We start from the raw sequence: 57,161 nt of genomic DNA, 5'->3' as shown, positions 1-57,161 counted from the left end.
AACTTGCCGCCGGTCACGGTCGCGATGAAGGTCACCGACTTGCCGTTCACGTCGGTCACGGTCAGGGTGACTTTCTGACCATCTTCCACGTTGCTGGTCGTGCCCTTGAGCTCAACCGCCTTGGCTTCCGCCACCGACAGGTTGCCATCGCCAATTGCCGACAAATCAATGCTCGGCAGGTCAGTATCCACCTGATAGCCTTCCTTGTCGGTCGCAGTGGCGCTGTTGCCCGCCACGTCGGTGCTGGTCACGCTGGCATCGATGGTGCGGTCGCCATCGGTCGCCAGGTCGCTGCCCGCCACCAGGATGGTGAAGCGGCCATCGGCATCCACAGGACCGGTGAACGATTTACCGTTGACGGTCAGGGTGACGATGTCCCCTGCCTTGAACTCGCCCGTCACGGTGCCGCTGACCGGGATCTGCTGACCCGCTTCGGCGGCGTTGATGACGTCGTCGGCGGTGATGTCGGCATCCAGGGTGATGGCCAGGTCAGGGGCCTTGCTATCAACACTACCATCGTCGGTAGAGGTACCTGTGTTGCCGGCCGGATCGGTGATGCTGGCCGTCACCTTATAGCTGCCTTCGGCCAGCGGAGTAGTGACATCTACGCTGTAGCTGCCACCAGGTTGTACCGTGGCGGTCAAATTTTGCTGGTTACCATTGGCATCGGTCACGACCAGAGTGACCGTGCTGCCAGCAGGTGCATCCGTAGTACCCGTGATGGTCGGGGTGGTGTCATTGGTATTGTCAGGTGCATCAACAGTAATCACTGGAGCGGTTGCATCCACACTGCCATCATCAGTTGCACTGCCGGCATTCCCCGCAGGATCGGTCACTGTGGCGGTGACGGTATAAGAACCCTCGGCCAATGGGGTGACCACATCCACGGTGAAGGTACCGCTGGGGGTGACAATAGCGGTCAGGGTCTGCTGATTGCCGTTGACATCGGTCACCACCAGGGTCACCGTGCTGCCAGCAGGTGCATCCGTGGTTCCGGTCAGGGTCGGTGTGGTGTCATTAGTGTTATCTGGCGCAACAACGGAAATGGTGGGTGGAGTCAGGTCAAATACTTCATCCTCGCCAGCAGCACCAAGCGGTGGCTCGCCATTGGTGTTGTAGGTGGTATCGAAGGTCGCTTCGGCAATGGTTGCGGAGCCGGTACGGTCGATGGTGACAAAACCGCCGTTGCCACTGGCTCCGGCGACACCACCAACCCCGCCACCACCGGCAGCAGGTGCACCGCCTGCGGCGGAGGCTTCAAAGGCCCGAGTCGGGTCAGCGCCACCCAAAATGGCTTCTTGCAGGGCACTGATATCATCGGGTGTGCCTGCGGCACTGTTTTGCGCCAGCTGAGGAGCATCTTCCTCTTCGGCAGGCTCACTCTGTTCGCTGGCCGGTTGCACATTGAAAGCGTGTCCGCCGCCCATGAAACTGGCGCCATCCGGCGACATGATCACCGCCCCTTTCGGCAGCACATCCCCTTCCACCAGCAACTTGCGGCTACCATCTGCAGCCACCTGATAAACTTGACCTTTGAGCTGGGTGACGGTTACGCCCTGTTCCAGAGTAACGGAATTGGTAATCATGTTCTCTCCTGAATCCTGATTTGCATGCAAAAAGCCACAGCCTACTCTGCACAGAGAGAGAGCAAATAACCAGTTCGAAAATTCGAAAGAATAGACTGATTTGAGGCTGGACCGTTCAGCCAGGCTGAAGGGTGGCGAGGGGATTACCGAAAAATAAAAACTAAAATTATCAATACATTATCATGACAGGAGCATGACAAGGCATACTCCTGTCCGGTTTAACCCTATGCACCGGCCCAGAGGATGATGGCCAGCAGTTGCGGCGAGATGATCCGCAAGAACATCACCAGCGGGTAGACAGTGGCATAGGAGAGCGCACTGGCACCACTGGTCGGGTGCATGGCGTTGGCAAAGGCCAGCGCGGGAGGATCTGTCATGGAGCCGGCCAGCAAGCCGCACAGGGTCAGATAGTTCATCTTGCCATAGAGACGTGCCAGCACCCCGACCACCAGCAAGGGGATCAGGGTAATGGCTGCCCCATAGAGCATCCAGGAGGGGCCATCACCGTTGATCAGGGTATCAACGAAACCCGCCCCCGACTTGAAGCCGACCACCGCCAGAAACAGCACGATGCCGATCTCCCGCAGCGCCAGGTTGGCACTGGGGGGCATGAACCAGTAGAGCTTGCCGATGCTGCCGATCCGCGACAGGATCAGCGCCACCACCAGCGGCCCACCCGCCAAGCCGAGCTTGAGCGCGGCCGGGAAGCCCGGCAGATAGAAGGGGATGGAGCCAAGCAGCACGCCAAGACCGATCCCGATAAATACCGGCAACATCTGCACCTGTTGCAGTTTTTGCTGCACGTTGCCGACCACATTGGTCACCGCTTCGATGGCATCGAGGCGCCCCACCAGGTTGAGGATGTCACCAAACTGCAGGCTGGTCTGGCTGGTCGGCACCAGTTCGATACCGGCCCGGTTTAGGCGCGAGATCACCACGTCATAACGCTGTTTGATGTCAAGATCGCGGATCTTCTTGCCCAGCACTTGCTCGTTGGTCACCACTACCCGCTCCACCCTCAGGTCGGTACCGCGAGTCGATAGGGAGGTGTCGACCTCTTCTCCCAGCACCAGCAACACCTTGTGCAAGGCATGGCGCTCACCAACCAGGTGGAGCAGGTCACCCAGCTCGATACGTGAATCAGGGCGCGGCACCATCAGCTCGTCGCCACGCTTGAGGCGCGAGCAGATGACATCAGACTCGTCGAGGCTCGGGATCTCGCTCAGCATCAGGCCATGCATGTTTGGGTTGCGTACCGCGATATTGATGGTCTGCAGGCTCTCTTTGGTTTTACCGGTCTGTTGCTCGAATTGGGCAGCTTCATCGTCAATCTTGATGCGAAAGAAGACCCTGACCAGCCACATAGTGAGCAAAATGCCGCAGATGCCGAACGGATAGGCCACTGCGTACCCCATCCCCATCAGCCCGGTTGACCCATGAGGAGCTCCCAGCTCCGCCAGGATCTGCTGACCCGCACCGAGGGATGGCGTATTGGTCACGGCACCGGAGAAGACCCCGAGGATCACCGGTAGCGGCACATCAAACAGTTGATGAAGTGCCGCCGCAACGATGCACCCCAGGATAACCAGCAAAGCAGCAAAAGCATTGAGCTTGAGTCCGGAGCTGCGCAATGACGAGAAAAAACCGGGGCCGACCTGAATGCCGATGGTATAGACAAACAGGATCAGGCCAAACTCTTGAATAAAATGAAGTGTTTGCTCATCGAGCGCCAGCTCTGACACACCGGCAAAGTGACCCACTATGATGCCGCCGAACAGCACCCCCCCTATCCCCAAGCCAACGCCATAGACTCGCCAGTTTCCCAGCCAGAGTCCCAGCACTGCCACCAGCGACAACATGCTGATGGAAAGCGCGATTTCACTCATTTCGTGCATCCTTTGCGAATTGAACTGGCCCTAGCTTGTCAGCAAACTCAGTCGCCAACTGTGTGATACCGCACGAATTTATCCTTTTACGCGCTAAAAATACCAATTAAGGGCTAGTTGCAAGACGTTAGGCGACGTAGCCGTAAATGGCCATAAAGTGACAAACGCTGCCACCCAGCACAAAGAGATGCCAGATAGCGTGGTTGTAGGGGATCTGCTTGGCCACATAGAAGATAACCCCGAGACTGTAGATAAGGCCGCCAAGCCCGAGCAGCAACAGCCCCTCACCGGCCAGATGGATGTAGAGCTGGTAGATGACCACCAGCGACAGCCAACCCAGCATCAGGTAGGTAAAGAGCGACAACTTCTTGAAGCGGTTGATAAATACCAGCTTGAACACCACGCCAGCCAGCGCCAGGGCCCAGATCACCACCATCAATCCCTTCGCCAGCGGCGTGTCGAGTGCAACCAGCAGGAAGGGGGTATAGGTGCCGGCAATCAGCAGATAGATGGCGCAGTGATCAAACACCTTGCACCAGCGTCTGGCCCGCCCTTCCGCCATGCTGTGATAGAGGGTCGAGGCGAGATAGAGCAATACCAAACTGCCGCCATAGAGGCTGTAGCTCACCAGCGCCTGCGTACCCTGTCCCCATCCCTTGATGAGCAACAGCACCAGCCCGACAATCCCCAGCAACAATCCCGCACCGTGGCTCAGTCGGTTGGCCAGCTCTTCCCGGGGGGAGTAATCCATCACACCACTCATAACTTTCACTCCGTCATCATTGGCGACACTCTACCCAGCGCCATTTCAGAGTACAAGTGTTCGCTTAAAAAATGGGGTGGCTGTCACCCGCCCCCCTTTGGTGTATGCTCTGCCGCCGATGCCCGACAGAAGCGGCATAGACACCAACACCGGTGACCTGGTCTGGAGAACCTGATGACGTTGACTGAGCTGTTTACACAAGCGGATCCCGCCTTTGGCGAGGCGATGAACACCTTGCTGGAGAGCTTCCACCACTCCGACGACAGTCAGGCCCCCTATCAGCGCGACCAGTTCACCCACCAGCTCGCTCAATCCCGAATGCCTGCGGTCGGTCTCTCCATCGATGAGTATCTGGCGCGGCTGGCTACTCTGGTGCCCGGCGCATCCCATCTCACCTCGCCACGCTACATGGGTCATATGACGGCACCATTGCCGGCCTTCACTGCCGAGCTGTCGCGCCTGCTGGTGATGCTCAACCAGAATCCGATGAAGATGGAGTCCTCCCGCCTGCTCAGCTTTCTGGAGCGGGAGGTGCTGGCCAAGCTGCACCGCCTCATCTATGGCGGGGACGATGCCTTCTACGGCGAGCAGATGCATGCCAAGGATGCCGCCCTCGGCGTCATGACCAGCGGCGGCACCATCGCCAACGTCACGGCACTGTGGCTGGCCCGCAACCGCGCCTGTGGCGACAACCTATTCGCCCTCTATGAGCAGGGCTATCGGGGCGCCGTCATTCTGGGCTCCCGGCTGATGCACTACTCCTTCGACAAGGGGATGGATCTGCTCGGCCTGGGCGCCCGCAGCGTCTGGCGCCTTGAGACCGACGAGCAGAACCGGCTCAGTCTGGCTGCGCTGGAGCAGGCGCTGATCCAGTGCAAAGAGCAGAAATTGAAAGTACTGGCATTGGTCGGCGTGGCGGGCAGTACCGACTTTGGCTCCATCGACCCCCTGCCTGAGCTGGCCGCCATCGCCGAGCGCGAGCAGATCCACTTCCACGTGGATGCCGCCTGGGGCGGCCCGACCCTCTTCTCTCCCCGCTATCAAGGCCTGCTGACCGGCATTGAGCAGGCCGACACCGTCACACTGGATGGTCACAAACAGCTGCTGGTGCCACTCGGTACCGGCATGCTGCTCTGCCGCCAGCCCGACCTGATGATGGCGGTCAAGCGAGAGGCGCCCTACGCCATTCGTGCCACCTCGTTCGATCAGGGCCGCTTTACGCTGGAGGGCACCCGCCCGGCCAATGCCCTCTATCTGGATGCCGCTTTCCAACTCTTCGGCCAGCAAGGCTACGCCGAGCTTATCGAAGCCAACTACGACCGCGCCCGGCTGATGGCAGATCTCATCGAAAGTGACTCCGCCTTCGAGCTGATGTCGGCACCGGTGATGAACCTGCTCTCCTACCGCTGCATTCCACCCCACCTGCAGGGCAAGGTGCTGGATGAAGCGGCCAATGCACAGATCAACGACTTCAACGTGGCACTGCAAAAAGCCCAGCGGGCCGAGGGGCACAGCTTTGTCTCCCGCACCCAGCGGGCGGTGGTACGCTACGGCGCCCAACCGCTCACCCTGCTGCGCGCCGTGCTGCTCAACCCTCTGATTGAAGAGCGCCATATCCGCGACCTGCTGGCCGATCAGCAGCGACTGGGGATCTCGATTGCACGTCAACTGTTTGGCGACAGCGCGGAACCGGCGTAAAAATGAGCGGTCTTATTCATTTGCCGTTGTCCGCCATGCAGGTAGACTGGACGAAATTTGCAGGCCATCTTTGAGGACTAGGCGCCAGACATGAAGCAATTTATTGAATTTATTCCACTTATCGTTTTCTTCGCGGTCTACAAGTTCTACGACATCTACATGGCTACCGGCGCACTGGTGGTGGTCACCGGTCTGCAGCTCGCCTATAGCTGGATCCGCTATCGCAAAGTCGAGAAGATGCAGCTCTTTACCTTCCTGCTGGTCGGCTTCTTCGGCGGCCTCACAGTTTTCTTCCACGATGACACCTTCATCAAGTGGAAAGTGACTGTCATCAACGTGCTGTTCGCACTGGGTCTGCTCATCAGTCGCTACGGCTTTGGCAAGAACCTGATCAAACAGATGCTGGCCAAGGAGCTGCAAGCACCCGATAAGGTCTGGGACACAGTCAATCTCGGCTGGGTCGGCTTCTTTACTGTTTGTGGCCTGCTCAACCTCTACGTGGCGTTCAACATGCCGCAAGAGATGTGGGTCAACTTCAAGGTATTCGGCCTGCTGGGGATGACGCTGGTCTTTACCCTGCTGAGCGGCGTCTATCTCTATCGCCATATCCCTGCCGAGCAGTTGTCCCAGCAAAAAGACGAACCCAAAAAATAACCCTCATCAGAAAAGGATTGTCTCATGTGGTATCTCATCTACTCCGAAGATGTCCCCGATAGCCTGCCACTGCGCAAGCAAGTTCGCCCTGCCCATCTGGCTCGCCTGCAAGCCCTGCAGGATGAGGGTCGGCTGCTGACCGCCGGCCCCAACCCGGCTATCGATGCAGAGGATCCGGCCGATGCAGGCTTTACCGGCAGCACCGTCATCGCCGAGTTTGCCTCGCAGGCGGACGCCCAGGCCTGGGCCGATGCCGATCCCTATGTGGCAGCTGGCGTCTATGCCAAAGTGACCATCAAGCCGTTCAAGAAGGTCTTCTGACCCGAAGCGCATAGCGAAATAAAAAAGGCCGGACTGGAAGTTCACTCCAGTCCGGCCTTTTTGCATCCCGATATCTCGTTTATGCCCTGGCGACAAACCAGGGGTTGAGAATATCCGGCTTGTTATAGCGCAGCGGTGAACCATCGAGTTGGGTGACGCTGCCCCCCGCCCCCTCCAGCACCGCCTGCGCAGCGCCGGTATCCCACTCGCAGGTGGGGGCGAGGCGCGGATAGAGCTCGGCCCCCCCCTCGGCCATGATGCAGAACTTGAGCGAACTGCCCATGGAGACCAGTTCGATCTCACCAAAGGGAGCCAAGAAATCGAGGGTCTCCTGCGACAGGTGGTTGCGACTGCCCACCACTCGCCACGCCTCTCCTTCACGATGAGCCCGGGTCTGGATGGACTCGCGCTTGCCATCGGCGATGCGCCAGGCGCCAACTCCTTTGCCGCCATACCAGAGCTTGTCCAGCACCGGCGCATAAACCAGCCCCCAGCGCGGCGCCCCCTCTTCAATCAGCGCGATATTGACGGTGAACTCGCCGTTGCGGGAGACAAACTCCTTGGTGCCATCGAGGGGATCCACCAGCCAGTAGCGTGACCAGCCGTGGCGCGCCGCCATCACCTCGGGCCCCGACTCCTCGGACAATACAGGGATGTCGGGTGTCAGCCGTGCCAACCCCTGAACGATCACCTCATGAGCCCCCTTGTCAGCCGCGGTCAGCGGGCTCTCGTCGCTCTTGTACTCCACCGCGAAGGGCTGGCTGTAGATGGCCATGATGGCCGCTCCCGCCGCGCGGGCGACAGGTTCAAGTTCGGTGATATCGGGGTGGTACATAACAGGCTCGTCCAGTGAGTGAGAAACCCAGTCTATCGCGTTTGTCATCAACCGCTTATAGCTGATTGCACTGGATTATATTGCCGCTGCTTCTCCTGCCCCTTGCTGCCATCGGCTGGTACCAACAGCACTTCGATACCGGCATTGCGCAGGCCGGAAAGGATATCGGCAGGCACGGCATCGTCGGTGATCAGGGTGTGAATACGCAAGGTATCGATGATCTTGTGCAGACTGCGCCGGCCAAACTTGGTGGAGTCGGTGACCACCACAATCCGCTCGGCCACCTGACACATGCAGCGGTTAAGGCGCGCCTCGTCCTCATGATGGGTGCTGACGCCGCGCTCCAGATCGATGCCATCCACCCCGAGAAACAGCATGTCAAAGTGGTAGTTTTGCAGGGACTGCTCCGCTTGCGCACCGTAGAAGGAGAGCGACTTGCGGCGCAGATGTCCGCCCGTCATCAGCAGCTCCACCCCCTCTGCTTCGAGCAGTTCATTCGCCACATTCATACCGTTGGTCATCACCAGGATCTCCTGATGTCCCTTCAGATGACGCGCCACCTCCAGTGTTGTCGTCCCCGAATCGAGGATAAGGCGACAACCGGAGGGCACCAGGGTCGCCGCCAGCGCACCTATCCGCTGTTTCACCGGGGTATTGAGCACACTCTTGTCGGCAATAGTGCGCTCCGGCACCGTCTGGCCAGGCTCGCACAGCAGGGCGCCGCCATAAGCGCGCACGGCCACCCCCTGCTTCTCCAGAAAGGCCAGATCGTTGCGGATGGTCACGGTAGAGACCTGATAGTGACTCGCCAGCTCGTTGACCTGAACGCTGCCATTGCTGCGCAGCTGCTGAATAATCCGCTCCCGCCGCTCGCTTGTTCCGAGCGCACCTTTTTCGCTTGTTTGCATAGTTCTTCTGCCGGAATGCTGTAGTGAAAGATCGCTTTCACTTCGTTACGTTTGCATATTAACGCTCAGCAAAGGTGCCAAATCAAGCCTTCATTACGCTTTATCACCACGCTCTCCATCTTTACCCATCATCTAGAGCCTTTCGATATCTTTCTTTTTGTGATCCCTTTCAAGATCTGACGACTCTTTTGTTTCGTTTTCTTTTGCTCACCACTACCGTAAAGAAAAGAAATCGAAAGAACCTTTCCATACGCAGCAACCAAGGGACATCAAAATGAAATCCATGCTGGCACTAGTCGAAAGACACAAACAGGGAGAACAGACCGGGATCTACGCCGTCTGCTCCGCTCACCCGCTGGTGCTGGAGGCCGCGCTGCGGCTGGCCGCCGAAGGGGATGAGCTGCTGCTGGTCGAGGCCACATCCAATCAGGTGGATCAGTTTGGCGGCTATACCGGCATGACCCCCGCCGACTTTCGCGATCGCCTCTACGAGCTGGCGGCACAGTGTCACTTTCCGGCGCAGCGCCTCATTCTGGGGGGCGACCATCTGGGCCCCAACCGCTGGCAGGGGGAACCGGCCGAGCAGGCCATGGCCCATGCCAGGGATCTCATCGCCAGCTATGTCGCTGCCGGGTTCAAGAAGATCCACCTCGACTGCAGCATGTCCTGTCAGGGCGATCCCGTTCCCCTGACCGATGAGCTGGTCGCAGAGCGAGCCGCACGGCTGGCGCAGATCGCCGAGCAAACCTGTCTGGCCACTTTTGGCGAGAGCGATCTGGTCTATGTGATTGGCACCGAGGTGCCGGTGCCGGGCGGTGCCCATGAAGATCTTGCCGAGTTGGCGGTCACCACGCCGGAGGCGGCACGCCACACCCTCGAGGCCCATCAACAGGCCTTCAACAAGGCGGGGCTGGCCCATATCTGGCCGAGGGTGATCGGTCTGGTGGTGCAACCCGGCGTCGAGTTTGACCATACCCGCGTCATCGATTACCGGCCCGAAAAAGCGGCCCCTCTTAGCCGGATGATCGAAGCCTATCCCCACATGGTGTTCGAGGCCCACTCCACCGATTACCAGACTCCCGAGGCCTACCGCCAGCTGATACGCGACCACTTTGCCATTCTCAAGGTCGGCCCTGCCCTCACCTTCGCCCTGCGCGAAGCGCTGTTTGCCCTTGCCGCCATCGAGGAGGAGCTGGTGGTGGCCAAGGCCTGTTCAGGTCTGCGCAAGGTGATGGAAGAGACCATGCTGGAGCGCCCCGACTTCTGGCGCAGCCACTATCAGGGCAGTGCCAACGAGTGCCGGCTGGCCCGTGGCTACAGCTATTCGGATCGCATTCGCTACTACTGGCCCGATAGCCGGGTCGATGAGTGCTACGCCAGATTGCTGGCCAATCTGGCGGCGGAGCCCATCCCGCTCCCCCTGCTGAGCCAGCATCTGCCCCTGCAGTATCGCAAGGTGCGTCAGGGCGCGCTCTCGGCCAATCCCCATGACCTCATTCTCGATCAGGTGCAGGAGGTGCTGCGGCACTACGCCAGCGCCTGCACTGCGGCCTCTCGCCGCCATTCCCAGCTCGACCCTGTTGTATAAGGAGTTGCAGACATGATCCTTGGTTATCCAGAAGAGATGTTGCGCAGTGCCAATGGCCTGGCGACTGCCCGTGAAATTCGCCAGCAACCTGCCACCTGGCGCGAGACCCTCGCCATGGTCGAGGAGTGCCGTCCTGCACTGACCCGTTTTCTGACCCCCCTGCTCGCCCGGCAAGCGCTGCGCATCATCCTGACCGGGGCTGGCACCTCCGCCTTTGCCGGTCGGGCGCTCGCCCCCTATCTCTCGGCCCACCTGCATGCCCGGGTCGAGGCGATCGCCACCACGGATATCGTCACCGATCCGGCCGAGTATCTGGCCGAAGATTGCCCGACCCTGCTTATCTCCTTTGCCCGCTCCGGCAATAGCCCCGAGAGCGTGGCGGCGGTCGAACTGGCCAGCCAGCTGCTCAGCCACTGCCACCATCTGGTGCTGACCTGCAACGGTGAAGGGGCGCTCTATCGCCGCTGTCAGCAAGATGCCCACTCTCTGGCCCTGCTGATGCCGCCCCAGACCAATGATCGCAGCTTCGCCATGACCAGCAGCCTCACCAGCATGATGCTGAGCTGTCTGGCTCTCTTTCTGCCAGAGCGGTTCAACCGCCAGAGCTGCGAGCTGCTGGTCACCAACAGTGACGCCATTCTGGAGCAGGTCGTGCAGCGCGTACCGGCCTGGAACGAGCCGTTGCCCGAGCGGGTCATCTATCTTGGCAGCGGCAGTCTGCAAGGGGTGGCGCAGGAGGCGGCACTCAAACTGCTGGAGCTGACCGCCGGCCGTCTGGTCGCCATGTTCGACTCCCCTACCGGTTTTCGCCACGGCCCAAAATCAGTCGTCAACGAGCAGACGCTCATCGTGTTGCTCATCTCCAACGACCCTTACACCCGGCAATACGATCTGGATCTGCTGCGCGAGCTGCGAAGCGATGGCAAGGCCGCCCGGGTGGTCGCCATCGCCGACCAGCACCATTCCGCCATCGAGGAGGGGGAGCACATCTATCTGCCCGCCACCCTGCATGGCGACGATGCCCAGCTCGCCTTCTGCTACCTGCTCTATGCCCAGTACTACGCCTTCCATACCTCGCTGGGACTGGGGATCAGCCCGGACAATCCCTGCCCCACCGGTCAGGTCAACCGGGTCGTACAGGGGGTCAATATCTACCCGTTCCACCAAGAAGGAGTGTTGTGATGCCCAATATCGTATTGAGCCGGATCGATGAGCGCCTGATCCACGGTCAGGTCGGTGTCCAGTGGGTCGGCTTTGCCGGTGCCAATCTGGTGCTGGTCGCCAACGACGAAGTGGCAGAGGACCCCATCCAGCAGAACCTGATGGAGATGGTGCTGGCCGAAGGTATTGCGGTGCGGTTCTGGCCGCTCCAGAAGGTGATCGACAACATCCACAAGGCGGCAGATCGCCAGAAGATCCTGCTGGTCTGCAAAAACCCGACCGATTTCAACACCCTGGTTCAGGGAGGTGTCCCCATCTCCCGGATCAACGTCGGCAACATGCATTACGCCGACGGCAAGCGTCAAATCCACAAGACCGTATCCGTGGACGAACAGGACATCACCGCATTTCGCGCCCTGCGGGACGCCCGTGTCGAGTGCTATGTCCAGGGCGTGCCGACAGAACCGGCACAGGACATTTTCAATTTGCTCTGATTAAGGACAATTGTGATGGAAATCAGTTTGTTACAAGGTCTGCTGCTTGGCATCCTGGCGTTTTTCGCCGGACTCGACCTGTTCAACGGTCTGACCCACTTCCACCGTCCCGTGGTACTGGGGCCGCTGGTTGGCCTCATCCTCGGCGACCTGCCCACCGGCATTCTGGTGGGCGGCACCCTGGAGCTGGTCTGGATGGGACTGGCCCCGCTGGCGGGGGCGCAACCGCCCAACGTCATTATCGGCACCATAGTCGGCGCCACCTTCGCCATCACCACCGGAGTCAAACCGGATGTGGCGGTCGGGGTTGCCGTTCCCTTCGCCGTTGCCGTGCAGATGGGGATCACTTTCCTCTTCTCGGTGATGTCGGGGGTGATGTCCCGCTGCGATCGCATGGCCGAAGCGGCTGACGTGCGCGGTATCGAGCGGGTCAACTACCTGGCGCTGCTTGCGCTGGGCACCTTCTATTTCCTCTGTGCCTTCCTGCCCACCTACTTCGGGGCCGAACATGCCAAGGCAGCCATCGACGTGCTACCTGCACGCCTCATCGACGGCCTCGGCGTTGCTGGCGGCATCATGCCCGCCATCGGTTTTGCCGTGCTGCTCAAGATCATGATGAAGAACGTCTATATCCCCTACTTCATCCTCGGTTTCGTCGCTGCCGCCTGGCTCCAGTTGCCGGTACTGGCCATCGCCGCCGCCGCGCTGGCCATGGCCCTGATCGACTTCATGCGCACCACCACCCCGCAAGCTCGTCCTGTTCAGGAGGAAACCGAAGATGGCATCTAACAACACTGCTGCGCGGATCATCTCCAGCGCCGAACCGCACAATACCCGGCCACAATCCGACGACACCTATGAAGATCAGCAGCTTGGCGCCGAGTTGACCAAGCAGGATATCAACCGCTTCGCCTGGCGCTCCCTGCTGCTGCAGGCCTCCTTCAACTACGAGCGGATGCAGGCCTCCGGCTGGCTCTATGGCCTGCTGCCGGCACTGCAGAAGATCCACACTAATCCGCGGGATCTCTCCCGGGCCATGAAAGGGCACATGGGTTTCTTCAACACCCACCCCTTCTTGGTCACCTTCGTGATGGGGATCGTGCTGGCGATGGAGCGCTCCAAACAGAACGTCAACAGCATCCAGAGCACCAAGATTGCCGTCGGTGCACCGCTTGGCGGGATTGGCGATGCCATGTTCTGGCTCACCCTGCTCCCCATCTGTGGCGGCATAGGGGCAGATCTGGCACTGCAAGGCTCCATCATGGGTGCCGTGGTCTTCTTCCTGCTGTTCAACGTGGTCCACTTCGGCCTGCGTTTTGGTCTGGCGCACTACGCCTACCGCATGGGGGTAGCGGCCATTCCGGTCATTAAGGCCAATACCCGCAAGGTGGGCCATGCCGCCTCCATCGTCGGTATGACGGTGATCGGCGCGCTGGTCGCCACCTATGTGCGCCTTGGCACCACGCTGGAAATTACTGCTGGTGATGCAGTCGTCAAACTGCAGGCTGATGTGCTCGACAAGCTGATGCCCGCCTTCCTGCCGCTGCTCTACACCCTGGCGATGTACGCCCTGATCCGCAAAGGCTGGAGCCCGCTGCGCCTCATCGTCATCACAGTGGTACTCGGTATCGTCGGCAAGTTCGCCGGTTTCCTCTAATCCGGAGCCGGCAGTAAGCCGGCCCCCTTTGCAGTAAAGGAACAGACTATGTTGGGCATCATCATTTGTGGTCATGGCGGTTTCGCCAGCGGTCTGGAGCGCGCCATGCTGCAGATCCTCGGCGAACAGGAAGCGGTTATCGCCATCGACTTTCCCGAGAGCTCCACCACCGCCCTGCTGCAGGCACAGTGCGAAGCGGCGCTGACTGAGGTCGACAAGGGGGATGGCGTGGTCTTCCTGACTGACCTGCTCGGTGGCACCCCGTTTCGGGTCGCCTCTACCCTCTCACTGCACCAGCCAGAGCGGGAGGTTATTACCGGTACCAACCTGCAACTGCTGCTGGAGATGGTGCTGGAGCGCGATGGCCTCAGCGCCCGTGAATTCCGCCGGCAGGCCCTTGATTGCGGCCACCGGGGGCTCACCTCGCTGGCAGATGAGATGGGTAAAGAACGTCAGGCAGATGCCGCTCTCGTCGAGGAGGGTATTTAAATGACCTCACGGATCCGTGCCCGTCGCCTGCTGACCGAACAGGGTTGGCTGGAACATCAGGAGCTCACCCATGAAGGCGGCATCATCACCGCCATCGCCCCCATCACGGATGGCGATCCGGCACGGGATGTCGAGCTGCTGGTGCCCGCGCTGATCGATGGTCATGTCCACGGCGGTGCCGGCGTCGATGTCATGGATAGCGATGGCAATGCCTTGGCTACCTTGTCGATGGCCAAGGCGGCAGAAGGGGTCGGCGCTTTTCTTGCCACCACGGTCACCGCCCCACTCCCCGAGATAGAGCAAGCCCTTGCCCGCATTGCCGATGGCGTTGCCCGCGGCATGCCGGGCGCCGAGCTGCTCGGCTGCTATCTGGAAGGGCCCTACTTCACGCCGGACAACAAGGGCGCCCACGATCAGGCGCTGTTTCGGGAGCTGGATATTGCCGAACTGACCCACCTGCAACAGCTCGCGCGCGGCAGCCTGAAGGTGGTCGCGCTGGCATCGGAAAAGCCCAACGCCATCGCGGCCATTCACCATCTTGCCGCAAACGGCGTGCGGGTGATGCTGGGCCACTCGGCGGCGGATCACGACACCACCATGGCGGCGCTGGCAGCGGGCGCCTCCGGGCTGGTGCACTGCTTCAACGGCATGCGCGGCCTGCACCACCGCGAACCCGGCATGGTCGGTGCGGGTCTTGTCCATCCCGCAGCCTGGCTGGAGCTGATCGCCGATGGCCATCATCTCCACCCGAGCGTGCTCAAGCTCTGTCACTGCTGCACCGGCCAGCGCCTGCTCTTGGTCACCGATGCGATGCGCGCCGCCGGTATGCCAGACGGTCACTATCTGCTTGGCAACTATCGGGTCGAGATGAAAAACGGCGTGGTACGCACCGAAACCGGCGGTCTGGCGGGCAGCACCCTCACCCTGCTTGGCGCCGTACGCAACATGGTGCAGCTGGCGGATGTGCCGCTCGATGAAGCCATCGCAATGGCCTCGCTGGCACCAGCAAAGATGCTCGGCATTGCCGATCGTCTCGGTTCACTGGCGGTTGGCAAACAGGCCAACCTGCTCGCCCTCACCGCTGAACTCAATCAACAACACATCTGGGTGGCTGGCAGGGAGATAAACCCGACCCAGCTCTCCTCCCTTTTCTCAGGATCTCGCGTCAATCAGGACGCTCAGGAGTCACTATGTATCTGATCTCTTCCCATGAAATGCTCAAAGATGCCCAGCGCCGCGGTTATGCGGTACCGGCTTTCAACATCCACAACCTGGAAACCGTGCAGGTGGTGGCTCGCACCGCCGCTCGCATGCGCTCTCCGGTGATCCTGGCTGGCACCCCGGGCACCTATCGCCATGCCGGGGTCGAGTATCTGGTCTCCATCTGTCAGGCCGCCGCCCATGAATATCGCATCCCGCTGGTGCTGCATCTGGATCACCACGAAGACGAGCAAGACATCCACTACAAGGTCGAAGCGGGTATTCGCTCCGCCATGATCGATGCCTCGCACTTTCCGTTTGAAGAGAACATCGAGAAGGTGCGCAGCGTGGTGACCTTCTGCCACCGCATGGGCGCCAGCGTCGAAGCGGAGCTGGGTCAGCTGGGCGGTCAGGAGGATGACCTCATCGTCGATGCCGCTCATGCCAAATTTACCGACCCGCTCAAGGCGGCCGAGTTTGTCCGCCGTACCGGTATCGACTCGCTGGCGGTGGCCATCGGCACCGCCCACGGCCTCTACAAGGAAGAGCCACGTCTGGACTTCGCCCGCCTCGCCGCCATTCGCGAGCAGGTGGATATTCCGCTGGTGCTGCACGGCGCCTCAGGCGTACCGGAAGCCGATGTGCGCCGCTGTATCGAGCTCGGGATCTGCAAGGTCAACGTTGCGACCGAACTGAAGATCGCCTTCGCCGATGCGATGAAAGCCTTCCTTGGCTCTCATCCGGATGCCAGCGACCCGCGCCAGTATCTGGTGCCCGCCATGGCCGCCATGGAGGAAGTCGTCGAGGCGAAAATCCGTATGTGCATGAGCAATAACAAGATTTGATAACAATAAAATTACGGTAACAGGTCTGGGAGATAATAATGATGGCTCGCGCATCCTTGCGAAATAAGGTATGGGAATTTGCCCAGAGTTTGGGGAAAACATTTATGTTTCCCGTCTCTCTGATGGCATTCATGGGATTACTGCTGGGGGTGGGATCATCCATAACCAGCCCCTCCACCATAGATAATTTTCCTTTTCTTGGTGGCGAATATACCCAGCTAGTCTTCAATCTGGTGGCAACCGTAGGCAGCTTCGGCTTTACCTATCTGCCCATCATGTTTGCCATCGGTATTCCGATGGGATTGACCGAAAAGAACAAGGGTGTTGCGGCCTATTCCGGTTTCGTCGGCTATATGGCGATGAACATCGGGATCAATTTCTATCTTGCCAGTACCAATCAACTGGCTTCGCCGGAAAATATCAAACTGGCGGGGCAAGCCATGGTGATGGGGGTTCAGACCCTCTCCATGGGGGTGCTGGGTGGCATAGTGTCGGGGATCGTGACCTACTTCATCCATCGCCGTTTCTATAACCTCAAACTGCACGACGCCTTCTCGTTCTTCAGCGGCTTGCGCTCCGTGCCCATCATCACCGTGCTGGTCATGTCGCTGATCGGTCTCGCCATGCCGCTCTTCTGGCACTATGTGGCGCTCGGTATTACTGCGGTCGGCAACATGATCATCTCTGCCGGCTCTTTTGGTGCCTTCCTCTACGGAGTGGCCATCAACCTGCTCAAACCGCTCGGTCTGCACCACATCATGCTGGCCATGGTGCGCTTTACCCCGGCAGGCGGTACCGAGCTGGTCAATGGCGAAACCATTTCCGGCGCGCTCAATATCTTCTTCGCCCAATTGAAAGCGGGTGAACCCATCAGCCCGGCAGCAACCGCCTTCCTGTCGCAAGGGTTTATGCCGACCTTTATATTCGGTCTGCCTGCTGCAGCGTTGGCCATGTATATGGCAGCCACGCCCGGCAATCGAACCAGAATCAAGAGCCTGATTATCTCCGGGGTACTGGTCTCTATCGTGACCGGTATTTCCGAGCCCATCGAATTCCTGTTCCTGTTTGTCGCGCCGGTACTCTATCTGTTCCATGTCTTTATGACCGGCGCCGCGCTCTTTGTGGTGGCCATGTGTGGCGTCACCATCGGCAATACCGATGGCAGTGCACTCGACCTGCTTATTTTCGGCATCATGCAGGGCTGGCAAACCAAGTGGTATCTAATAATTCCCATTGGCCTTATCTGGTCTGCCATCTATTTCACCGTCTTCTACTGGTACATCAAGAAATATGACATCAAGACCCCCGGCAGGGATGAGGTCGATGATATCCAGATTGCGAAACACGACCCGGCCGTGATCCTGAGTGCCCTCGGTGGCAAGGAGAATATCGTCAGCCTGGACAACTGCGTCACACGGCTGAGACTGGTGGTACACGATATGGGCAAGCTGCAGGAGAAGATCCTGAAACAGGCTGGCGCCCTCTCCGTCGTCAAGATCGACGAGCACAGCGTGCAGGTCATCATTGGCGCTCAGGTTCAAACCGTGAAGGATAATCTCGATGCTCTCCTGTAAAGATCGGGAGGCCCTGCGCCTCCCAACCCCCTCTGCCGACTTGCAACCCTCCCGTTTCGACGAGTTGGCAGATCGCATCAGCGACAAATGCCGCAAGTGGGATATGAAAGTGATCGAGAGCCGCTTTGGCCCCGTTCCCGCCGACAGCATTCCCATGTGGATTGCCGATATGGATTTCAAATCACCGCCGGCTGTGGCTCGCAAGTTCAGCGAAATCATCAGCTGGGGCACCTTCAGCTACACCCACTGCATCGATGATTTCTACGAGGCGGTCATCAACTTCCAGGCCCGCCACCACAAGGTCGCGGTGGAGCGGGAGTGGATCACCCTCTCCTATGGCACCGTCTCTACCCTGCATTACACGGTGCAGGCATTCTGCCAGCCGGGTGACAGCATCATCATGAACACCCCTGTCTATGATCCCTTTGCCAAGGCGGCCGAAAGGCAGGGGGTCAAGGTTGTAGCCAACCCGTTAGCCCTGAGCAAGGGGCGATACCGGATCGATCTGGCGAAGCTGGAGGAGCAGATCATTGGCAACAAGCCCAAAATCTATTTTCTCTGCTCGCCCCACAACCCGTCGGGCAGGATCTGGAGTCAGGCCGAACTGGAAGCCGTTGCCGACATCTGCCTGCGCCATCAGGTGTTGATGATGGTCGATGAAGTGCATGCCGAGCACATCATCCATGGCGAATTCATCTCATTTCTGGCACTGGAGGAGCGTTACCGCAACAACATGATGCTGATGAGCTCGCCCAACAAGGCATTCAATCTGGGCGGATTGAAAACCTCCTACAGCATCATTCCAAATCCGCAGATCAGAAGTCGGTTCAGAGCTCGCCTTGAGCAGAACTCCATCACCTCTCCCAACGTGTTCGGGCTTTGGGGAATTATCACCGCCTATAACGAGTGCGATGAGTGGCTGGCTGACTTGAATCTCTATCTGAGAGAGAACTACACCCTGCTGGCGCGCTACTTCAGGGAGAACCTGCCCGACTTCCAAGTCATGCCGATGGATGCCTCCTATCTGGTCTGGGTCAATACCAAAGGGAGCGGAATGAGCGCAAGCGAGGTGACCCGCAGGTGGGCAGTCGAAGCGGGGGTCATCATCGAAGATGGCTCCCACTACGTCAGCGATGGCGAAGAGTATGTGCGGATCAACATAGGCACCTCCCGCCAGCTGCTCGGTGAGGCGCTGCAGCGTCTGGGAAGATGGGCACAGCAGCAGGTCTGACGGCTGTCGATATTCCCATCGGCAGAAACAACAAAAGGGACGCCATGGCGTCCCTTTTGTTTCATATGGCCACTGTGCGTTGCCAGTGCCCGAACCATCAGATCCCCTGACGGGCTTCCTGCATCAGCAGGCGCATATCGCTGACCGCCTTGGCCAGACCATCGAAGGCGGCGCGGCCGATAATGGCGTGGCCGATGTTGAGCTCATAGAGCTCGGGGATGGCGGCGATGGCCTTGACGTTGTGGTAGTGCAGACCGTGGCCGGCATTGACCTTGAGCCCCTTGCCAGCGGCATAGGAGGCACCGGCGGCGATGCGCTTGAACTCGGCGTTGCGCTCGGCATCGGTAGTTGCATCGGCGTAACGGCCAGTGTGGATCTCGATAAAGGGAGCACCACTCTCGGCAGCCGCATCGATCTGGATGGGATCGGCGTCGATAAAGAGGGATACCTGGGCACCCACAGCAGAGAGACGGGCAACGGCATCAGTCACCTTGTCCAGCTGACCGGCCACGTCCAGACCGCCCTCGGTGGTCACTTCGGTGCGCTTCTCCGGCACCAGACAGACGAAGTGAGGCTTGATGCGGCAGGCGATGCCGATCATCTCTTCGGTCACCGCCATCTCCAGGTTCATTCTGGTCTGGATAGTCTGGCGCAGGATCTCCACATCGCGGTCGGTGATATGGCGGCGATCTTCTCGCAGATGCACGGTAATGCCATCGGCCCCGGCCTGTTCGGCCACGAAGGCGGCCTGTACCGGATCCGGATACTGGGTGCCCCGGGCGTTGCGCAGGGTGGCGATATGGTCGATGTTCACACCCAGATAGATTTCACTCATTGAGAACTCCTTGAAAGGCTTCATCTGTTGACTGCGCGGTCAGCGAATCCCCCCGCGCCAATATCCGTATGTCTGTAATCTGTGTCAGCCTTGGATGCTGGCTTTGCGTTTTAAAAACAGCTCCCGGCTCTTTAGCTGGCGCTTGCCCAGATAGGGTTGCAAGGCCAATCGGCTGAAACGTTTGGCCGCCTGCAGCAAGGGAGGGGTATCGAAACGTCCCTCGGCAAAGGCGAGCAGGTGGGCACCGAGAAACAGGGTACGGGGATCCGGCGCCCGCTCGCAAGCAACAAAGCCCAATTCACGCTCAAAGCCATAGAGCAAGGTCGGTTCGATGGGCGACTCGTCGTCCGCCGTGTATTCGAAATCGACTGCATAGCCGAGCGCCTGCAGCAGCAGAAACTCGAAGCGGCGCAGCGGCAGCTCCGGCGTCTCGCCGTCAGCCAGCGCCATGATGGCACGGGCATAGGCATCGAACACCTCGGGGAACGGGGTGTGCGCTTCCAGCAGGTAGTAGACCAGCTCGTTGAGATAGAGGCCGTAGAAGAGGCGATCACTGCCGAGACGCAGGGAGTGGTCGGGGCATTCAACCTGGGTAAGGTTCTTGAGATCCCCCTTGCCGCGCCAGGCGATGGTCAGCAGGGTAAAGGGTTGCAGCAGCCCCTTGAGAGGGGAGCGTGGCCCGCGAGAACCGCGAGCCACCAGGGTAAAGCGGCCACTATCCTGGGTGAATACCTCGACCAGCTGGCTGGTCTCACGATAGGGCCGGCTATGGATGACGAAAGCCGGGGTCAGCAATCAGTCAGCGCCACTTAATCGTCACCGTAGCCAAGACTGCGCAGGGCGCGCTCGTCATCGGCCCAGCCTGACTTGACCTTGACCCACAGCTCGAGGTGCACCTTGTTCTGGAACAGCCGTTCCATATCGAGGCGCGCTTCGGTACCGATGGTCTTGATCTTCTCACCCTTGTTGCCGATGACCATCTTCTTCTGGCCATCTCGCTCGACCAGAATGAGGCCGTGGATGTGATAGATACCGCTCTCTTCCACCTTGAAGCGCTCGATCTCCACCGTCACCGAGTAGGGCAGCTCTTCACCGGTGAAGCGCATCAGCTTCTCGCGGATGATCTCGGAGGCCATGAAACGGGAGGAGCGATCGGTCACGTAGTCTTCCGGGAAGAAGTGGACGTTTTCCGGCAGCAACGGCTTGGCCCACTCGCGGATCTTCTCCACGTTGGTTCCCTTCTGGGCACTGATGGGCAGGATATGGGCGAAGTTCATCTGCTGGCCCAGCCACTCGAGGTGGGGAAGCAGCTCCTCCTTCTCCTTGACGTTGTCGATCTTGTTGACCGCCAGCACCACGGGGCACTTGAGATTGCGCAACTTGCCCAGCACCATCTCGTCATCTTTGGTCCAGTGGGTGCCATCCACCATGAATACCACCATGGCCACGTCCCCCAGCGAACTGGTGGCGGCGCGGTTCATCAGTCGGTTGATGGCCCGTTTCTCTTCAATGTGCAGACCCGGGGTATCGACATAGATGGTCTGGTAGTTATCCTCGGTGTCGATCCCCAGGATCCGGTGACGGGTGGTCTGGGGTTTTTTCGAGGTGATGCTGACCTTCTGGCCAAGCAGCTTGTTGAGCAGGGTGGACTTGCCCACGTTGGGGCGGCCCACGATGGCGACAAAGCCGCAGTAGGTTGTATCTGTCATGACAGTTTTTCCAATGCTTGCTGCGCCGCGGCCTGTTCGGCCTTGCGGCGGCTGGTGCCGACCCCTTTGATCGGACCATCCAGACCTTCCACGTCACACTGGACGGTGAACTCCTGGTTGTGGGCTTCGCCCTTGACGTTGGTCACTGTATAGGTCGGCAGGGATTTGCGGCTTCCCTGCAGAATTTCTTGCAGACGGGTCTTGGGATCCTTCTGCTCGATGCCCGGCTTGATCTCCTCCAGACGGCTGGTGTACCAGCCCAGCAGCAGAGTGCGCACTGTCTCGAGGTCACTGTCCAGATAGACGGCGCCAATCACCGCCTCGACCGTGTCGGCCAGGATCGACTCACGGCGAAAACCACCGCTTTTCAGCTCGCCCGGCCCCAGGATCAGGTGATCCCCGAGGTCAAACTCGCGGCCCAGCTCGGCCAGGGTCTTTTCGCGCACCAGAGTGGCGCGCATCCGGCTGAGATCCCCTTCCGCCGCTTGCGGGAAGCGGTGGAAGAGATCGTCGGCGATCACCAGACTCAAAATCGAGTCACCCAAAAACTCCAGTCGCTCATTGTGACGGGAGCCGGCGCTGCGGTGAGTCAGCGCCCGGGTCAGCAGTTCCAGATCCTGAAAGACGTGTCCGAGACGGGACTGCAGTCTGTTCATCTTGATATTCATTTACTTGATTCCGCCAATGCGGTTGAAGCGCACCCCTGTCGGTACCCAGCTTGGCAGCAGGGAGCCCTCTTCGCGCTCGAATTCAAAACTTATCCAGATAGCGACCGCCTTGCCGACCAGGTTCTGCTCGGGCACAAAGCCCCAGAAACGGCTGTCGGTACTGTTGTCACGGTTGTCGCCCATCACGAAATATTGCCCTTCCGGTACTACCCACTCGTCGGGATAGGTGCCGGGTTGACGATAGTAACGGCCAACCATATCGGGCATCAGCGGGTTGCGCAGGGTCTCGTGGGAGACATCGCCCAGCTGCTCGGTATAGCGGTCAAGGGGGATCCCCATCTGGGTAAATTCGCCTCTTTGTTCAAACTTGACATCGAGCTTCTGGAAGCCCGGGCACGTTTTCCCCTCCTGCTCCTCGCACTTGGGCCGGATCATCAGCTCCTTGTTGCGATAGATGACCCGATCCCCCGGCATGCCGACCACCCGCTTGATGTAGTCAACGCGCGGTTCAAGGGGATACTTGAACACCACCACGTCGCCACGCTTGGGCTCGCCAGTCTCGAGGAACTTGGTGTTGGTCACCGGGTCCCGCAGACCATAGGCAAATTTTTCCACCAGGATGAAGTCGCCCACCAGCAGGGTGGGCATCATGGAACCTGACGGGATCTGGAACGGTTCAAAAATGAACGAACGCAGGATCAGCACAAAGGTGATGACCGGGAAGACCCCGGCGGTCTGCTCAATCCAGACCGGCACGGGGGCGACCTTGGCCAGGGTCTTCTCATCCAGGTGGGCACCGCCATGGGCACGAGCCACGGCAATCTTGGCGGCGCGCTGCTTGGACCAAATCATCTTGTCCAGACACCAGATAACACCGGTGATCGCGCAGACCACCACCAGGATCAGGGAAAACGTGCTTGCCATCTATTAATCCTTTCCGACGTGGAGAATCGCGAGGAAGGCTTCCTGCGGCACGTCGACACGGCCGAGGGACTTCATCCGCTTCTTACCTTCTTTCTGCTTGTTCAGCAGTTTCTTCTTACGACTCACATCACCACCGTAGCACTTGGCGGTTACGTCTTTACGCAGAGCCTTGACGGTGCTGCGTGCGATGATCTGGTTGCCGATGGCCGCCTGAATGGCGATATCGAACATCTGGCGCGGGATCAGCTCGCGCATCTTCTCCACCACCTGACGACCGCGATACTGGGCGTTGTCCTTGTGGGTGATGATGGCCAGGGCATCGACGCGCTCACCGTTGATCATGATGTCCAGACGGACCATGTCGGAGGTTTCGAAACGCTTGAAGCCATAGTCCAGCGAGGCGTAACCACGACTGGTGGATTTCAGACGGTCGAAGAAGTCGAGCACCACTTCCGCCATCGGGATTTCATAGGTCAGTGCCACCTGCTTGCCGTGATAGACCATGTTGGTCTGCACGCCACGCTTCTCGATACAGAGGGTGATCACGTTGCCCATGTACTCCTGCGGCAGCAGGATGTGGCACTCGGCGATCGGCTCGCGCATCTCCTTGATGCTGGTGATGGCGGGCATCTGGGCCGGGCTGTCGATGTGGATGGTGGAACCGTCGGTCAGCTCGATCTCGTACACTACGGTCGGCGCCGTGGTGATCAGATCCAGATCGTATTCACGCTCCAGACGCTCCTGAATGATCTCCATGTGCAGCATGCCGAGGAAGCCACAACGGAAGCCGAAGCCCAGCGCCGTGGAACTCTCCGGTTCGAAGAACAGGGAGGCATCGTTCAGGGAGAGCTTGTCGAGGGCGTCACGGAACGACTCGTAGTCATCGCTGGAGATGGGGAACAGACCCGCATAAACCTGCGGCTTCACCTTCTTGAAGCCAGCCAGCGCCTTGTCGGCACCGTTCTTGGCCTGAGTCAGGGTATCGCCCACCGGTGCACCGTGGATGTCCTTGATACCGCAGACAACCCAACCTACCTCGCCACATCCCAGCCCCTGGGTATCCACCTGCTTGGGCGTGAAGATACCGATACGATCGACACCCCACACCTGACCGGTGCTCATCACCTTGATCTTGTCGTTCTTCTTCAGGGAACCGTTCTTGATCCGCACCAAAGAGACAACGCCCAGATAGGAGTCGAACCAGGAGTCGATGATCAGCGCCTGCAGCGGGGCATCTGGGTCACCTTCCGGCGCAGGGATCTTGGCGACGATCTCTTCCAGCACCAGATCAACACCCAGGCCGGTCTTGGCGGAGCAGCGCACCGCATCGACCGCGTCGATACCGACGATGTCTTCGATCTCCTCGGCAACCCGCTCGGGTTCTGCAGCCGGCAGGTCAATCTTGTTCAGCACCGGCACCACTTCCAGATCCATTTCCATGGCGGTATAGCAGTTGGCCAGAGTCTGTGCCTCAACCCCCTGGCCGGCATCCACCACCAGCAGCGCCCCTTCACAGGCCGCCAAAGAGCGGGAGACCTCGTAGGAGAAATCCACGTGGCCCGGGGTGTCGATAAAGTTCAGCTGGTAGGTGTTACCGTCTTGTGCCTGGTAGTTCAGGGTCACACTCTGTGCTTTGATGGTAATGCCGCGCTCGCGCTCCAGATCCATGGAGTCAAGCACCTGAGCCTGCATCTCGCGGTCGGACAAGCCACCGCAAGTCTGGATCAGACGGTCCGACAGGGTCGATTTACCGTGGTCGATGTGCGCAATAATCGAAAAGTTACGAATGTGTTTCATCGAGCAAGAGTCACTCAAAATTAGTTAAGGTCAGTTATGGAGGCGCGATTTTACTGGATAACCCGGCTGACGGCCATTCTTTAGTCGCCAGCGCCAGTGAAATAGCGCCTGTTCAGTCAGGGGAGGATGCGGACAGGGACGACCACGCCGAGCATCTGCGGGCCGTAGCGCCCCTGATCCAGGCGGTTGGAAAAGTAACGAACCAGTAAAAAGCCCAGCACGCCCCCAAGCAGGCAGCAGAGAATGGTGATCCCCTCCCCCCCCGAGAGCAGCGGTGCCAGCCAGAGCTGCCCCAGCAAGGCGCCAGCAAGCAGGCAAAACAGCGGCAACACATAGACCAGCGCCGCCCCGCGCAGCAGACTCTCTTGCGGGATACCGAGCCTCACTTGCTGGCCAACCCGCACCTCGGCGGTGAGCCTGACCCGCAAGCGGGGAGCTTTCAGGGGAAACGCCTTGGCCACGGTGCCGGTACCGCAGTTGGACTGCTGCTGACAACCACTACAGGCGGAGCGACGCTCGCACTCCACCCAGGCATGGTCACCCTCAATGGCCACCACGGTCGCCAGCTCTTCACTCATCTCATTCACGGCAACACCTCGGGTTCACACAATCAGGGGATCTGACCACGACTCGCCACGCTCGGCAAGCGGGGAAGAACCCCGCATCCCCCGTTACTGCACCGCTTCGTTGCGGGCCAGCGGCTGGACCGACTCGGCGATGCGCTTGGCGGTCTCGGCAGGCACCTCGCCGACCACGGTGATCTCGACCCCCACCTCGTTGACATAGCTCACCAGCGAGGTCGCCCCCTGGCGGATCAGCTGCTGGCGCACCGCCTGCTTGGGATCGACCCGGGAGACATAGACCGAGAGATCCACCAGCCCGTCGGAGAGCATCATGTAATCCACCGGCATACTGGTGGTCACCAGCTGGTGCCGGTCTTGCGACAGCACCTTGAAGCCATCGGGCAACCAGGTGATCTGCCAGTTCAACTGCTGTTGCGGTGCTGGATAGGCATCCTCCAGTGCAAGCGCTGGAGGCTGCTTGCTGTTTGCCAGCCTAACCAACCAGGGGGACGGTTTCTGTTGCAATTGCAAATCAACTCCCAGCACCTGCTCCACCAAACTGCCCTCCCGCTCCACCATATCGACTCGCAGCAACAGGTGACTACGCTCGTCAATCCAGAGCACAAAACCATATTTGTCAGCTTCCTTGGGCACTAATCTGACGACTTGAGTGACCTCGCCAGCCACCCGGCTACGGCCAGCCAGCACAGGATCATAACTCCCCAGCACCTGTGCCAGCGGCATCTTTACGAGGGTCGACCAGATACCGGGGAAGCGGGCATCCTTCAGGGTGTAGGGATCGTGGCTGTTTTCAAAGAAGGTGTATTCGTTCTGGCGCTGGAGATACTCGATCGCCTTGCCGTCGAGGTAACTGAGGTGGGCCACTTCCTTGCCGTTGATCACGGCATGGCTGATCCGGATCGGCTCAAGACGCCCCTGACGGGCCTTGACCATAGACAACTCGAAATTCTGTTGCTGCACGGCACTCTGCATCTGCTGCAACAAGGCCTCGGCCGACTTGTCGTCGGCCGAGGCCTTGGCGCTGATCAGCAGGAGAGAGGCCAGCAAAATACGGCTGTACTGGCGCACGTTTATATCCCTGACAACTCGTTATTGTTGGATCTGTCTGTCTTGCAACAGGCGCTGCTGTAACTGGTGATCTCGCAGGAAGGCGTTGATACGTTCACGCTGCTCCTGCATCTGCTGTTCGGTCATTCCCTGTTGTGGCCGAACGCGGTTACCCTCTTGCGGATAGTGGACGCTCACTGGCGCAGCACTGCCACCGATAGGTATGGTATTGAGCACAGGGTTGTTCGGTACGCCGTCCTGACCCTGGTACTGTTGCACCCCGAAAATCACGGCCGCGGCCACAGAGGCTGCGATGGCATATTGTCCCAGCTGCTGGCCGACCCGACGAAACAGGGGCACCACATTGTTGGAATCTGTCTTGATCGGTGCAACGACCGGTTGTACCACCGACGCAGTCTCAACCGGCTTGGGTGCCAGTATGGTGGGCTCATCTTCCAGTGCAGCCATGATGCTGTCACTGAGATCCAGTTGCAGATTGACCGGCAGGTCACCCCGCATGGCATCGCCGATCAGGTGGTAACGACCCCAGGTAGCTTGCAAGTCGGAGTCCATCTCCAGCTCGTTCAGTACCTCTGCGTCACTCAGGTCACCATCCATCAGGGCAGAGATTTGCTCTTTATTTGCCATAAGTTAACCCGTCTTTCCCCAGTTAATTCTCGATCAGAGGTTGCAGCTTTTTATCGATTGCTTCCCTCGCCCGGAAGATACGGGATCTGACCGTACCCACAGGGCAATCCATGATTTCGGCAATCTCTTCATAGCTCAGCCCTTCCAGTTCGCGAAGGGTGATCGCTGTCCTCAGGTCTTCCGGCAATGCCTCTATGGCTGAAAACACGGTGCGTTTGATCTCGTCAGTCAGCGCCAGGTTTTCGGGGGTTGAGACCTCTTGCAAGGCTTCACCACCGCCATAAGACTCCGCTTCGTCAGCCTCCACATCACTGCTGGGCGGCCTGCGCCCCTGGGAGGTCAGATAATTCTTCGCCGTGTTCACGGCAATTCGGTACAACCAGGTGTAAAAAGCACTCTCGCCACGGAATGTCGGCAATGCCCGGTAGGCTTTTATGAAGGCCTCTTGTGCCACATCGGGCACATCGCCGGGATTGTTGACATACCTGGCAACCAGGTTGACCACCTTTTGCTGGTATTTTTTTACCAACAGGTTGAAAGCTGCTTTATCGCCGCGCTGGACCCGTTCAACCAGTTGTTCGTCCAGTAGATTCTGGTCGCTCATCAGAGCCGTAAAACCCCCATCAGGTTATCGTTCTTCTTTTCCGGCCCTTCCTAAGCGCACAAGTTCAGACAGGGAGAATCAGAGAAAGTTCGCTTCAATTGAAAAAAATGTGATGCAGGCTGCATCCTCGCCCTCGCTTGGGCTACCATGGTGCCAGTTCTTAATCCAGGCCAATGATACTTATGAAAGCAAGTGTTGAATACCTTTGCGATGTACTGATCATTGGCAGCGGTGCCGCTGGTTTGTCCCTCGCGTTGCGATTGGCAGACCACGCCAAAGTCCTGGTTCTGAGCAAGGGGCCCATCAGTGAAGGGGCCACTTTCTATGCGCAAGGAGGCATCGCTGCCGTTTTCGACGAAACCGACAGCATCGAATCCCACGTGAGCGACACGCTCAACGCGGGCGCCGGGTTGTGTGACCCGGCAGTGGTGGAGTTCACCGCTCGCCACGCCCGCGAATCCATTCAGTGGCTCATTCAGCAAGGGGTCCCCTTCGATCAGGAGGAGAACGCCGACGGCGAGTCCCAGTACCACCTCACCCGGGAAGGGGGCCACAGCCATCGCCGCATCTTCCACGCGGCGGATGCCACCGGTAAGGCGGTGCAGCTCACCCTGATCGATCAGGTGCGCGCGCACCCCAATATCCAGCTGATGGAGCGCTTCAACGCGGTCGACCTCATCACCACCCGCAAGCTCAACCTGCCAGGCAACAAGGTGCTGGGGGCCTACGTCTGGAATCGCAACGCCGAGCAGGTCGAGGTGATCCGTGCCCGTTTCGTGGCGCTGGCCACCGGTGGCGCCTCCAAGGTCTACCAGTACACCTCCAACCCGGATGTGAGCTCTGGCGATGGCATCGCCATGGCATGGCGGGCCGGCTGCCGGGTGGCGAACCTGGAGTTCAACCAGTTCCACCCCACCAGTCTGTTCCACCCGGACGACCCCAACTTCCTGCTGACCGAAGCGCTGCGTGGCGAGGGGGCTTATCTGCGCCGCCCGGACGGCAGCCGCTTTATGCCGGAGTTTGACGAGCGGGCCGAGCTGGCACCACGGGATATCGTCGCCCGCGCCATCGACCACGAGATGAAGCGGCTCGGGGCGGACTGCATGTATCTGGATATCAGCCACAAACCGGCCGATTTCATCATCAAGCACTTCCCGACCATTTATGAGCGTTGCCTCGCGGTCGGCATCGACATCACCAAGGAGCCGATGCCCATCGTGCCTGCCGCCCACTACACCTGTGGCGGCGTGATGATCGACAACAACGGCCAGACCGATATCCCCGGCCTCTATGCCATCGGTGAAGTGACCTACACCGGTCTGCACGGCGCCAACCGCATGGCCTCCAACTCCCTGCTGGAATGCGTGGTCTATGCTCATCAGGCGGGGGCCGATATTCTGGCCAAGCTGCCGATGAGCGTGGAGCCGCCGCGCCTGCCGGTGTGGGACGAGAGCAAGGTGGAAGATTCCGACGAACTGGTGGTGATCCAGCACAACTGGCACGAGCTGCGGTTGATGATGTGGGACTACGTGGGGATAGTGCGTACCAACAAACGCCTGGCCCGCGCCAAGCGCCGCATCGACCTGCTCAAACAGGAGGTGCAGGAGTACTACGCCAACTTCCGCGTCTCCAACAACCTGCTGGAGCTGCGCAACCTGCTGCAGGTGGCCGAGCTTATCGTCAACTGCGCCCTGCAGCGCAAGGAATCCCGCGGCCTGCACTACAACCTGGATTATCCGGATATGCTGCCGGACTCCAAACCGACCGTGCTGACCCCGGAGCGGGATTAATCCCCCTTCCCGCCAAGCGTTGCAGCTATCAGTGACCCCGCCCCGGCGGGGTCACTTGTTTTCAACCGCTTTTCAGCCACATGGCAACAGCTTATCGCGCTAAATCAGCGCATGGTCATCACGGAAAGCAGGCGTCAGCGCCGAGACGGCAGAAAGTGGATGGCTCGCGCCAGCAGGCGGTAATGTTCGGGGGGAAGGGCGTCGGAGAAGAGCCACAGTTGCCGTGGCGACGCCGATTCAGAGCCTTCCGGCTCGGGACAAAGCGCCAGCCTGAGCACGCCGGGCAGAATACGGCTTTTCTTACCGAGCTGATAGCGGCAACCTTGCCACTGTAGCCACTGACCATCCCAGACAAGCTCGAACGGGGGCGCGGCGAGCGCCCGCCAGCTCAGCCAGAGCGACACCAACCAGACGGGCAGCAACACTGCCCACTGCCAACCGGCAATCAGGCCTGCCACCGGCCAGAGCAGCAACAAAAAGAGGGCCACCAGCAAACATTGCTGATGGCGGGAGGGGTGAACCGTCATGATCACCCGCTCCACAGTATTACCCCTGACGGTCGTGACGGGCCTGATTGCGCTCCAGGATCATCTTGATCATGGCGCTGAAGGCGGGATCGGCCGGCACAGCGTGCCCCATGGTCCAGCGGAACAGGTCCGGATCATCGCTCTCCAGCAGGCGGATAAAGGTCTGCTGATCGGCTTCGCTCAGGGAATCGAACTCGTGTTCGAAAAAGGGCATAAAGATCACATCCAGCTCGAGCATACCGCGACGGCAGGCCCACTTCAGGCGGGATTTTTCAACTGGGCTCAACATGGCACTCTCCTTACAAAGACCGGGGGATGGTACCAGCTGGATTTTCCGGCTGACAAACATTAGTTACGTCTTTACCATGCAGCTCACATACTTTCTCTCTGGAATACCATCGTGAGCCTGCAACCACCTGTTTTTCCTGCCGAGCCGACCCGCTTCTCCCTGACCAAGCTGGCCATCACCCGTATCAGCGGCCAGGATCGCGTCAAATATCTGCAAGGTCAGGTCACCTGTGATGTCAACGCCCTGCAACCGGGGCAACAGACCCCGGGTGGCCACTGTGATCCCAAGGGCAAGCTGTGGAGCAATTTCCGCCTGCTCTGCCTCGACGACAGTCTGCTGCTGCTGACCAGCCCCTCGGTACTTGAGCGTCAGCTGCCGGAGCTGAAGAAATTTGCCGTCTTCTCCAAGGTCGAGATCGCCGCCGATGAGCGTCACGCCACCGGGATCGCCGGTACGGGCAGCGATGGCTGGATCACTGCCCAGTTCGGCCTTGAGCAGAGCGGTCTGATCGACGGCGGCATGGCGGTGAAGATTGAACAGGATCGCTGGCTGCTGGTGAGCAATCAACAAGCCGACGCCCTGCCGCAAGGGGACGAGTCACTCTGGTGGGGGCTCGAGATCAAGGCGGGCCTGCCGCACATGGAGGCGGTGCATCAGGGGGAGTTCATCCCGCAGATGCTCAACCTGCAGGCACTGGACGGCATCAGCTTCAACAAGGGCTGCTACATGGGGCAGGAGACGGTGGCCCGCGCCAAGTATCGCGGCGCCAACAACCGCGCCCTGTTCCTGCTGGCGGGCACTGCCGGCGAGCCGGTCGCCAGCGGCGATACCCTTGAACTGCAACTGGGTGACAACTGGCGTCGCAGCGGCATGGTGCTCAACGCCTGGCAACAGGCCGGGCAGGTGTGGCTCACCGCCGTGCTACCAAAAGATACCGAGGCTGACGCCCAATTCCGCCTCAAGCAGGACGAAGGCTCCCGCCTCACCCTGCAACCCCTGCCTTACGCCCTGACCGAGTAAGGTCGGCTAGCGAGGCACCCGCGCCAGCAGTGCCTCCTTCAGCCAGCGCCCCGCCTGCCCCAGCGGGCGGGCGCGATGCCACTGCAGTTCCAGCGCCAGCGCGTGGCTGGCGATAAAGTCCGGCTCCAGCACCACCACTTCGCCGCGAGCCAGCGGCTGATGCAGCAGAAATTCCGGAATGGCGGACCAGCCAAGGCCCCGCTTGACCAGCTCCAGCACCCCGAGATCCCCCTCGACCCACCACACCTGAGCCGAGATGCGAAAACGCTGGCGCTCGCTCCCTTCCCGTCGGCCGGTGACCATCAGCTGGCGTGCCCCCTGCAGATCGACCTCCCGCAGCGGCTGCTTGCGGGCCAGCGGATGATCCGGTGACACCACCAGCGGCATGGTAACCTCCCCCAGCGAATGGGCGACTATCTCCCGCTGGGGATGCACCTTCTGATAGCTGATGCCAAGCTGGGCCCGGCCGGTCACCAGCATCTCGGTCACATCCTCCATCAACGGGAAGAGCAGCTCCAGCTCCACGGTCGGGTAACGAGTGGCGAACTCCTCCAGCAGGGTGCCGAGCCAGGGCAGGTGGGAGTCATCATCGATGGCCAGAGTGAGGCGCGTCTCCACCCCGGCCGCCAGCTCCCCGGCAATGGATTGCAATCGTTCACTCTGCGCCAGCAGGATCCCCGCCTCCTGCACCATGCGGGCCCCCGCCTCCGTCAGCTGCGGATAGCGGCCGCTGCGGTCAAACAGGGTGAGCGCCAGATCGATCTCCAGATTGGCGATGGCGCTGCTCACCACCGACTGCGCCTTGCCCAGCTTGCGGGCGGCAGCGGAAAACGAGCCGGTTTCGGCGGCCGCCAGCAAGATCCTCAGTTGTTCCAGTGATGGCGTCATCTCATGGCCCTCCGGCAAGCTCTCTCATCCATCTATTTTAGCGATGGATACCAACATGAATCTATCGCTAAAAATCTATAGATTAACCAGCAATCCGTGAATAAATCTGATTGAGAGAGTGACTTATGCGTACCCGTAACGATCGCCTGCGCCATGCCATTGGCTTTGAATTTATTGGCCTGCTGATTGCCGCCCCGCTGGCCAGCTGGGTTACCGGGGTCGGGCTCAACCATATGGGCCCGCTGGCACTGTTCTTCTCGGTGCTGGCCACCGTCTGGAACTACATCTACAACATCGGGGTCGACAAGCTGCTGCTCAAATATCAGGGCCATACCCACAAAACCCTGTGGCAACGGGTGCTGCATACCTTCGGCTTTGAGGGCGGTCTGCTGATCGTCGCGCTGCCGGTCATGTCCTGGTGGCTGAGCGTCAGCCTGCTGGAGGCGCTGGTGCTGGATCTGGGCTTCGTTGTCTTCTACCTGATCTATGCCTTCGTCTACAACTGGGGCTATGACAAGGTGTTTCCCATCCCCCGCGAAGTGCCGCACGGCATGCCCCAAGAGGCGCGCTAAGGCACGAATCAGTTGGATTAAAACCGAGAAGTGAAGGTCAACAAGGGAAGGCAACAGAAGAAACGGCACGGCCCCATCATGGCAGACATGATGGGGCCGCAAAAAGTGTCAGCGCTGGCAGGCCGGCTGATTCAGAGGTAAGGATTCAGGCCTGCCCGTCGCTCAAGCCTGGGCTTTGAGCTCTTCGCCGCTCTCGTCGGCAGCGGCAGCCTCTTCAGGCTGCGCCTGGGCAGCCTGCAGCGCTTCCAGCTCGCTCTGATAATCGCTCAGGATCTGCTGGGCAACCGCCATATCTCCCTTGTGTTTGCGCTCGAACAGATGGTGCTGCACCACGCCGTTGAGATACTCCACCGTGATGGGCTGCTCCAGGGTGGCCATCAGCTCCTCTTTCTCCAGCTCGGCATTGATTTCATCGGCGGTCGTGCGCAGCAGCCCGGCCAATTGAACCAACATGCGGCGCTCACCTTCGCGCAGCAGGCTCAACATGCGGTTTCTCTGCTGCTCATTCTGTTGGGTCATACATTTCCTTACGTCAATTGGGAACAAGCCCGCTCATTCTGCCCTGTCCCCATGACAGCGTCTATCTCATGCCCCCCACAAATTTTTGGCGCTGGCTCACAAATGGCTACAGATGCTATTTGAAGCGGCTCTGGGGTATAGTAGCCGCTGATTTTCGGGCGCTTTTTTCACCTTCATCCGCAGACAAGGATGAGACGGCAAGGGCGCCTGCCCGGTTTACCCCAACGAGGTGAAGATCCGCTTTATGACCGACGCCATTGTGGTGCTCTGCACCTGCCCAGATCAAACCAGTGCCGACCTTCTCTGCGAACAGCTGCTGAACCAGCGACTGGCCGCCTGCATCAATCAACTGCCGGGCGTCACCTCCGTCTATCGTTGGCAAGGCAAGGTGGAGCGCGCCACCGAGATCCAGCTCATCATCAAATCCCGCCAGCCACTCTTTGCCGAGTTGCAGGCATGTATTCAAGCCCATCACCCCTATGAGGTGCCCGAGCTGCTGGCCCTGCCGGTAAGTGGCGGACTACCCGCCTATCTCGACTGGCTCAATGGGGAGACCGCATGACGTTCAACCGCTTGCTCTCTCCCCTGTTGCTGCTCTGTGCCCTGTTGACGACAGCGGCGGGCAGCGCCCCTGCCCACGCCAGCGGCGCCGATCTGCTCAGCTCGCTGGGCATTGAGGCCAATGCCAAACCCAAATTTTTGCAGGTCGATGAGGCCTTTCAGATCGAGAGCGAACAGCGTGGCGATCAGCTGCTGCTGACCCTCCATATCGCCGACGATTACTACCTCTATCGCCACAGCCTGCGCTTCAAGGGGAACAACCTCACCTTCAGCGAGCCGACCCTGCCGGAAGGCACAGAGCACGAGGATGACTTCTTCGGCAAGACCCGGGTCTACTACCAGCAGGTGAGCATCGCGGTGCCGCTAAAGGAGGTGGGGGAAAATGCCACCCTGCGGGTGCGCTATCAGGGCTGTACCGACGGCCTCTGCTATCCACCGACCGACAAACTGATCGATGTGGCTCCGCTGGTCACGGCAACCACCGCATCCGCTGCTGAAACGGCACAAAGCGTCGCACCGGTTAGCCAGCAGGATCAGCTGGCCTCCGCCCTCGGCCATCAGGGATTCTGGCTCAGCATCGTCGCCTTCTTCGCGCTGGGGCTGGGGCTCGCCTTCACCCCCTGCGTATTCCCCATGTACCCAATCCTGACCGGCATCATCGCCGGTGCCGGCCATCGCCTCTCCACCGGCCGCGCCTTCCTGCTCTCCATGGTCTATGTGCAGGGGATGGCGGTCACCTACACCCTGCTGGGGCTGGTAGTGGCCTCGGCAGGTCTTAAATTCCAGGCGGCGCTGCAACACCCCTATGTGCTGATCGCCCTCTCGGTGATGTTCGTGCTGCTGGCCCTCTCCATGTTCGGACTCTATACCCTGCAACTGCCGAGCAGTTTGCAAACTCGGCTCTCCAGTCTCTCCAACCGCCAGCAGGGCGGCTCTGTGGTCGGGGTCGCTATCATGGGAATGATCTCCGGGCTGGTCTGCTCACCCTGCACCACGGCGCCGCTCTCGGGGGCACTGATCTACGTGGCCCAGAGCGGCGATCTCTGGCTCGGCGGGGCGGCGCTCTATGCGCTGTCACTGGGGATGGGTCTGCCGCTGCTGCTGCTCGGCACCTCGGGTGGCAAGCTGCTGCCAAAAGCGGGCGCCTGGATGGATGTGATCAAGCAGCTGTTTGGCTTTGCCCTGCTGGCAGTGCCGATCCTGCTGCTGTCACGGCTCTGGAGCGATCAGATTGCTACTCTCGCTTGGCTCGGCTGGGGGCTGCTGCTGTGCGGCTATCTCTATCACCACAACCAGCACCAGCCCCACTCGGTGGCCAGAAGTGTGCGCGGCTTCGTGCTGTTGCTGGCGATGATCAGCGCCGTGGTGGTGGGCAAGGATCTGCTGCAACCGGCCGCCCCTGCTGCCGTCACGGCTGATGCCAGTCAAACGGCGCCGCAGTTTGTCCGCATCAAGACCCTGGATGATCTCAAGGTGCAGCTGGCCGCCGCCCGCGGCAAGCCGGTTCTGCTCGACCTCTACGCCGACTGGTGCGTCGCCTGCAAGGAGTTTGAACACAAGACCTTCAGCGACCCCGCGGTGCGGGAGCGCTTCAGCCAAATGGTGCTGCTGCAGGCGGATGTCACCGCCAATGACGATGCCGATATCGAGTTGCTCAACAGCCTCAATGTGCTGGGGTTGCCGACCCTTATCTTCTTCGACCGCGAGGGCAAGGAGCTGACAGGCCAGCGGGTCACCGGTTTTATGGGGCCGACCGAGTTTCTGGGCAAACTTGATCAGCTACGCTGACCAGCAGCCCCCTGTCTGTCGACAGACAGGGGGCCGCCTTATACGTTACGTACTGATTTTTCTGGCAATCCCTTGTATATGACCGGCAGCATGGCAGAATTTGCCCTTCGATTGTCTCGCCCGTCCGGAGTTTTGATGAAAAAGTGGTTCATCCCCCTGCTGGCCCTCTGGCTTTATGGCTGCAGTGCAGGGCCTGGTGAAGAGGATATCCGGAGCCAAGTTACCGCCAGGCTGCTGGCAGAGACAGACGCCAACCTGTTCGAGATCAGCGACTTCACCATCCTCGGCAAGGAGGAGCGCATGGAGGGGGTCTATCTGGTCAAGGTGAGTTACCAGCTCCACTTCAAACAGGGACTCGATCAGTTGCAGGTGTTGCACGATGAAGATCTGGTCTACGACCGGGTTGGCCCCTTCCAGCAGGAGATGGGGCTGATGGAGCTCGAGCGCAAATTTGGCGAGTTCGAGGCGGGCCAGGTGCTGCCACAAGAGGCAGAGGTGTGGATGATGAAGAGTGAACAGGGCTGGCGGCTGGCGGAACCGGCCCAATAGAAAGGGCTTCCCGCCCCTTACGCACTGCAACGACTGGCCTGCCGTTGCCAACCAGCTCAAACCAGGGTATCGACCCGATACCCTTTTCGCTCGGCAGGTTCGCTCGGCAGCTTGCTGGCCAACCCTGACAGTACCTCCTTGAGGGTGACCCCGTTCTCTGCCGCATCGCTGCTCTCCAGCAGCTTGGTCAGCTGGCTCTGCAAGGGGTTCACCGCTTCGATCTCGGCTCCTTGCTCGCTCTCTTTTCCCTGCCCGCCCTGTTGATCCAGCGTCTCCAGCAGGCGCTCCAGATCCCGCTTGAGCGGGTTCTCGCTGCTGTCGTCGATGGCGAGTTTGCGCTGTTCCTGCTCTTGCCGCTGTTGTTGCTGCAATGCCAACTGTTGTTCCTGCTGCTGTTGCAGGGCGCCCATCATGGTGTTGATGAACGCTTCCAGCGAATCTCTGATTGAGATGCGGCTCCCGCTGCTATCCTCCCCTTGCGGCGACAGCCCCAGCTCGTCCAGCACGGCGCCAAGATCGCGTACCATACGGCTGTCACTGCCCGTTGATGGTGACGTCGCAGCCCGCTCCTGTGCCTGCACAGCGGGAGAACCCTGCCGTTGCGCCAGCGGGCTGAGCCCGCCTGACGCGACCACATTTATCTCCATCTTGGCCCTCCTCTCCCCGTCCTCAGCTCTTTCTCGGCAAGTATTCCGGCAAGCAGACACACCCTCGTCCCCTTGGCAGATAACCGCTCTCACACCTAAAAGATAGCGCCAACCGGACGAGATTGGGGCGAATGCATCTTTTGGTCTATCAGGCGGAACGATTGTGCTAACCCGCTATAAACAAGAGGTTGGCAAGGGGACTGGCGTTCAGCCATCACTGCGCAGGCTGACAATGGGGGTCAGAAGATATCCTTCATCCGGTGCCACAACATACCCAGTGCCAACAGCGGGGAGCGCAGCGCCGGGCCGCCGGGGAAGGTGATATGGGGCACGCTGGCAAAGAGATCGAAACCCCGGCTCTCGCCGCGGATCGCCTCGGCCACCAGCTTGCCCGCCATATGGGTGGCGTTGAGGCCGTGGCCCGAGTAGGCCTGGGCGTAGAGCACGTTGGGGTGTTCCTTCAAGCGGCCAATCTGCGGCAGCCGGTTGGCGCCAATCCCGATCATCCCACCCCACTGAAACTCGATGGCGGTGCCAGCCAGCTCGGGGAAGACCCGCAGCATCTTGGGCAACATAAAGGCCTTGATATCCTTCGGATCTCGCCCCGAATAGTTGCAGGAGCCGCCAAACAGCAGGCGGCCGTCGGCGGAGAGGCGGTAATAGTCGAGCGCCACATTCTGATCGCACACCGCCATGTTTTGCGGCAGCAATCGCTGGCGCAAACGGCGATCCAGCACTTCGGTGGCGAGGATGTAGGAACCGGCCGGCAGCACCCGCCCCCCCAGCTCCGGATTGAGGTCGTTGAGATAGGCGTTGCAGCCGATCACCAGATAGTCGGCGGTGACCCGCCCATGAGCCGTGGTCACCTCGACCTGCTTGCCGTAATCGATATGGGTCACTCTGGAGTGTTCAAACAGGGAGACCCCGAGGCTGGCGGCGGCGCGCGCCTCGCCGAGCGCCAGATTGAGGGGATGGAGATGGCCGGAGCCCATGTCGATAAGGCCGCCGATGTAGCGATCCGATCCCACCACGCTATGGATATCTTCCCGCGGTACCAGCTTGAGTTCGTGCTCATAGCCGAGGCTCGCCAGATGGTCGAGATCTTCCTCGAAGCCGGCCAGATGGCGCTGACGGGTGGCCAGATCGCAGTAACCCCAGGTGAGGTCGCAGTCGATATTGAAACGCTCAACCCGCTCGCGCACCAGCTGCACCGCCTCCAGCCCCATCAGGTCGAGTTCGCGCACCCCTTCCTCACCAATCCAGCGGGCGAACTGGCTGGTATCGTGACCGATACCGCGAATAAGCTGGCCGCCGTTGCGCCCGGAGGCGCCCCAGCCGATACGGTTGGCCTCCAGCAAGGCGACCTTGTAACCGGCATCAGCCAGATTGATGGCGGTATTGAGACCGGTAAAGCCGCCGCCGATGATGCAGACGTCAGCCTTGTGCTCCCCCTCCAGCTCGGGCCACTGTTGCGAGTCGTTGCGGGTGGCCGCGTAGTAGGAGGCGACGTGCTCCTGATATCCGTTGTGCTTTCCTGCCTGCATACTCAGCATCCTGCCTTGGTTGCAAATTGTTTAATAAAATAAGCAAAGTTGTTTCGATAATACCCAGTTCCTCCTCCACTCACCAACCGGTGCGGATCACAGAAATGCAAAAGGCGCCCCGAAGGGCGCCTTTTCATGCAATCAAGGTGCTGTAACGAATTACAGTACGTCGATGGCGTTCAGGTCGGAGAATGCTTTCTCCAGACGAGCGATCATGGAAGTCTGACCTTCACGCAGCCATACGCGCGGATCGTAGTACTTCTTGTTCGGCTTGTCGGCGCCTTCCGGGTTGCCCAGCTGGCCTTGCAGGTAAGCTTCGTTCTTCTTGTAGAAGTTCAGCAGACCTTCCCAGGTTGCCCACTGGGTGTCGGTGTCGATGTTCATCTTCACTACGCCGTAGGAGATGGACTCGCGGATCTCTTCCAGAGTGGAACCTGAACCACCGTGGAATACGAAGTCCAGAGACTTGGCTGGAACGCCAAACTTCTCGGAAACGTACTTCTGGGAAGCGTCCAGGATGGACGGGGTCAGTTTGACGTTACCCGGCTTGTATACACCGTGTACGTTGCCGAAGGAGGCAGCGATGGTGAAACGCGGGCTGATCTTGGACAGACGCTCGTAAGCGTAAGCAACATCTTCCGGCTGGGTGTACAGAGCGGACTGATCCATGTGGCTGTTGTCGACGCCGTCTTCTTCGCCACCGGTGCAACCCAGTTCCAGCTCCAGAGTCATGTTCATCTTGGCCATGCGGGTCAGGTACTCGCAGCAGATGTCGATGTTCTCTTCCAGAGACTCTTCGGACAGATCCAGCATGTGGGAGGAGAACAGCGGCTTGCCGGTTTCAGCAAAGTGCTTCTCGCCCGCTTCCAGCAGACCGTCGATCCACGGCAGCAGCTTCTTGGCAGCGTGGTCGGTGTGCAGGATTACCGGCACGCCGTAGGCTTCGGCAACAGCGTGAACGTGCTTGGCACCGGAGATGGCACCCAGGATGGCAGCTTTCTGACCTTCCAGCTTCAGACCCTTACCGGCGGTGAACACGGCACCACCGTTGGAGAACTGAACGATAACCGGCGCTTTAACCTTGGCGGCAGCTTCCAGTACGGCGTTCACGGAGTCGGTACCAACGCAGTTTACGGCCGGCAGAGCGAAGCCGTTCTCTTTAGCGATGGCGAACACTTTCTGAACGTCATCACCAGTGATCACGCCGGGTTTTACGAAGTCGAAAATTTTCTTAGACATGTTTAATCGTCCTGTCTCGTATGCCGTTAATAAAAAATGGGGGGTTCATCATGAACCGGCACAGCGGGCACATGATAAACGAAACGGGAGGCTTTTGCCCCCCGTTCCGGGTCAATTAGGCTTTGGCGCGCTGTTCCAGAATCTCAACAGCCGGCAGAACCTTGCCTTCTACGAACTCCAGGAAGGCGCCGCCGCCAGTGGAGATGTAGGAGACTTTGTCAGCGATGCCGAACTTGTCGATGGCAGCCAGGGTGTCACCACCGCCAGCGATGGAGAAGGCCGGAGAAGCAGCGATGGCTTCAGCGATAACTTTGGTGCCTTCAGCGAACTGGTCGAACTCGAACACGCCAACCGGGCCGTTCCACAGGATGGTCTTGGCGTTCATGATGATGTCAGCCAGAGCCTTGGCAGAATCCGGGCCGATGTCGAAGATCATGTCGCCGTCGGTCACATCGTTAACAGACTTGATAGTGGCCGGAGTGGACTCGGAGAACTCGGCGCCTACCACCACGTCGGTGGTCACAGGAATGTTGGTCTCGGCAGCCAGTTTCTTGGCGGTGTCGATCAGGTCGTGCTCGCACAGGGACTTGCCGACGTTGTGACCGGCAGCAGCGATGAAGGTGTTGGCGATGCCACCACCGACAACCAGCTGGTCAGCGATTTTGGAGAGGGATTCCAGAACGGTCAGCTTGGTGGAGACCTTGGAGCCGCCAACGATGGCAACCATCGGGCGCTCGGGCTTCAGCATGGCTTTGCCCAGCGCTTCCAGTTCACCCGCCAGCAGCGGGCCGGCACAAGCGACCGGAGCGAACTGAGCCACACCGTAGGTGGAGCCTTCGGCGCGGTGAGCAGTACCGAACGCATCCATTACAAAGACGTCACACAGGGCGGCGTATTTTTTGGCCAGCTCTTCGGTGTTCTTCTTCTCGCCTTTGTTGAAGCGGCAGTTTTCCAGCACAACCAGCTCACCGGCAGCGACTTCTACGCCATCCAGGTAATCCTTGGCCAGGCGAACCGGGCAGGACAGAGCGTCTTTCAGATAGTTGACAACCGGAGCCAGGGAGAATTCTTCGTTGTATTCACCCTCGGTCGGACGACCCAGGTGGGAGGTGATCATCAGCTTGGCGCCTTTTTCCAGAGCCAGCTTGATGGTCGGCAGAGTCGCAACGATACGTGCATCGGAGGTGACCTTGCCGTCTTTTACCGGCACGTTCAGGTCAGCACGGATCAGAACGCGTTTACCCGCCAGATCCAGGTCAGTCATCTTGATAACAGACATATTCAGTCCTCTATATTTTCAGGTAATGTTAAAAACAGTAACCTATTCGCCCGGGGCAGGCTCAGCCTGCGGCCATCATGGCCCGGGTGGTATCCAGCATCCGGTTTGCGAAGCCCCATTCGTTATCGCACCACATCAACATCTTGACGAGGTTGGCATCGCTCACCCGGGTCTGGGTACCATCAATGATGCAGGAGTGTGCATCATGATTGAAGTCTACGGAGACCAAAGGCTCTTCCGTGTAATCCAGAATACCGTGTAATGTACCTCTGGATGCCCGTTGCAGGGCTTGATTTACGTCACTAACTGTCACTTTTTTACGAACAGTAATACTCAGATCCATCGCTGTTACATTGATGGTCGGCACCCGCACCGCGATCGCCTCGAACTTGCCGGCGAAGTGGGGCAGGATACGCTCCAGCCCCTTTGCCAGCTTGGTGTCCACCGGAATGATGGACTGACTGGCAGCGCGGGTTCGGCGCAAGTCACTGTGGTAGGCATCGATGACTTGCTGATCATGCATGGCCGAATGAATTGTCGTAATAGTACCACAATTTATCTCGAATTCTCGATGCAATGTTTCAATCACCGGCACCACGCAGTTGGTGGTACAGGAGGCGTTGGAGACGATCCGCTCCGCTCCGGTGAGGGTATGATGGTTTACCCCGTAGACCACGGTGGCATCCACATCCGCATCCGCCGGGTGGGAGAAGAGCACCTTGCCCGCCCCCGCCGCCAGATGCAGCTCAGCATCGGCCCGCGAGCCAAACACCCCGGTGCAATCGAGCACCACATCGACCCCCAGCGCCCGCCACGGCAGCTTTGACGGATCCCGCTCGGCAAACAGGGAGATGAGATCCTCCCCCACCAGCATGCTGTTGCCCGCCAGTTGCACCGGATGGTGGAAGCGACCGTGACTGGTATCGTAACGGGTCAGGTGCACCATGGCCTCGGGGGCCGCCAGCTCGTTGATGGCGACGATCTTGATGGTCTTGTCGCGCCCGCTTTCATAGAGGGCTCGCAACACGTTGCGACCGATCCGCCCGTAACCATTGATGGCAATCTTGATCATCGAGAATCCGTTTCCTTGAACCAGCAACAGGGCGGCGCACCGGCCCCCCGGGAGACCCGGCTACGACAGCAGGGCCTCCTTGAATTCACCGCGGGCCAGCAGTGCGGCCCCGAATACCCCGGCACTGTCGCCAAGGGCTGGAGCAATAATGGGGGCAGTGAAACGGGGATTAAAGAGGAAGGGCAAAATTGTCTGCCGTCCGGCGCTGTAAAGGCTCTGCACATTGCCCACCCCGCCGCCGATGACGATCACGTCCGGGTCGAGAATGTTGACCACGTCGGCCAGCGCCTGACCAAACAGCAGATGCAGCCGGTCGATGGTGAGCTTGGCCACATGATCGTGGGCGGCGGCAGCAGCGATTTGCGCCAGCGAGAGACGACGCTTGGCCTTGGCCTCGTACCAGACCTCCAGCGCCGGGCCACTGATCAGGGTCTCGACGCAGCCGCGTTTGCCGCAGTAGCACTCGGGACCATCGGGGGAGAGCACGTTGTGGCCCCACTCGCCGGCGATGCCGTGGTGGCCGTTGAGGATCTGGCCGTTGATGACGATGCCGGAGCCGACCCCGGTGCCCATGATGATGCCGAACACCACTTTCGCATCGGGATGGAGCTGACGCACTGCACCGAGATGGGTTTCTGCCAGCGCGAAGCAGTTGGCGTCGTTGGCGATCAGCACCGGCACGCCGAGCTTGCGCTCCAGATCCTCCTTGAACGGCTTGCCATTGAGCTCGGTGGTGTTGCAGTTCTTCATCAGACCGGTCTGCGGATCCCGCGCCCCCGGCGTGCCCATGCCAATGACGGTCGGGCGCTGGCCAATCTTCTCGGCGCACTCAGCTACCAGCTTGGCGATCTGGCCGATCATATGGTCATAACCGCCCGCCCGCTCGGTGGGGATGCGGTGGCGCAGCAGCACCTCGTCGCCATCCAGCACCACGCATTCACACTTGGTACCGCCAAGATCGATACCCCAATCCAGTGACTTGCTGCTCATCTTGCCTCCTGCACGGACGCCACGCGCTCGTCGTCGCAGCGCCATTTTTTAATGTAAAACGGGGCCTGACGGCCCCGGATATCAAACACACTCTTCTTCTCTCACCCCGGCCTTAGCGACCGTGGTACTGGGCGGAGAGCTCGTGTACCGCGTTGACGAACACACCGGCATGTTCCGGGTTCACATCCTGATGGATGCCGTGTCCCAAGTTGAAGACGTGGCCATTGCCGTGACCGAAACCGGCCAGAATGGAGGCGACCTCTTCACGGATGCGAGCCGGGGTAGCGTAGAGCATGGAGGGATCCATGTTGCCCTGCAGCGCCACCTTGTCGCCGACCCGACGCTTGGCGTCGGCAATGTCGGTGGTCCAGTCCAGACCCAGCGCATCGCAACCGGTGGCGGCAATCTGCTCCAGCCACTGACCACCGTTCTTGGTGAACAGGGTGACCGGCACACGGCGACCGTCGTGCTCGCGGATCAGGCCATCGACAATCTTGTGCATGTACTGCAGGGAGAAGTCGCGGTAATCGCGCGGGGTGAGCACGCCGCCCCAGGTGTCGAACACCATGACCGCCTGGGCACCCGCCTTGATCTGGGCGTTGAGATAGGCAATCACGCTGTCGGCCAGCTTGTCGAGCAGCAGGTGCAGGGTTTGCGGCTCTGCGTACATCATCTGCTTGATCTTGGTGAATGCCTTGGAGCTGCCCCCCTCCACCATGTAGGTGGCCAAAGTCCATGGGCTGCCGGAGAAACCGATGAGCGGCACTTCGCCCTTCAGCTCGCGGCGGATGGTGCGCACCGCGTTCATCACGTAGCCCAGCTCATCTTCCGGATCCGGAATGGGCAGCGCCTGCACGTCGGCCATGGAGGTGATCGGACGCTCGAAACGCGGGCCTTCACCCTGCTCGAAGTAGAGACCCAGCCCCATGGCATCGGGCACGGTCAGGATATCGGAGAAGAGGATGGCGGCATCGAGCGGGTAGCGGCGCAGCGGCTGCAGGGTGACTTCACAGGCCAGTTCGGCATTGCGGCACAGGGACATAAAATCCCCCGCCTGGGCGCGAGTCGCCTTGTATTCCGGCAGATAGCGCCCTGCCTGGCGCATCATCCATACCGGCGTCATGTCCACGTCCTGACGCAGCAAAGCACGCAGGTATCGATCGTTCTTCAGCTCTTTCATCCCAGTTCCTGAATTCATATCACGCATAAAATGGCGGTCATAATACCACTTTGCCCAGTCAAGCGGACTGCCCAAAACGTGGCAAATAGGTGATCGGTTGCAAAGATGTGAAGGGGCGCAAACCAGAGCGCCCCGTTTTTAAAAAGAAGTGCAAAAAGGTTGGCGAAAAGATAAGCGCCGTTACCCCTCGCCAGCCAGTGACAACTCGATCAAGCGCCGGGCGATGGTGCCGTGAGGCGGCAAACGCGGCAGCCGGTCGGCGGCAAAGAAAGCGGCGGCCACCAGTTCGTCGTCCTGCACCCTGATCTCGCCGCTCTCGTAGTCGGCGGTAAAGCCCATCATCAGGCTGTGAGGGAAGGGCCAGGGCTGGCTCGCCACATAGCGCACATTGCGCACCCGGACGCCGCTCTCCTCGAACACCTCTCGCGCCACGCACTGCTCGAGGTTCTCCCCCGCCTCCACAAAGCCGGCCAGCACGGTATACATGGGATCGTCCGCCTGATAGTGACGGCGATGGGCTGCCAAGAGGATCTCCGACCCCTTGCGCACCGCCACTATAATGCAGGGGGAGATGCGCGGATAGACGCTGTGGCCGTGGTGGCACACCTGCGCCCACTCCGCCGCCTTCGGGGTCATGGGGGCGCCGCACTCGCCGCAGAAACGGTGGGTGCAGCGGAAGGTAACGAGCTGCCAGGCACGGCCCGCGAGACGAAAGCCCTCTTCGTCCCCCGCCACCATCAGCTGGCGCAGGGGGGCCATCATAGTCGTGTCGGCCTCAGCCCCCAGATCCAGCAGATAGCAGGGCAGCCCCTGCCACTCATCGAAACGCTCGAAATGGGCCTCTGCCAGCGCAGCAGGCAGGCACGCTTTGCTGCCCTGTGGCACCTCTCCCTGCTGATCGAGCAGTACCAGATGATCGCCCCCCAGCACGAACCAGCGGGCTTGTTCGGTTAATGACATCAGATAAACACTCTCGTTAAAACAAAACCCAGGCCACGGCTGGCCGACCAAGGGGCAAACGCCGCGCGAATGGCTCCCATCTTACGACCAGCACGGGTCGCTGACGACCCCGCTGTGGCCGATTGTCCCATTCGTAAAAAACAGATGGCGCAAATAAAGAGGCCGCCCGAAGGCGGCCCGCTGTTATCCGGCATCCACTGTCCGGCCTCTATCGACGCGGTTCAGGCATCGCCCATCGCCAGCAGGGAGGCGTTGCCGCCCACCGCCGTAGTGTTGATGGTGCGGGTCTTCTCGGTAACAAACCGCCCGAGATAGTGGGGGCCACCCGCCTTGGGGCCGGTGCCGGAGAGCCCCTGCCCACCGAACGGCTGCACCCCGACCATGGCGCCGATCTGGTTGCGGTTGATGTAGACGTTACCCACGTTGATGCGGCTCGCCAGCTCCTCGGCGTGGGATTCGTTGCGGCTGTGGATCCCCAGCGTCAGGCCGTAGCCGGTGCCGTTGATGTCGCTGATCACCTTGTCCAGATCCCGGGTGGCGTAGCGCACCACATGCAGGATGGGGCCGAACTGCTCCTTGGCCAGCTCGCGGATGGAACCGATCTCCAGCGCGGTCGGCTGGACGAAGTGCCCTTCCATGGTCGCGGCCGGCATCGGCGCCTGGGCAATCAGGCGAGCACGAGGGATCATGTAGGCGAGGTGGGCATCGAGACCGGATTTGGCATCGGCATCGATCACTGGGCCTACGTCGGTGTTGTGCTCGGCCGGGTTGCCCACTTTCAGCTCCTGCATGGCGCCGGTGAGGATCTCCAGCACCCGCTCGGCAATCTCCTCCTGCAGATAGAGCACCCGCAGGGCCGAGCAGCGCTGACCGGCGCTCTGGAAGGCGGCGCTCACCACGTCGCGCACCACCTGCTCCGGCAGGGCGGTGGAGTCGACGATCATGGCGTTCTGGCCGCCGGTCTCGGCGATAAGCGGCAGGATGGCGCCATCGCGCTTGGCCAGGGTCATGTTGATGAGCTTGGCAGTCTCGGTGGAGCCGGTGAAGCAGACGCCGCCAATGCGCGAGTCCGCAGTCAACTTGGCCCCTACGGTGGCACCGTCACCGGGCAGCAGTTGCAGCACATCGCCCGGAATACCGGCCTGATGGGCCAGCGTCACCGCCAGATGGGCGATAAGGCCGGTCTGCTCCGCCGGTTTGGCGATGACGGTGTTGCCGGTGGCCAGCGCCGCGGCGATTTGGCCGAGGAAGATCGCCAGCGGGAAGTTCCACGGGCTGATGCAGACAAACACCCCGCGCCCCTGCAGGAACAGCTCGTTCTGCTCGCCGGTGTAACCGGGCAGCAGGGTCGCCTGCCCCATCAGGCTGCGGGCCTGCACCGCATAGTAGCGGCAGAAATCGACCGCTTCACGCACCTCGTCGATGCCATCTTGCAGCAGCTTGCCCGCCTCGCGGGTACAGAGGGAGACGAACTGCTCGCGGTTCGCTTCCAGCAGATCTGCCAGCTTCTCCAGCGCGGCGGCCCGCTCGCTCACCGGGGTTTCACGCCAGCGCGGGAAGGCGGCATGAGCAGATGCCAAGGCCTGCTCCACCGCCTGCTCGTCGGCCCAGTGGATCTTGCCGACAGTCAGGCTCACATCCTGCGGACTCAGCACGGTGCGCGCCTCGCTGCGCTTGAGGGTCTCGCCATCGACGATGGGCCCTGCCAGCCACTGCTTGCTCTCCAGCTCTTTCAAGCGGGCGAAGAAGGGGCGCTGGATGGAGAGGATGTTCATGTTGACGCCGCTGGAGTTCTTGCGGTCGGTGAACAGGTTCACCGGCTGCGGAATGCGGTCGTTGGCAAAGCCGGAGTAGCGCTTGAGGGTGCGCAGCGGATGCTCGGCCAGTGAATCGACCGGGGTGTTGGGGTCCACCAGCTTGTGGACGAAGGAGGTGTTGGCCCCGTTCTCCAGCAGGCGGCGCACCAGATAGGGCAGCAGATCCTTGTGCGCGCCGACCGGCGCATAGATGCGGCAGTGCAGGCCGGGATTGTCGTTTAGCACGGCGTTGTGCAGCTCCTCCCCCATACCGTGCAGGCGCTGGAATTCAAACTGGCGATCGCCAGCCATCTCCAGAATGCTGACCACAGTATTGGCGTTATGGGTGGCGAACTGGGGAGCGATAAAGCCGCGAGTCGGCTCGCTCAGCAGGTAGCGGGCGCAGGCGAGGTAGGAGATATCGGTACCCGCCTTGCGAGTAAAGAGCGGGTAGCCGGGCAGGCCCGCCTGCTGGGCATATTTCAGTTCGCTGTCCCAGTAGGCGCCTTTTACCAGTCGCACCGGAATGAGGTCACCCTGCTCGCGGGCCAGGGCGGTGAGCCAGCAAAGTACCGGCAGCGCACGCTTGGAGTAGGCCTGCACCACCATGCCGAGCTTGCCCCAGCCACGGTTGGCGTCGGAGCGGTAGAGCTGCTCGAACAAGTCCAGCGACAGCTCGAGGCGGTCCATCTCCTCGGCATCGATGCTGATGGCCACATCCTTGTCGCGGGCCAGACGCACCAGCCCCACCAGCCGCTCGCACATCTCGCCGAGCACCCGCTCGCGGTTGGCCACGTCATAGCGCGGATGGAGCGCCGACAGCTTGATGGAGATGGAGGGGGCCGGGCCGCCGTCGCTGATCCGTTCGTTGCCCACCGCCTCGATGGCGTTGCGATAATCGGTCAGATACTTGTCGGCATCCTGCATAGTCAGCGCCGACTCACCCAGCATGTCGTAGGTGTGGGTGTAGCCCAGCTCGCGGGATTTGCGGCTCGCCTTGAGCGCCTCTTTCATGTCGCGCCCCAGCACGAACTGCTTGCCCATGATCTTCATGGCGGCGTACATGGCGGAGCGCACCACCGGCTCCCCCAGCTTGTTGACCATGCGCCCCAGCAGGTTGGCCGGGTTGCCGTCGAGCTTCTTGTCGAGCTTGATGATCTTGCCGGTCAGCATCAGCCCCCAGGTGGAGGCGTTGACCAGAGTGGAGTCGCTCTTGCGGAAATGGGAGGACCAGTTGGCGCCGGAGAGCTTGTCCTTGATCAGGGCATCGGCGGTCTCGGCATCGGGAATGCGCAGCAGCGCCTCGGCCAGACACATCAGGATGATCCCCTCCTGGGTATCGAGACTGTACTCCTGCAGGAAGGCGTCGATACCGTCACCGGAGCCGCTCTCCTTGCGCACCTTGGTCACCAGAGTACGGGCACGCTGGGTCACCTGCTCCAGCGAGGCGCCATCCCCCGGCAGCATGGCCGACAGTTCGGCCAGATAAGCATTTTCATCCACCACGTAGTTCTGGGTGATGGCTTCGCGCAGGGCGGCCAGATCAGAGGGGATATAGTCAGCGGCAAGCACTTGAGTAGCTTTGAACATATGGGGTCTTCCTGTACGCCCTAGGGCTGATATCGACAAAGGCGGACGCGCCGCCGAAACGCCGATAATGTATACAATGTTGCACCCTATATGAAATGAATTTGTTGCCACTCTTTAACAAAGATCGCTCATTCACCCCATTAATTCCCTTTTGAAGCCAATACGTCAGCAAGCGTGAGGGTCATCTGACTTCATTTTGTATACGATCTGCCACCACCCTGTCGCAAAGCAGCCACGCATTCCGCCCAATGCGCCCCAAAAAAGAAGGGCCGCCACGGCGACCCTTCTCAGCAATTCATTCAGCCAGAGGCTGTCAGTTCATCCAGCGATCGCCACGGCTGCGACGACGGGGCAGCATGGGCAGCAGGATGCCAAGCAGAATACCGGCCCCCACCATGGCACCACCACGGATAAACCAGTCCATTTGCATGTCGTGCTCCTGGTTGTCGTAGCTTTGGGTCAGGGCATCATTCTGCTCTTTGAGATTGCTCATCTCCTCACCCTGACTGACCAGCTGGGCCTTGAGAGCGGCGATCTCCTTGCTCTGGGCAGCGATCTGGCCATCCTTCTCGGTGAAGCGTTTTTCGTTGTCACCGTTGAGATTTTGCAGGCGCGCCTTGAGCTCATCCCGCTCCTTTTCTACCTGAGGGAGCCGCTCGCGCAAGCTGGGCTCACTCTGCAGTTCATTGCTTTTTATCCACCCTTCGCGACCACGCCCGTCCACCACCTGGGTGAATCCGGCATCGCCGTTCACCGCCTTCACCTCCAGCGGTTCACCAGCCTTGACGCTACCGAGAATCCGGTACTGGGTACCCGGACCATTGTGGATATAGGTAAAGATGTTGTCTGAAACATAACGTGTGTCGGCCAGTGCCTGTTGGGCACACAAGCAGATCAAAATCCCGAGAAGGGCGCGCATGGTCGATCGGTTCTCTTTTTCTGGTTTGGACAAGAGGTTGAATGTTAAGCCGCCAGCAGGTTAAAGGACAAGCAAAGAAAAATCTGCGCCCCCAGATAAATAGCACAGAGTGGCGAGCTACCTCGCCACTTGCCCACCCGCACCCTCACTTGCTTTTTAACTCCCGCACCTCGCTGCGCAGGGCGCGGATCTCCCGCAGCAACTCCTCTTGCTGGTTGTTGTAGTGATGACGCCACTTGTCGGTTTCGCTCTCCTTGGCCGGTTGCAAAAAGATGCTGGCCATAAAACCACTGATGGCACCAAACAGACCGACCCCGAACAGGATCAGCAGGCTGGCAACAAAACGCCCTTCCTCTGTTTTGGGCACCAGATCCCCGTAACCGACTGTGGAGAGGGTCACCAGCGTCCACCAGAATGCGTCATAAGGTGTCTCAATCTGGCTGCCGGGCTGACCAGACTCAATCCAGTACATGACACCGGATCCCAACCCCAGCAGCAGGAAAAAGAGGAACAGGATGCCGGAGAGGGTTGTCTCGTTTCGCTCGCGACGGAACATGGCCCAGAGATCCGGGTTCTCCTTGAACAGTTGATAGACCCGCCAAAGCTGCAGCAAACGGGCCCAACGCAGCTGCTCCACCATCGGCAAACTGCCTGGTAGATAGATCCAGTTGGTCTTGAAGAAGGATTTTCGATCAGGGGCCCGAAGCCAACCATAAGCGAAATGGGCAAGGAAGAAGTAACAGATCAGGCTGTCCAGGTCATAGAAGAGCTGCAGGGTTTGGGGAGTGAGGGTTGCCTGCCCCCACCAGCGGGCCGTCACCAGCACAACCGAGATAATCGACAGAAATGCCATCAGCAGATCCATCGCCCGCAGATGAGTTAAGTGATGTCGCATACATTTTCCAACTTTAAGCACAGTGCAAATTAATAAAAGAGAAGATAATGCCGATAGTCCTGAGGGCAAAGGAAAAAGCGATTTTCAAAGGAGATTTCACGATGCAGTTAAACCTGCTAGAGAAGCGGATGAGCAACATTCGGCTGGTGCCAAAAGTAGTGTTGCTGATGGTGTTCAGTACCATTTTGCTACTGACCAAACTCTGGTTTGATGCCAACAATCTGGAGTCAACTCTGCTCAGCGAAGGGCTTGATCCCGCCAAGGCAGATGCGATCTCCAATCGCTTGCTCTGGACCGGCCTGATGGAGACCACCATCATGGGGCTGCTGTTCGTAATCCTGCTGCTCACCGGCTCTCGCCTGATGGTCAAGCAGGTGCACTATCTGGTGGGCCTGCTGGAGCGCTTCGCCAAGCGGGACCTCAGCCACAAAGTACTGCTCAAGTCTCGTGACGAGTTCGGTGATATCGCCAAGGCGGTCTCCCACTCGCAGGAAAACCTCAAAGCAGTGTTTGGCAACCAGCGCGCCGCCTGCAAGGAGCTCAACGACATCGCCTCTCAGGTCACTCTCTGCATGGAAGAGGCCAACGAAGCGATCAACGAAGAGTTCACCCAGATTGAGCAACTGGCAAGCGCCATGAGCCAGATGGTCGGCGCCATTCGCGAAGTGGCCACCCATGCGGATCAAGCCTCTCACGCCACCGCCGAAACCAGCCAGCTGGCCGAGGAGGGGAGCCGCTGCGTTACCGAGACCGTCAACACCATCGACACCCTCTCCGGCAATATCCAGCGCTCCGCTACCGTGGTCAATCAGGTGGAGCAAGGGGTCGAGCGCATTGGCTCGGTAGTCGACACCATTCGCGGCATCTCGGAGCAGACCAACCTGCTGGCACTGAACGCCGCCATCGAAGCGGCCCGCGCCGGTGAAGCGGGTCGTGGCTTTGCCGTAGTGGCCTCCGAGGTGCGCGAGCTGGCTAACCGCGCCCAGGCCGCCACCGTCGAGATCCAGAAGATGATCGAACAACTGCAGGGCAATGCAGCTCAGGCCGCCGAACTGATGGCCCATAGCGTGCGCCAGGCCGACAAAGGAGTGGAACAGGTGACCCAGGCCGGTACCCAGCTCGCCACCATAGTGCAGCGGGTACAGGGTGTCGCCGACATGAACCGCCACATCGCCGCCGCCTCCGAGCAGCAGAGCTCGGTCGCCGAAGAGATGCGCGGCAATCTGGAGCAGGTCAGGCAGATCGCTGAAGGCTCCGTCGTGGTACTGCGCGAACTGCAAGAAGCCTCCGAGCTGGTCGAACAACACAGCAAGGAGCTCGACAGCCAGATCCAGTCCTTCAAGCTGGCCTGACAGCTCGTCCAGGTCAGGCATGACCACCATGGTGCCCCACCGCAGCTCCCGGCCATAAAAAAATCCGAAACCAGTGGTTTCGGATTTTTGCTATTCAGCATGTGGCAGAACGGGGGCTCCCCTCGCCTGCTATATCGGCAGCACTTACTCGGCAGCCATACGGGCTTCAATGTAAGCGAGAGCTCGGTCGATACGTGCGAGAACACGCTCTTTGCCAACCAGCGCCATCACGGCGTCGATGGCAGGAGATTGACCCAGACCGGTGACAGCCACGCGCAGCGGCATGCCGACCTTGCCCATGCCCTGACCCAGTTCGGCGGCAGTCGCTTCAATCAGCTCGTGCAGCGCTTCGGTAGTCCAGCTATCCAGTGAAGCCAGCTTGGTCTTGGCCAGAGCCAGCGGCTCGGCAGCCACACCACGCAGGTGCTTCTTGGCGGCCGCTTCGTCGATCGCCTCAAAATCTTCGAACAGGTAGCGGCTCTGGGCGGCCATCTCGACCAGGGTGTTGCAGCGCTCGGCCAGCAGGGTGACCACGTCGGCCAGCGCCGGGCCATTGCTGGTGTCGATCTTCTGGTTTTCCATGTGCCATGCCAGATGCTTGGCAACATAAGTCGGATCCAGGCTGCGCATGTAGTGGTTGTTCAGCCACAGCAGTTTGTCGGTGTTGAAGGCAGAGGCAGACTTGGAGATGGCATCCAGGCTGAACAGCTTGATCATCTCTTCCAGGCTGAAGATCTCCTGATCGCCGTGGGACCAGCCCAAACGCACCAGATAGTTCAGCAGCGCTTCCGGCAGGTAGCCGTCATCGCGGTACTGCATCACGGAGACTGCACCATGGCGCTTGGAGAGCTTGGCACCGTCGTCACCCAGGATCATGGATACGTGGGCAAATTCCGGTACCGGCGCGTTCAGCGCCTTATAGATGTTGATCTGGCGCGGGGTGTTGTTGATGTGGTCTTCGCCACGTACCACGTGGGTGATCTCCATATCCCAGTCATCGACCACTACGCAGAAGTTGTAGGTCGGCGCGCCGTCGGTACGGCGGATGATCAGATCGTCCAGCTCGGTGTTGGCGAACTCGATGCGGCCACGGACGTGGTCATCGAACACCACGGAACCTTCGGTCGGGTTGCGGAAGCGAATCACGTGCGGCGCATCGGCCGGGTGATCGTGGGCATGATCGCGGCACTTGCCGTCATAACGGGGCTTCTCGCCGTTGGCCATCTGGCCTTCGCGCAGCGCTTCCAGACGCTCTTTGGAGCAGTAGCACTTGTAGGCGCGGCCATCGGCCAGCATCTCGTCGATCAGCGCGTTGTAGCGATCGAAGCGCTTGGTTTGGTAGTAGGGGCCCTCATCCCAGTTCAGCTCCAGCCATTCCATGCCCTCAATGATGGCGTCGATCGCCTCCTGAGTGGAACGTTCCAGGTCGGTATCCTCAATACGCAGCACGAACTCACCGCCCTGGTTCTTTGCAAACAACCAGGAATAGAGTGCGGTACGGGCACCGCCGACATGCAAAAAGCCGGTCGGGCTGGGAGCAAAACGGGTTTTGACTTTCATCTTTAAGCCTTGTGTAGAGGGCCTTGGGCCAATTCGTTAGAAAAAACCGTCGCATTTTAGCACCGACAAAGACGGATGGGAAAACCATGAAGTGGCAACAGGGCCTGGTAGCGGGGAAAATTTGACCCTTCTCACCTGCCCATCAATCTTTGAAGGGGATCGCAAAACAAAATCCCCATTTCCGATTTGCTATGGGAAGTGTTGGAGAGCTGCCTCCTCCGGCCGATATCCAAATAACGCTCACCAACAAGGAAGAGACGATGCAGTTCCGTTCGATCCAAAACCGCATTCTAGTGATGGCCGGGATTGCCATGACCACCGCCCTGGTCATCCTGATCCTGCTCAACCAATACTCCGGCCAACAGACCCAACAACTGACCATCAGCTCCAGCCGTGAAGCGCTGCAGCAGGAGGCTTGGCAGAAGGTCAGCGCCAATGCCCGCGCCGAGGCGGCCACCATCACCCAACTGCTGCAAAAGGGGCTCTCCTATACCCAACAGATGGCCAGCGCCCTCGCCCTGCAACAGCAGGGCAAACTGCCGCTGGATCGCCAGCAGGCCACCGACCTGCTCAAGGCACAACTGGCGCTGGAGCCGCAACTCTATGGCGCCTTTGCCGGCTTTGAGCCCAACGGTTTCGACGGTCAGGATGCCGCCTTCGTCGGGCAGAGTACGCTGGGCAGTGACGACAAGGGGCGCTTCGTGCCCTACTTCTATCGCGACAAGGATCAAATCGGTACCGATCTGCTGCTCTCCATCGACAAGACCGACCCGGACGAATTCGGCAATCCCGCCAACGACTACTACGCCTGCCCGAAACGGGAAGGGCGCTCTTGTCTGATCGATCCCTTCAAGGTGGATATCAACGGTCAGCAGGTGCTGGTGAGCACTATCACCACCCCCATCATGGTGGATGGTCAGTTCAAGGGGATCGCAGCGCTGGATCTGGCGGTGGACTCCATCAGTCGTCAGGCCAAGAGCCTCAACAGCAATATCTATGATGGCCAGGGGGAGACCCTGATCGTCAGCGCCGCCGGTGTCATCACCGGCACCAGCGGTGATGCCAGCCAGCTCGGCAGCAGCGCAAGTAAGGTGCTGGGCAACCAGTGGCAGCAGTACCTGAAACCGGAAGTGCAGCGTCAGGAGCTGGACGAGTCATTCCGTATTTCCGTCCCCATCATGGTGCCGGGAATGAGCCGCAACTGGGCCATCATCGTCACCCTGCCCTACAAGGTGGTACTGGCGGGGGCCGATCAACTGGAAAGCCAGCTGAGCGACATGAACCAGGCAGCCATGACCCAGCAATTGGTGGGTGCCGTTATCGTACTGGTGCTGGCGCTGGCCACCATGCTGGTGATTGCCCGCAGCATCACCGGCCCTATCCGTCAGATGGTCAGCCTGGTGGATGACATCGCCGATGGTGAAGGGGACCTCACCAAACGCCTCACGACCCGATCTGTCGATGAGCTGGGGGATCTCGCCAAGGGGATCAACCGCTTTATCGACAAGCTGCAAGGGCTGCTCGGGGATGTGCTCAAGACTGCCAGCGAGGTGAACCGTTATGCCGGTGATACCGACCGCATCGCCGGTCAGACCGACAACAACCTGCAGCACCATCAAGCGGAGATGGAGCAGATGCTGACCGCGGTACAGGAGATGTCCTACGTCAGTCAGGAGGTCGCCACCCACGCCAACAATACCGCCGACTCGGCCAAACAGGCGCAAAGCGCTGCCGATCAAGGCAAGGAGCGCTTCCAGCAGGTGATCCAGTCGATGCACAAGGTCGCGGCAGAAGCCGGTAAAGGGGCCGAAGTGGTGGAAGGGCTGGCTCACGACAGCGCCCAGATCACCAGCATCCTCACCGTCATTCAGGGGATTGCCGACCAGACCAACCTGCTGGCCCTCAACGCCGCCATCGAGGCTGCACGGGCTGGCGAGCAGGGCCGCGGCTTTGCGGTGGTGGCCGACGAGGTGCGCAAACTGGCGGGCAACACCCAGCAGGCGGTGCAGAACACCCAGGAGTTGATCGAGAAGATCCGCCTCAGCTCCACCAATGCAGTCAACGCCATCACCCAGAGCCAGCAGCTGACCCATCAGGCGGTGGGCGAAGCGGATCTGGCGGAAGAGGCGCTCGGCAGCATCTACCAGGCCATCTCCACCATCAACGACATGACCTATCAGATCGCTTCCGCCGCCGAAGAGCAGAGCTCGGTCTCAGAAACCGTCTCCGGCAACCTGTCAAAAACCAACGCACTGGCCAACGACATTGCTCAGGATGCGACCGAAACGGCCAAAGCCAGTCAGGCTTTGCGTCAGGCTGCCGACAAATTGCAGCAATTATTGGGTCAATTTCGTCTCAGCTGATAATTTTCCGCCTCAGGACTCTCCCCCTCGGGGGCGAGTCCGTTTACCATAGGCGACGAATTTGCCTGATGGCAGGCAATGTAGTGAGAGGTAAATGCCGTGCCCACCCCGGACCGTCGCCCACGAGGCCATAACAGACGAGCCCAGCAGCGTCGCCAAGACGAATCACAAGGATCCCTGCTCCATCGCATCAATGCCGCGACCCTGTCCCTGCGCCAACGTTTTGGCCAAGGGATGAGCAACCTCGGCCAACGCCGCCAGGATGCCAAAGCAGGCAAATTCAAGCTGTCCAGCCCGCTGCCCCGCAAAAACACCATAGGTCTGCTGATCCTGATCCCGCTCTGGTTGCTGGTGCTGGCTTGGGAGCCAGCGCCATCCGCCCCCAAAGCCGCCCCTTCCGGCTCGCTGGAAGTGCCGCTGGCCGTGCCTGCTCAAGCTCTAACTGTCGGTAATGGCGCGGCAGGCAGTGCGCCCGCGGCAGCCAAGCCGGTCGAAGAGAAGGTTAACGGCACCTGGCTGCAACACGATGTGCAGGCGGGTGAGACCCTCTACTCCATCTGGCGTAAATTCGAGTTGCCGGGTGCCGAGCTGAGCCGCCTGATCGCCATCGAGGGGCCGGATCGTCCCCTGACCCGCCTGCAATCGGGCCGTTCTATCTTCATCCTGGTGGACGACACCCGCCGCATCCAGCGGGTGGAGATCCGCTCCTACGGTCAGGCGGTTTACCGCTACGACCGGCAGGGCGAAGGGTTCGCCCTCAAGGAATAACAAAAACGGGAGGCGCTGGCCTCCCGTTTTTTTCAGCCAAATATCTTCAAATAAGCTACTGACTTCACAATATTTTTAGCTTGTTCAAAAAACGAAAGGGGTCAAATTGACAAGGATCGGCGCTAACGTACAATCGTTTGTGCTTTAGACAGGGATTGTTCTACGTGCTACTGGGACAAAGAGACGTGGTCAGTCATGAGCCAACCCCTGCTTGCAAGGCAAATGCAGCCCAGCACGGGCTTAGTTTCATTTTGTTATTGATAGGATTTAGCACATGTCTGACATTCGCACCGGCCAGGTAAAATGGTTCAACGAAACCAAGGGTTTTGGCTTTATTGAACAATCCCAGGGTCCGGACGTATTCGTTCACTTCTCCTCCATCCAGAGCACCGGTTTCAAAACCCTGGCTGAAGGTCAAAAAGTCCAGTTCACTGTGACCCAGGGTAAAAAAGGCCCTCAGGCTGAAAACGTTACTCTGGTTTAAGCCCGCGCCAGTGAATCATGCAGGAGGAGCCAAGGCCCCTCCTCTTTTTTGCCCGCAATTCTCGCCCCCCACCACCTGTCACAACCGCTTGCCTCGTACAATCCGCACCATGAGCCCACATCCCCTTCCTGTTGGCAGGAGGTGGTAGAGACGCGCCTAGTAAACGCCAGATACGACAAAGCATCGCAACGCGATGTGAAGGGCAATTCAAAGGGATTATGAAAACTTCGAAGAGAGATTGGAGCGGGAAACGAGACTCGAACTCGCGACCCCGACCTTGGCAAGGTCGTGCTCTACCAACTGAGCTATTCCCG

General features: G+C 59.9%; 54 protein-coding genes. 23 read left to right on the top strand and 31 right to left on the bottom strand.

Translation table 11 applies throughout. The annotated features are described in order from the left end of the window. The 3 genes from G5149_RS19870 to trhA form a co-directional block, all read right to left on the bottom strand. On the bottom strand, positions 1-1,586 hold a 1,586-nt coding region (locus G5149_RS19870), incomplete at its 3' end, for a retention module-containing protein (protein ID WP_421213461.1). Positions 1,587-1,810: 224 nt separating this feature from the next. Further along, on the bottom strand, positions 1,811-3,472 hold the full coding sequence (locus G5149_RS19865; protein WP_005340889.1) for a putative transporter: 1,662 nt from the start codon (positions 3,470-3,472) through the stop codon (positions 1,811-1,813). Between the two features lie 127 nt (positions 3,473-3,599). Then, positions 3,600-4,235 (bottom strand): PAQR family membrane homeostasis protein TrhA, encoded by a 636-nt coding sequence (gene trhA, locus G5149_RS19860; protein ID WP_005335337.1) that lies wholly within the window; start codon positions 4,233-4,235, stop codon positions 3,600-3,602. Positions 4,236-4,409: 174 nt separating this feature from the next. Between trhA and G5149_RS19855 the strand changes: the two genes are divergently transcribed. The 3 genes from G5149_RS19855 (at position 4,410) to G5149_RS19845 (ending at position 6,908) form a co-directional block, all read left to right on the top strand. Further along, positions 4,410-5,933: an aminotransferase class V-fold PLP-dependent enzyme gene (locus tag G5149_RS19855; protein WP_150389556.1), complete on the top strand. Its 1,524-nt coding sequence runs from the start codon at positions 4,410-4,412 to the stop codon at positions 5,931-5,933. 90 nt (positions 5,934-6,023) lie between these two features. Next, positions 6,024-6,587, top strand: a complete 564-nt coding sequence (locus G5149_RS19850) for a septation protein A (RefSeq protein ID WP_021229465.1) — start codon at positions 6,024-6,026, stop codon at positions 6,585-6,587. Positions 6,588-6,611: 24 nt separating this feature from the next. Continuing rightward, positions 6,612-6,908: a YciI family protein gene (locus G5149_RS19845; protein ID WP_005354350.1), complete on the top strand. Its 297-nt coding sequence runs from the start codon at positions 6,612-6,614 to the stop codon at positions 6,906-6,908. 79 nt (positions 6,909-6,987) lie between these two features. On the opposite strand, the gene cysQ is transcribed toward G5149_RS19845, so the two are convergent. Both cysQ and G5149_RS19835 read right to left on the bottom strand, forming a co-directional pair. Further along, positions 6,988-7,743: a 3'(2'),5'-bisphosphate nucleotidase CysQ gene (cysQ, locus tag G5149_RS19840; RefSeq protein ID WP_190973286.1), complete on the bottom strand. Its 756-nt coding sequence runs from the start codon at positions 7,741-7,743 to the stop codon at positions 6,988-6,990. Between the two features lie 47 nt (positions 7,744-7,790). Further along, positions 7,791-8,651 carry a DeoR family transcriptional regulator gene (locus G5149_RS19835; protein ID WP_216980212.1) on the bottom strand — a complete coding sequence of 287 codons (861 nt, stop codon included), beginning with the start codon at positions 8,649-8,651 and terminating at the stop codon, positions 7,791-7,793. 274 nt (positions 8,652-8,925) lie between these two features. On the opposite strand from G5149_RS19835, the gene kbaZ reads away from it, so the two are divergent. The 10 genes from kbaZ to G5149_RS19785 all read left to right on the top strand — a co-directional run bounded on the left by kbaZ (position 8,926) and on the right by G5149_RS19785 (position 18,890). Then, positions 8,926-10,239, top strand: a complete 1,314-nt coding sequence (kbaZ, locus tag G5149_RS19830) for a tagatose-bisphosphate aldolase subunit KbaZ (protein WP_421213456.1) — start codon at positions 8,926-8,928, stop codon at positions 10,237-10,239. 12 nt (positions 10,240-10,251) lie between these two features. Beyond that, a complete protein-coding gene (locus G5149_RS19825; protein ID WP_421213454.1) occupies positions 10,252-11,421 on the top strand; it encodes an SIS domain-containing protein in 1,170 nt (389 codons plus the stop codon). Beyond that, positions 11,421-11,894: a PTS N-acetylgalactosamine transporter subunit IIB gene (agaV, locus tag G5149_RS19820; RefSeq protein ID WP_005335358.1), complete on the top strand. Its 474-nt coding sequence runs from the start codon at positions 11,421-11,423 to the stop codon at positions 11,892-11,894. Before G5149_RS19825 ends, agaV begins: the two co-directional genes overlap by 1 nt. Before the next feature lie 15 nt (positions 11,895-11,909). Next, entirely contained in the window at positions 11,910-12,683 is a 774-nt protein-coding gene (agaW, locus tag G5149_RS19815) for a PTS N-acetylgalactosamine transporter subunit IIC (RefSeq protein WP_005354369.1), read from the top strand. Continuing rightward, the gene (agaE, locus tag G5149_RS19810) at positions 12,673-13,551 is read left to right on the top strand and encodes a PTS N-acetylgalactosamine transporter subunit IID (protein WP_005354370.1); all 879 of its coding nucleotides are present in this window, start codon (positions 12,673-12,675) and stop codon (positions 13,549-13,551) included. Before agaW ends, agaE begins: the two co-directional genes overlap by 11 nt. A 48-nt stretch (positions 13,552-13,599) precedes the next feature. Beyond that, the gene (gene agaF, locus G5149_RS19805; protein ID WP_156854829.1) at positions 13,600-14,040 is read left to right on the top strand and encodes a PTS galactosamine/N-acetylgalactosamine transporter subunit IIA; all 441 of its coding nucleotides are present in this window, start codon (positions 13,600-13,602) and stop codon (positions 14,038-14,040) included. Then, positions 14,041-15,240: an N-acetylglucosamine-6-phosphate deacetylase gene (nagA, locus tag G5149_RS19800; RefSeq protein ID WP_421213452.1), complete on the top strand. Its 1,200-nt coding sequence runs from the start codon at positions 14,041-14,043 to the stop codon at positions 15,238-15,240. It begins immediately after the preceding gene. Further along, positions 15,231-16,085 (top strand): tagatose bisphosphate family class II aldolase, encoded by an 855-nt coding sequence (locus tag G5149_RS19795; protein WP_043849849.1) that lies wholly within the window; start codon positions 15,231-15,233, stop codon positions 16,083-16,085. The genes nagA and G5149_RS19795 overlap by 10 nt, the downstream gene beginning before the upstream one ends. 104 nt (positions 16,086-16,189) lie before the next feature. Further along, the gene (gene malX / locus G5149_RS19790) at positions 16,190-17,659 is read left to right on the top strand and encodes a maltose/glucose-specific PTS transporter subunit IIBC (RefSeq protein ID WP_231499775.1); all 1,470 of its coding nucleotides are present in this window, start codon (positions 16,190-16,192) and stop codon (positions 17,657-17,659) included. After that, the gene (locus G5149_RS19785; RefSeq protein WP_421213450.1) at positions 17,646-18,890 is read left to right on the top strand and encodes a MalY/PatB family protein; all 1,245 of its coding nucleotides are present in this window, start codon (positions 17,646-17,648) and stop codon (positions 18,888-18,890) included. Before malX ends, G5149_RS19785 begins: the two co-directional genes overlap by 14 nt. 97 nt (positions 18,891-18,987) lie before the next feature. Here the strand turns inward: G5149_RS19785 and pdxJ are convergent, their stop codons facing one another. From pdxJ to rpoE, 10 genes are all read right to left on the bottom strand, one after another. Then, a complete protein-coding gene (gene pdxJ / locus G5149_RS19780) occupies positions 18,988-19,725 on the bottom strand; it encodes a pyridoxine 5'-phosphate synthase (RefSeq protein WP_005335389.1) in 738 nt (245 codons plus the stop codon). A gap of 84 nt (positions 19,726-19,809) precedes the next feature. Continuing rightward, the gene (recO, locus tag G5149_RS19775; protein ID WP_421213448.1) at positions 19,810-20,520 is read right to left on the bottom strand and encodes a DNA repair protein RecO; all 711 of its coding nucleotides are present in this window, start codon (positions 20,518-20,520) and stop codon (positions 19,810-19,812) included. Between the two features lie 14 nt (positions 20,521-20,534). Next, entirely contained in the window at positions 20,535-21,434 is a 900-nt protein-coding gene (gene era, locus G5149_RS19770; RefSeq protein ID WP_033112795.1) for a GTPase Era, read from the bottom strand. Continuing rightward, positions 21,431-22,102 carry a ribonuclease III gene (gene rnc / locus G5149_RS19765; protein WP_033112794.1) on the bottom strand — a complete coding sequence of 224 codons (672 nt, stop codon included), beginning with the start codon at positions 22,100-22,102 and terminating at the stop codon, positions 21,431-21,433. Before rnc ends, era begins: the two co-directional genes overlap by 4 nt. Beyond that, positions 22,103-23,026, bottom strand: coding sequence for a signal peptidase I (lepB, locus tag G5149_RS19760; RefSeq protein WP_167571157.1), 924 nt, complete (start codon positions 23,024-23,026; stop codon positions 22,103-22,105). A gap of 3 nt (positions 23,027-23,029) precedes the next feature. Continuing rightward, entirely contained in the window at positions 23,030-24,823 is a 1,794-nt protein-coding gene (gene lepA / locus G5149_RS19755; protein ID WP_005335396.1) for a translation elongation factor 4, read from the bottom strand. A gap of 116 nt (positions 24,824-24,939) precedes the next feature. Then, positions 24,940-25,401 carry a SoxR reducing system RseC family protein gene (locus G5149_RS19750; protein WP_040068038.1) on the bottom strand — a complete coding sequence of 154 codons (462 nt, stop codon included), beginning with the start codon at positions 25,399-25,401 and terminating at the stop codon, positions 24,940-24,942. Positions 25,402-25,494: 93 nt separating this feature from the next. Continuing rightward, the gene (locus G5149_RS19745; protein ID WP_421213445.1) at positions 25,495-26,475 is read right to left on the bottom strand and encodes a MucB/RseB C-terminal domain-containing protein; all 981 of its coding nucleotides are present in this window, start codon (positions 26,473-26,475) and stop codon (positions 25,495-25,497) included. Between the two features lie 21 nt (positions 26,476-26,496). Then, positions 26,497-27,102, bottom strand: a complete 606-nt coding sequence (locus tag G5149_RS19740) for a sigma-E factor negative regulatory protein (protein WP_005340931.1) — start codon at positions 27,100-27,102, stop codon at positions 26,497-26,499. Positions 27,103-27,124: 22 nt separating this feature from the next. Continuing rightward, positions 27,125-27,706, bottom strand: coding sequence for an RNA polymerase sigma factor RpoE (gene rpoE, locus G5149_RS19735; RefSeq protein WP_042062096.1), 582 nt, complete (start codon positions 27,704-27,706; stop codon positions 27,125-27,127). A gap of 182 nt (positions 27,707-27,888) precedes the next feature. Between rpoE and nadB the strand changes: the two genes are divergently transcribed. After that, on the top strand, positions 27,889-29,496 hold the full coding sequence (nadB, locus tag G5149_RS19730; RefSeq protein ID WP_005354382.1) for an L-aspartate oxidase: 1,608 nt from the start codon (positions 27,889-27,891) through the stop codon (positions 29,494-29,496). A gap of 134 nt (positions 29,497-29,630) precedes the next feature. Here the strand turns inward: nadB and G5149_RS19725 are convergent, their stop codons facing one another. Then, positions 29,631-30,023, bottom strand: a complete 393-nt coding sequence (locus G5149_RS19725; RefSeq protein ID WP_421213443.1) for a protein YgfX — start codon at positions 30,021-30,023, stop codon at positions 29,631-29,633. A 19-nt stretch (positions 30,024-30,042) separates the two neighbouring features. Next, positions 30,043-30,312: a succinate dehydrogenase assembly factor 2 gene (locus G5149_RS19720; RefSeq protein WP_245099096.1), complete on the bottom strand. Its 270-nt coding sequence runs from the start codon at positions 30,310-30,312 to the stop codon at positions 30,043-30,045. Positions 30,313-30,423: 111 nt separating this feature from the next. Here G5149_RS19720 and ygfZ point away from each other — a divergent pair, with 111 nt between their 5' ends. After that, entirely contained in the window at positions 30,424-31,332 is a 909-nt protein-coding gene (ygfZ, locus tag G5149_RS19715) for a tRNA-modifying protein YgfZ (protein WP_335842136.1), read from the top strand. Positions 31,333-31,338: 6 nt separating this feature from the next. Here ygfZ and G5149_RS19710 read toward each other — a convergent pair whose 3' ends face one another. Beyond that, positions 31,339-32,220 (bottom strand): LysR family transcriptional regulator, encoded by an 882-nt coding sequence (locus G5149_RS19710; RefSeq protein WP_076494938.1) that lies wholly within the window; start codon positions 32,218-32,220, stop codon positions 31,339-31,341. Positions 32,221-32,345: 125 nt separating this feature from the next. Here G5149_RS19710 and G5149_RS19705 point away from each other — a divergent pair, with 125 nt between their 5' ends. Beyond that, positions 32,346-32,792, top strand: coding sequence for a PACE efflux transporter (locus G5149_RS19705; RefSeq protein WP_047436069.1), 447 nt, complete (start codon positions 32,346-32,348; stop codon positions 32,790-32,792). 162 nt (positions 32,793-32,954) lie between these two features. Here the strand turns inward: G5149_RS19705 and G5149_RS19700 are convergent, their stop codons facing one another. Next, entirely contained in the window at positions 32,955-33,311 is a 357-nt protein-coding gene (locus tag G5149_RS19700) for a hypothetical protein (RefSeq protein ID WP_005362699.1), read from the bottom strand. Between the two features lie 244 nt (positions 33,312-33,555). Here G5149_RS19700 and cutA point away from each other — a divergent pair, with 244 nt between their 5' ends. From cutA to G5149_RS19685, 3 genes are all read left to right on the top strand, one after another. Next, positions 33,556-33,873, top strand: coding sequence for a divalent-cation tolerance protein CutA (cutA, locus tag G5149_RS19695; protein WP_421213440.1), 318 nt, complete (start codon positions 33,556-33,558; stop codon positions 33,871-33,873). Beyond that, positions 33,870-35,660 (top strand): protein-disulfide reductase DsbD, encoded by a 1,791-nt coding sequence (locus tag G5149_RS19690; protein WP_421213439.1) that lies wholly within the window; start codon positions 33,870-33,872, stop codon positions 35,658-35,660. The genes cutA and G5149_RS19690 overlap by 4 nt, the downstream gene beginning before the upstream one ends. A gap of 135 nt (positions 35,661-35,795) precedes the next feature. Next, complete coding sequence (locus G5149_RS19685) at positions 35,796-36,209, top strand: hypothetical protein (RefSeq protein ID WP_005340957.1); 414 nt, start codon at positions 35,796-35,798, stop codon at positions 36,207-36,209. A 56-nt stretch (positions 36,210-36,265) separates the two neighbouring features. Here G5149_RS19685 and G5149_RS19680 read toward each other — a convergent pair whose 3' ends face one another. From G5149_RS19680 to G5149_RS19630, 11 genes are all read right to left on the bottom strand, one after another. Then, a complete protein-coding gene (locus tag G5149_RS19680) occupies positions 36,266-36,856 on the bottom strand; it encodes a hypothetical protein (protein WP_421213437.1) in 591 nt (196 codons plus the stop codon). 239 nt (positions 36,857-37,095) lie between these two features. Further along, a complete protein-coding gene (locus G5149_RS19675) occupies positions 37,096-38,400 on the bottom strand; it encodes an NAD(P)/FAD-dependent oxidoreductase (RefSeq protein ID WP_421213435.1) in 1,305 nt (434 codons plus the stop codon). Positions 38,401-38,559: 159 nt separating this feature from the next. Then, complete coding sequence (fbaA, locus tag G5149_RS19670; RefSeq protein WP_005340963.1) at positions 38,560-39,639, bottom strand: class II fructose-bisphosphate aldolase; 1,080 nt, start codon at positions 39,637-39,639, stop codon at positions 38,560-38,562. Between the two features lie 115 nt (positions 39,640-39,754). After that, a complete protein-coding gene (locus tag G5149_RS19665; RefSeq protein ID WP_120415498.1) occupies positions 39,755-40,918 on the bottom strand; it encodes a phosphoglycerate kinase in 1,164 nt (387 codons plus the stop codon). Between the two features lie 61 nt (positions 40,919-40,979). Beyond that, positions 40,980-41,990, bottom strand: a complete 1,011-nt coding sequence (gene epd / locus G5149_RS19660) for an erythrose-4-phosphate dehydrogenase (protein WP_139402656.1) — start codon at positions 41,988-41,990, stop codon at positions 40,980-40,982. Positions 41,991-42,050: 60 nt separating this feature from the next. Beyond that, positions 42,051-42,980, bottom strand: coding sequence for an ROK family protein (locus tag G5149_RS19655; RefSeq protein WP_421213433.1), 930 nt, complete (start codon positions 42,978-42,980; stop codon positions 42,051-42,053). Between the two features lie 112 nt (positions 42,981-43,092). Then, positions 43,093-44,160 carry a uroporphyrinogen decarboxylase gene (gene hemE / locus G5149_RS19650; protein ID WP_005335440.1) on the bottom strand — a complete coding sequence of 356 codons (1,068 nt, stop codon included), beginning with the start codon at positions 44,158-44,160 and terminating at the stop codon, positions 43,093-43,095. Between the two features lie 180 nt (positions 44,161-44,340). Beyond that, a complete protein-coding gene (nudC, locus tag G5149_RS19645; protein WP_421213431.1) occupies positions 44,341-45,120 on the bottom strand; it encodes an NAD(+) diphosphatase in 780 nt (259 codons plus the stop codon). A gap of 221 nt (positions 45,121-45,341) precedes the next feature. Beyond that, the gene (gene putA / locus G5149_RS19640; RefSeq protein ID WP_421213430.1) at positions 45,342-48,506 is read right to left on the bottom strand and encodes a bifunctional proline dehydrogenase/L-glutamate gamma-semialdehyde dehydrogenase PutA; all 3,165 of its coding nucleotides are present in this window, start codon (positions 48,504-48,506) and stop codon (positions 45,342-45,344) included. A 313-nt stretch (positions 48,507-48,819) separates the two neighbouring features. Continuing rightward, positions 48,820-49,425: a TIGR04211 family SH3 domain-containing protein gene (locus G5149_RS19635; RefSeq protein ID WP_236348710.1), complete on the bottom strand. Its 606-nt coding sequence runs from the start codon at positions 49,423-49,425 to the stop codon at positions 48,820-48,822. Positions 49,426-49,570: 145 nt separating this feature from the next. Then, positions 49,571-50,320 (bottom strand): potassium channel family protein, encoded by a 750-nt coding sequence (locus tag G5149_RS19630; protein ID WP_005340978.1) that lies wholly within the window; start codon positions 50,318-50,320, stop codon positions 49,571-49,573. A gap of 101 nt (positions 50,321-50,421) precedes the next feature. On the opposite strand from G5149_RS19630, the gene G5149_RS19625 reads away from it, so the two are divergent. Beyond that, positions 50,422-51,672 carry a methyl-accepting chemotaxis protein gene (locus tag G5149_RS19625; protein ID WP_005340980.1) on the top strand — a complete coding sequence of 417 codons (1,251 nt, stop codon included), beginning with the start codon at positions 50,422-50,424 and terminating at the stop codon, positions 51,670-51,672. A gap of 144 nt (positions 51,673-51,816) precedes the next feature. On the opposite strand, the gene gltX is transcribed toward G5149_RS19625, so the two are convergent. Next, positions 51,817-53,232 (bottom strand): glutamate--tRNA ligase, encoded by a 1,416-nt coding sequence (gene gltX / locus G5149_RS19620; protein WP_421213427.1) that lies wholly within the window; start codon positions 53,230-53,232, stop codon positions 51,817-51,819. 260 nt (positions 53,233-53,492) lie between these two features. Between gltX and G5149_RS19615 the strand changes: the two genes are divergently transcribed. The 3 genes from G5149_RS19615 to G5149_RS19605 all read left to right on the top strand — a co-directional run bounded on the left by G5149_RS19615 (position 53,493) and on the right by G5149_RS19605 (position 56,847). Beyond that, positions 53,493-55,595 (top strand): methyl-accepting chemotaxis protein, encoded by a 2,103-nt coding sequence (locus G5149_RS19615; RefSeq protein WP_421213425.1) that lies wholly within the window; start codon positions 53,493-53,495, stop codon positions 55,593-55,595. A gap of 99 nt (positions 55,596-55,694) precedes the next feature. Continuing rightward, positions 55,695-56,363: a LysM-like peptidoglycan-binding domain-containing protein gene (locus tag G5149_RS19610; RefSeq protein WP_103250429.1), complete on the top strand. Its 669-nt coding sequence runs from the start codon at positions 55,695-55,697 to the stop codon at positions 56,361-56,363. Between the two features lie 274 nt (positions 56,364-56,637). Then, entirely contained in the window at positions 56,638-56,847 is a 210-nt protein-coding gene (locus G5149_RS19605) for a cold-shock protein (protein WP_005338972.1), read from the top strand. The last annotated feature ends 314 nt before the right edge of the window (positions 56,848-57,161 follow it).

Origin of the sequence: Aeromonas sp. 600479 (assembly GCF_049175515.1) — a bacterium.
GTDB lineage: Bacteria > Pseudomonadota > Gammaproteobacteria > Enterobacterales > Aeromonadaceae > Aeromonas > Aeromonas veronii_A.
Note: the sequence above shows the minus strand (reverse complement) of the source record. Positions and strands in the feature narration are given on the sequence as shown.

Excerpts from the sequence above, each read along its gene's own strand:
- rnc (WP_033112794.1), bottom strand. The coding sequence starts at position 22,102 with ATGAATATCAAGATGAACAGACTGCAGTCCCGTCTCGGACACGTCTTT.
- G5149_RS19685 (WP_005340957.1), top strand. The coding sequence starts at position 35,796 with ATGAAAAAGTGGTTCATCCCCCTGCTGGCCCTCTGGCTTTATGGCTGC.
- G5149_RS19785 (WP_421213450.1), top strand. The coding sequence starts at position 17,646 with ATGCTCTCCTGTAAAGATCGGGAGGCCCTGCGCCTCCCAACCCCCTCT.
- gltX (WP_421213427.1), bottom strand. The coding sequence starts at position 53,232 with ATGAAAGTCAAAACCCGTTTTGCTCCCAGCCCGACCGGCTTTTTGCAT.
- G5149_RS19675 (WP_421213435.1), bottom strand. The coding sequence starts at position 38,400 with ATGCAGGCAGGAAAGCACAACGGATATCAGGAGCACGTCGCCTCCTAC.
- fbaA (WP_005340963.1), bottom strand. The coding sequence starts at position 39,639 with ATGTCTAAGAAAATTTTCGACTTCGTAAAACCCGGCGTGATCACTGGT.
- G5149_RS19825 (WP_421213454.1), top strand. The coding sequence starts at position 10,252 with ATGATCCTTGGTTATCCAGAAGAGATGTTGCGCAGTGCCAATGGCCTG.
- trhA (WP_005335337.1), bottom strand. The coding sequence starts at position 4,235 with ATGAGTGGTGTGATGGATTACTCCCCCCGGGAAGAGCTGGCCAACCGA.
- G5149_RS19630 (WP_005340978.1), bottom strand. The coding sequence starts at position 50,320 with ATGCGACATCACTTAACTCATCTGCGGGCGATGGATCTGCTGATGGCA.
- G5149_RS19750 (WP_040068038.1), bottom strand. The coding sequence starts at position 25,401 with ATGAGTGAAGAGCTGGCGACCGTGGTGGCCATTGAGGGTGACCATGCC.
- G5149_RS19690 (WP_421213439.1), top strand. The coding sequence starts at position 33,870 with ATGACGTTCAACCGCTTGCTCTCTCCCCTGTTGCTGCTCTGTGCCCTG.
- lepA (WP_005335396.1), bottom strand. The coding sequence starts at position 24,823 with ATGAAACACATTCGTAACTTTTCGATTATTGCGCACATCGACCACGGT.
- G5149_RS19625 (WP_005340980.1), top strand. The coding sequence starts at position 50,422 with ATGCAGTTAAACCTGCTAGAGAAGCGGATGAGCAACATTCGGCTGGTG.
- G5149_RS19605 (WP_005338972.1), top strand. The coding sequence starts at position 56,638 with ATGTCTGACATTCGCACCGGCCAGGTAAAATGGTTCAACGAAACCAAG.
- agaV (WP_005335358.1), top strand. The coding sequence starts at position 11,421 with ATGCCCAATATCGTATTGAGCCGGATCGATGAGCGCCTGATCCACGGT.
- cutA (WP_421213440.1), top strand. The coding sequence starts at position 33,556 with ATGACCGACGCCATTGTGGTGCTCTGCACCTGCCCAGATCAAACCAGT.
- hemE (WP_005335440.1), bottom strand. The coding sequence starts at position 44,160 with ATGAAAGAGCTGAAGAACGATCGATACCTGCGTGCTTTGCTGCGTCAG.
- agaE (WP_005354370.1), top strand. The coding sequence starts at position 12,673 with ATGGCATCTAACAACACTGCTGCGCGGATCATCTCCAGCGCCGAACCG.
- nudC (WP_421213431.1), bottom strand. The coding sequence starts at position 45,120 with ATGTCATTAACCGAACAAGCCCGCTGGTTCGTGCTGGGGGGCGATCAT.
- G5149_RS19740 (WP_005340931.1), bottom strand. The coding sequence starts at position 27,102 with ATGGCAAATAAAGAGCAAATCTCTGCCCTGATGGATGGTGACCTGAGT.
- G5149_RS19680 (WP_421213437.1), bottom strand. The coding sequence starts at position 36,856 with ATGGAGATAAATGTGGTCGCGTCAGGCGGGCTCAGCCCGCTGGCGCAA.
- G5149_RS19865 (WP_005340889.1), bottom strand. The coding sequence starts at position 3,472 with ATGAGTGAAATCGCGCTTTCCATCAGCATGTTGTCGCTGGTGGCAGTG.
- G5149_RS19615 (WP_421213425.1), top strand. The coding sequence starts at position 53,493 with ATGCAGTTCCGTTCGATCCAAAACCGCATTCTAGTGATGGCCGGGATT.
- lepB (WP_167571157.1), bottom strand. The coding sequence starts at position 23,026 with ATGGCAAGCACGTTTTCCCTGATCCTGGTGGTGGTCTGCGCGATCACC.
- malX (WP_231499775.1), top strand. The coding sequence starts at position 16,190 with ATGTTTCCCGTCTCTCTGATGGCATTCATGGGATTACTGCTGGGGGTG.
- G5149_RS19855 (WP_150389556.1), top strand. The coding sequence starts at position 4,410 with ATGACGTTGACTGAGCTGTTTACACAAGCGGATCCCGCCTTTGGCGAG.
- G5149_RS19700 (WP_005362699.1), bottom strand. The coding sequence starts at position 33,311 with ATGACCCAACAGAATGAGCAGCAGAGAAACCGCATGTTGAGCCTGCTG.
- kbaZ (WP_421213456.1), top strand. The coding sequence starts at position 8,926 with ATGAAATCCATGCTGGCACTAGTCGAAAGACACAAACAGGGAGAACAG.
- agaW (WP_005354369.1), top strand. The coding sequence starts at position 11,910 with ATGGAAATCAGTTTGTTACAAGGTCTGCTGCTTGGCATCCTGGCGTTT.
- G5149_RS19795 (WP_043849849.1), top strand. The coding sequence starts at position 15,231 with ATGTATCTGATCTCTTCCCATGAAATGCTCAAAGATGCCCAGCGCCGC.
- G5149_RS19635 (WP_236348710.1), bottom strand. The coding sequence starts at position 49,425 with ATGCGCGCCCTTCTCGGGATTTTGATCTGCTTGTGTGCCCAACAGGCA.
- G5149_RS19835 (WP_216980212.1), bottom strand. The coding sequence starts at position 8,651 with ATGCAAACAAGCGAAAAAGGTGCGCTCGGAACAAGCGAGCGGCGGGAG.
- G5149_RS19720 (WP_245099096.1), bottom strand. The coding sequence starts at position 30,312 with ATGTTGAGCCCAGTTGAAAAATCCCGCCTGAAGTGGGCCTGCCGTCGC.
- G5149_RS19845 (WP_005354350.1), top strand. The coding sequence starts at position 6,612 with ATGTGGTATCTCATCTACTCCGAAGATGTCCCCGATAGCCTGCCACTG.
- era (WP_033112795.1), bottom strand. The coding sequence starts at position 21,434 with ATGACAGATACAACCTACTGCGGCTTTGTCGCCATCGTGGGCCGCCCC.
- G5149_RS19655 (WP_421213433.1), bottom strand. The coding sequence starts at position 42,980 with ATGAGCAGCAAGTCACTGGATTGGGGTATCGATCTTGGCGGTACCAAG.
- nagA (WP_421213452.1), top strand. The coding sequence starts at position 14,041 with ATGACCTCACGGATCCGTGCCCGTCGCCTGCTGACCGAACAGGGTTGG.
- pdxJ (WP_005335389.1), bottom strand. The coding sequence starts at position 19,725 with ATGAGTGAAATCTATCTGGGTGTGAACATCGACCATATCGCCACCCTG.
- cysQ (WP_190973286.1), bottom strand. The coding sequence starts at position 7,743 with ATGTACCACCCCGATATCACCGAACTTGAACCTGTCGCCCGCGCGGCG.
- rpoE (WP_042062096.1), bottom strand. The coding sequence starts at position 27,706 with ATGAGCGACCAGAATCTACTGGACGAACAACTGGTTGAACGGGTCCAG.
- G5149_RS19710 (WP_076494938.1), bottom strand. The coding sequence starts at position 32,220 with ATGACGCCATCACTGGAACAACTGAGGATCTTGCTGGCGGCCGCCGAA.
- G5149_RS19665 (WP_120415498.1), bottom strand. The coding sequence starts at position 40,918 with ATGTCTGTTATCAAGATGACTGACCTGGATCTGGCGGGTAAACGCGTT.
- G5149_RS19850 (WP_021229465.1), top strand. The coding sequence starts at position 6,024 with ATGAAGCAATTTATTGAATTTATTCCACTTATCGTTTTCTTCGCGGTC.
- G5149_RS19725 (WP_421213443.1), bottom strand. The coding sequence starts at position 30,023 with ATGACGGTTCACCCCTCCCGCCATCAGCAATGTTTGCTGGTGGCCCTC.
- agaF (WP_156854829.1), top strand. The coding sequence starts at position 13,600 with ATGTTGGGCATCATCATTTGTGGTCATGGCGGTTTCGCCAGCGGTCTG.
- G5149_RS19705 (WP_047436069.1), top strand. The coding sequence starts at position 32,346 with ATGCGTACCCGTAACGATCGCCTGCGCCATGCCATTGGCTTTGAATTT.
- putA (WP_421213430.1), bottom strand. The coding sequence starts at position 48,506 with ATGTTCAAAGCTACTCAAGTGCTTGCCGCTGACTATATCCCCTCTGAT.
- nadB (WP_005354382.1), top strand. The coding sequence starts at position 27,889 with ATGAAAGCAAGTGTTGAATACCTTTGCGATGTACTGATCATTGGCAGC.
- epd (WP_139402656.1), bottom strand. The coding sequence starts at position 41,990 with ATGATCAAGATTGCCATCAATGGTTACGGGCGGATCGGTCGCAACGTG.